The following is a 57,671-nucleotide window of genomic DNA, read 5'->3' on the forward strand; positions in this document are numbered from 1 at the left end:
CAACCTCGTGTCACTCACCCTCGCAGGTGGGAGTCGGTGTCCGTGTCGCTCTGACTTGGAATAAGTTACGCGAACCTTCAATCAATTCACAAATCGCCTGGTCACCACACCGAATTGGCCGGCTAAGGCCAGGTCAGACTGTTGCGCCTATCTGCCAATCGCGAATAGACCCGAGTGTGACGCCGAGCACCGAACCTATTCGGAGCCCACCCGCTCGATCACTCCCCCGAGTCCACGGAGATTCTCGACGAATCGCGGGTACCCACGGTCGATGTGGAAGATGTCGTGAACTTCGGTGGTTCCGTCCGCAACCAACCCCGCAAGCACGAGCCCGGCGCCGGCCCGAATGTCCGAAGACCACACCGGCGCACTCGACAACACTGGAACTCCGCGGATCACCGCATGGTGACCGTCAGTTCGGGCGTCGGCGCCGAGTCGAATCATTTCCTCGACAAATCGGAAGCGCGATTCGAACACGTTCTCGGTGATCATCGACGTGCCTTCGGCAACCGCAGCCAAACCGATTGCCATCGGCTGCAGGTCGGTCGGGAATCCGGGGTACGGCAATGTTGCGAAATTGACCGCTTTAGGCCGTTCACGCTGAATGACGCGGAAACCGTCAACCTCGGGAGTCACCTCCGCGCCGGCCGTCCGAAGCTTGTCGAGGACCAGTCCGAGATGCTTGTGGTTCACCCCGCGAACGCGGACGTCACCCCTGGTCATGGAGGCAGCGACACCCCATGTTGCGGCAACGATCCGGTCACCGATGACGCGGTGCGTAGTCGGTTCCAACTTGCGGACGCCTTGAATGGTGAGCGTCGAACTTCCGCCGCCAGATACCTTGGCGCCCATATCGTTGAGCATGTTGCACAGATCCACGATCTCGGGCTCACGTGCAGCGTTGTCGATCACTGTCTCACCACGGGCGAGGACCGCTGCCATCAAGATGTTCTCGGTTGCACCCACAGACGGGAAGACCAGGCGGATGTTCGCTCCATGCAGGTCGTCTGCCTCGGCAACTACACATCCGTGTTCGATCTCGCTGCGCGCACCCAACAGGCGGAGCCCGGATTGGTGCATGTCGAGGGGCCTCGAACCGATGGCGTCACCGCCAGGCAAGGCAACAACAGCGCGTCGACAACGCGCGACCAGCGGACCGAGAACACACACTGACGCTCGGAACTGTTTCACCGCATCGAAGTCAGCGTGATACTTCGGCTCGGCCGGCGTCGTGATCCGCACTTCGGAATCTTCGAGTTCGACTTCGCAGCCCAGACCTCGCAGAACGTCCGCCATCAGCGGTACGTCGAGAATGTCCGGGCAGTTGGTCACGACAGTGGTGCCTTCGGCCAACAGCGCCGCGGCCATCAGCTTCAGCACACTGTTCTTGGCCCCTCCCACCAGTACTTCACCTTCGAGGCGGTTACCCCCGGTCACAAGAAAGTGCTCACTCACGGTTCACAGCCTAGAGCCACAACCTCGTCGGCACCGCGCCGGTACCGTAGCCCTATGTCTGTTCACCTGACGAAGATCTACACCCGGACCGGCGACGACGGGACCACGGGCCTCAGCGATTTTTCCCGCGTGTCCAAGAACGATCCGCGTCTGATCGCCTACGCGGATTGCGACGAGACCAATGCAGCGATCGGTGTGGCCGTTGCCCTCGGCACTCCCCCGGAGAATCTCCTTGCAATGCTGCGCCAGATCCAGAACGACCTTTTCGACGCAGGGGCCGACTTGTCCACCCCCGTGGTCGAGAACCCGAAGTACCCGCCGCTACGAGTGACTCAGTCCTACATCGATCGACTCGAAGGATGGTGCGATGAACTCAATGAGCAACTGGCACCGTTGAATTCGTTCATTCTGCCGGGCGGAACCGCCTTGGGAGCCCTGCTTCACGTAGCAAGAACCGTCTCGCGGCGTGCTGAGCGTGCGGCTTGGTCCGCCATCAATGCGAACCCGGAGGACACGAGCGTGCTCCCCGCGAAATACCTCAACAGATTGTCGGATCTGCTCTTCATCATGGGAAGAGTGGCAAATCCTGAAGGCGATGTGCTCTGGAAGCCCGGCGCCGGGGCTTGAGCGGGACCGGTCAGGCGGTGCGTCGCCTACGGGCGCGCCCGTCCGGCCGAGATTCCACCCAGGACAGGAACGCTGTCAATGCTCCACTGTCCAAAGCGATTTCGTAGGCCGACGAGCCGTCATTGACCTTGACCACGACGATGTCGTCGCTCATGATGTCGAATTCGGTACCCGAGGGAGAACGACGGCTCTCGACCTCGATACCTTGACGATCGATCCTGGAGTCCGGGCCCGGCCGCAGACTCGACAGTTTGAAAAAGACAAAGGTGCTTTCGCCGTAGCGAATGATTCCGTGACGCCACCCGCTGTCCCCCGGAGATGGCAGAACACGAAGCAGTGCAGCGGTACCGCCGCGACGCAGAACCAGCAGACGATACAGAAAAGCCGCGACGAGAACCGCGAGCAGCACAACCAGAATGATCAACACAGTCATTCCGAATGTCACTGTTCGTCGGCTCCCGTCGCGGCTTTACTCGAGTAACTTACGCGCGCTCGACGGCCCGGAGCTGACCCTTGGCGACCGCAATCGCTTCGAGGTCGCCCGAGTTCTCGGCCAAGACAGCCTTGGCTGCCTCGACGTCGATGTCCTGTGCCATGTCCGCGGACTCGGCAAGGATCGTCACCGTCGTCGCAGTGACGGAGAGAAATCCTCCGTGTACCGCAGCAACGATACGCTCGCCGTCGACCGAGGTGATCGACACGGTTCCGCCCTCGATCAGCTGGCCGAGGACCGGCTCATGCCCAGGCATGATTCCGATTTCACCCTCGGTGGTCTGAGCGCTGACCAGCGTCGCCGAACCAGACCACAAGCGCTGCTCGACGGCAACGAGTTCTACGGTCATCTCAGCCATCGTGGACTACTTCCCGGCCATCTTCTTGGCTGCAGCCTCGACGTCGTCGAGTCCACCGCAGCTGTTGAATGCCTGCTCGGGCAGGTGATCGAACTCGCCCTTGCAGACGCGGTCGAAGGCTTCGATCGTGTCGCGGAGCGGCACGACGGAGCCGGGCTCACCGGTGAACTTCTCGGCAACGATGAAGTTCTGGCCGAGGAACTTCTGGATACGACGGGCGCGGCCGACGAGGACCTTGTCCTCTTCCTGAAGCTCGTCCATACCGAGGATGGCGATGATGTCCTGCAGTTCCTTGTACTTCTGCAGGATGCGCTTGACCTCGTTGGCAACGCGGAAGTGCTCGGCACCGACGATGCCGGGCTCCAGGATGCGGGAGGTCGAGCTCAGCGGATCCACAGCGGGGTAGATACCCATCTGCGAAATCGGGCGCGAAAGCTCGGTGGTGGCATCGAGGTGCGCGAACGTCGTAGCCGGCGCGGGGTCGGTGTAGTCGTCGGCGGGCACGTAAATAGCCTGCAGCGAGGTGATCGAGCGACCGCGAGTCGAGGTGATGCGCTCCTGGAGCTCACCCATCTCGTCCGCCAGCGTGGGCTGGTAGCCCACTGCCGAAGGCATACGGCCGAGGAGGGTGGAAACCTCGGAGCCTGCCTGCGTGAAGCGGAAGATGTTGTCGATGAACAGCAGAACGTCCTGGCCCTGGACGTCGCGGAAGTACTCCGCCATCGTCAGTGCGGACAGGGCGACGCGCATACGCGTTCCGGGCGGCTCGTCCATCTGGCCGAAGACAAGGGCGGTGTCCTGGAGGACGCCCATCTCTTCCATTTCCAGGTGGAGGTCGGTGCCCTCACGGGTACGCTCACCGACGCCTGCGAACACCGAGGTGCCCGAGAACTCGCGAGCGATACGCGTGATCATTTCCTGGATCAGAACGGTCTTGCCGACGCCGGCGCCACCGAACAGGCCGATCTTTCCACCCTTGACGTACGGGGTGAGAAGGTCGATGACCTTGATGCCGGTCTCGAGGATCTCGGTCTTACCTTCGAGCTGATCGAAGGCTGGTGGCTTGCGGTGGATGCCCCACTGCTCGCCGTCGCGGCCGAGGCCGGGGGTGTCGAGGCAATCGCCCAGGGCGTTGAACACGTGGCCCTTGACGACGTCACCGACGGGAACCGAGATCGGCTTGCCCGAGTCGGTCACTGCAGTGCCGCGGACGAGGCCGTCGGTGGGCTGCATGGAGACGGTGCGGACCAGGTTGTCACCGAGGTGCTGTGCAACCTCGAGCGTCAGCGTCTTGGCGACCGAGGGAAGCGTGATCTCGGCGTTCAGGGCGTTGAACAGTTCAGGAACAGCGCCACGCGGGAATTCAACGTCCACGACGGGACCGATGACCCGCACGACGCGGCCGGCTACGGCCGAAGCCGAACCTGCCCCGTTGTTTTCGGTTACTGCTGCGGTCATGTGCTAGTCACTTCCTGCGCTCGAGGCGAGCGCGTTGGCGCCGCCGACGATCTCGCTGATTTCCTGGGTGATCTGGGCCTGGCGAGCCTGGTTGGCCTGACGGCTCAACGTGTTCACCAGTTCGTTTGCGTTGTCCGTCGCGGCCTTCATGGCAGTACGACGGGCTGCCGACTCCGATGCCGCAGCATCGAGAAGCGACGAGAAGATACGAGTGCTGACGTACTTCGGGAGAAGAGCGCCGAGAAGCTTCTCGGGCTCGGGCTCGAAGCTGAAGTCCGCGACGGGGCCATTGTCATGGTCGTCGTCGTGGCCGTTGGTCAGCATGTCGTCACCGAGTTCGATGCGCTCTTCCGACACGAAGACCTCGAGAGGAGCCATACGGCGAACCTCGGGAGTCTGCGTCAGCATCGACACGAAGCGGGTGTAGACGATATGGAGTTCGTCGACGCCCTCGATCGTGCCTTCACCGTTCGGAGCGGCAACCTGGTTACCCGAACCAGCCATGAACAGCTCCACCAGGTGGCGGCTGGCCTTCGCGGCATCCGAGTAACCCGGATCCTGCGAGAAGCCCGTCCACGCAGCACCGATGTCGCGGCCGCGGAACGTGTAGTAGCCGAGCCCCTTGGAACCGAGCACGTACACGACCGGCTCCTTGCCCTCGCTGCGGAGGAGAGCCATGAGCTCTTCTGCCTGCTTGAGGACGTTGGAGTTGTAGCCACCACACATGCCGCGGTCACTGGTGACAACGAGGACCGCTGCCCGCTTGGGCTCCGGACGCTCGTTGAGCAACGGGTGATCGAGCGAAGCAGACGCACTCGCCAATTCGGTGAGTACCTTCGTGATCTCCTCGGCATACGGCTTGGACGCGGCGACGCGAATCTGAGCCTTGGTGATACGCGAAGTCGCGATCAGTTCCTGTGCCTTGGTGATCTTCTTGGTCGAGTTGACCGACTTGATACGAGACCGCAATTCGAGAATGCTCGCCATCGATCAATCACTCTCCCTTCGGAATTCGCAGTGTCATGGGCGCGTACGTCACTTGCTGACGGTCTTGCGCTTGACGTTGATCTGCTCGTTCGCGACCTCGTCGGCGCCCAAAGCGTCAGCCTCGGCTTCGTTCACGACCCGGCTTCCGTCGGATGCGATGAAGCCTTCCTTGAACTTGTTCGTCGCGGCGATCAGCTCAGCAGCGTTGTCGGCATCGAGTGCCTTACCGCCGTTGATGCTGGAGTAGACGCCAGCAGCCGAGTGCTTGAGGTCTTCGAGCAGTTCCTTCTCGAAGCGACGGACGTCGCCGATCGGAACGCTGTCGAAGATGCCTTCGCCGGCCAGGTAGATCGAGACGATCTGGTCCTCGACGGGGATCGGGCTGTACTGATCCTGCTTGAGCAGCTCGACCAGACGGGCGCCGCGCTCGAGCTGAGCCTTGGAGGCAGCGTCGAGGTCGGAAGCGAAGGCGGAGAACGCTTCGAGCTCACGGAACTGAGCCAGTTCCAGACGCAGCGAACCGGAAACCTTCTTCATGCCCTTGGTCTGTGCAGCGCCACCGACGCGGGAGACCGAGATACCGACGTTGATCGCGGGGCGAACGCCCTTGTTGAACAGGTCGGACTCGAGGAACACCTGACCGTCGGTGATGGAGATGACGTTGGTCGGGATGTAAGCCGAGACGTCGTTCGCCTTGGTCTCGATGATCGGCAGAGCCGTCAGCGAGCCACCGCCGAGTGCGTCGGACAGCTTCGCCGAACGCTCCAGCAGACGGGAGTGCAAGTAGAAGACGTCACCGGGGTAAGCCTCGCGTCCCGGCGGGCGACGCAGCAGCAGCGAGATGGCGCGGTACGCCTCTGCCTGCTTGGTCAGGTCGTCGAACACGACCAGAACGTGCTTGCCCTGGTACATCCAGTGCTGGCCGATGGCCGAGCCGGTGTACGGTGCGAGCCACTTGAAGCCTGCGGAATCAGATGCCGGAGCAGCAACGATGGTGGTGTATTCCATCGCGCCCTTCTCCTCGAGGGCAGCCTTGACGCCCGCGATGGTGGAACCCTTCTGACCGATGGCAACGTAGATGCAGCGCACCTGCTTGTTGACATCGCCGGAATCCCAGTTGGCCTTCTGGTTCAGGATGGCGTCGATGCAGACCGCGGTCTTGCCGGTCTTGCGGTCGCCGATGATGAGCTGGCGCTGGCCGCGGCCGATCGGGGTCATGGCGTCGATAGCCTTGATACCGGTCTGGAGCGGCTCTTCGACCGGCTGGCGCTCGAGCACCGAAGCGGCCTGGAGCTCGAGTGCACGGTTCTCGGTGCTCTCGATCTCGCCGAGGCCGTCGATGGGCGCACCCAGCGGGTCGATGACGCGGCCGAGGAAAGCATCGCCGACGGGAACCGACAGAACGTCGCCCGTGCGCTTTACTTCCTGGCCTTCTTGAATGTTCTGGTAATCGCCAAGGATGACGGCACCGATTTCGGTGGCATCCAGGTTGAGCGCGACGCCGACGATTCCACCGGGGAACTCCAACAGCTCGTTGGACATAGCCGAAGGCAGGCCAGAGACGTGCGCAATGCCGTCACTGGTGTCGGTCACTGTGCCGACCTCCTCACGGGAGGCCTCCGGGGAGTAGCTCGCGGTGTAGTTGTCGATCGCGCTACGGATCTCGTCGGAGGAGATCGTCAGCTCCGCCATGTTTTTCCTGCTCTCGGTGTCTGGTCTTCGAAAAGATCTGGAGTATGTGTTCGGCTGAAGGACTACTTGAGGTTCTTCCGCAGTGCTGCGAGTCGACCCGCTGCGCTGCCGTCGATAACCTCGTCGCCCACCCGGACGACCAAGCCGCTGAGGAGTTCTGGATCGACCTCGACGTGCACTGCTACCGGCTTCCCGTAGGTGCGGGTAAGAGTGCTCGCCAAGCGATCCGACTGCTCCGAGCTCAACGCCGAGGCGCTGCGAACGTGAGCAACGGTGGTATCGCGCTGCGCTGCGGCAAGATTCGACAGCTGATCGAAAGTGTCTGCGGGTGCAGACTTCAACCGGCCGACAGCCTGTCCGGCGAGTGCCTCGGTGACCGCGGTGACCTTGCCGTAGAGCAAGCGGGAGAGGAACTCACGCTTGCGGGCTGCGGGAACCGACAGATCCGAGAGCGTCTGCTCCAGGCTGGGATCCCCTGCCACGATGCGACCGAGACGGAAGAGCTCGTCCTCAACGGTGTCCAACTGGCTCTGATCGGCTGCGGCGCGGAGCAGAGCTTCGCGTCCGAGCAGTTCGAGCGAGTTGACCAAGTCGCGGGCCGCAGACCAGTCCTGGCCTGCAGCTGCCTTCACGGTGGCGAGCGCCTCGGCGCCGACCTTTCCGGAGAACAACTGCTCTGCCAAAGCCTGGCGACCAGCGGCCGGTGCCGAAGCGTCAGCCAGCGCGCTGCGAAGAGCGCGCTGGCCGTCGAGTACCTCGACCACCGAGAAGAGCTCGGACCCAGCCTGAGCAGAAGCAGCAGTTGCGGCTCCTGCAGAGACGGCGCCCAGGGCACTGCTCAGCGCAGAACGAGTCTGCGCCAAGGCTTCACGGCTCGCTGCGTACATGTTGCTCACTTCCTGGCTGAATCAGCGCTGACGGTGTCGAGCTCGTTGAGGAAACGATCAACCGTTCCGGCGCGCTTCACGTCGTCGGCGAGGGACTCCCCGATGACCTTCTCGGCCAGGTCTACAGCGGTCTTGCCGAGATCCGAGCGGAGCTCAGCGACAATCTGCTGACGCTGGGCGACGAGCTGGCTGTGGCCTGCGGCCACGATGCGGTCGCTCTCGTCCTGCGCCTGAACCTTCATGTCAGCGATGATCTGCTGACCCTGGGTACGCGCTTCCTCACGGATCTGCGCTGCCTCGGTACGAGCTTCGGCGAGCTGCGCGCGGTACTGCTCGAGCGCTGCTGCTGCCTCCGCCTGTGCGTCTTCGGCTTTCTTGATGCCGCCCTCGATCTGCTCGGTGCGTTCGGCCAAGACCTTCTGGAACTTCGGAAGAACGAGCTTCCAGAAGACGAAACCAACTACTACGAGCGCGACCGCGGACCACACGATGTCGTATGTCTCGGGGATGAGGGGATTGTGTTCAGTCGTCCCCTCCGCCGCGAGAATTGCGATGGTGGCTGCCATGTCGGTCTTAGAAGATGAAGCCGGCGACGAGGCCGATCAGCGCGAGGGCCTCGGTGAATGCAATACCGAGGAACATGGTGGTACGAACCTGGCCGGCCATCTCGGGCTGGCGGACCATGCCTTCGATTGCCTTGCCCACAACGATGCCCACGCCGATGCCGGGGCCGATTGCTGCGAGGCCGTAGCCGATGGCTCCGTAGCCGCGCGACTTGGTCTCGACAACTTCCTGAGCGAGGTAAGCGATGCTCATGGTGTTCCATTCCCTTTCTGTTGACCTCCGCCGGATTCGGCAAGAGGCTCAGTTCTTGGTGTAGCTGGTGAGGAGGTAAAAGGTCAGTGCTCGTCGGCGTGGAGCGCCAGATCGATGTACACCGCGGTCAGCAGCGCGAACACGTAAGCCTGCAGGAAGATGACCAGCAGCTCGAAGAACGTGAATGCGATACCGGCAATGATCGACGGAACACCGAAGATCGCCTGGAATCCGCCGGACACGAAGAAGAAGTAGTTCGTCGCGCTGAAGAACAGCACCAGCAGGATGTGGCCGGCCAACATGTTGGCCATGAGACGAACCATCAGCGTGAACGGGCGCAGGATGAAGGTCGAGATGAACTCGATGGGCACCAACAAGAAGTGCAGGGGCAGCGGGACGCCGGGAACGACGATGCTGCTCTTGACGTACTTGAAGAAGCCGTACTTCTTGATTCCGACGTAGTTGAACACGATGTAGGCGAGCGCCGCGAGTACCAGGGGCATACCGATTCGTGCGTTCGGCGAGATGTTCAGGAAAGGAATGATGCTGGCCAGGTTGCTGGCGACCACGATGAAGAAGATCGTCGTGATGACCGGCAGGAAGCGCTTGCCCTGTTCCTTGCCCAGGATCTCCTCGGCGATGTTGATCCGAACGAAGTCGAGCGCAAGCTCAGCGGCGTTCTGAAGTCCGCGGGGAACCAATCGAGGGCTGCGCATCGCGATCACGAAGAAGGCTGCGACCAGCACCGACATCAGCAGACGAATCAGCATCAGACGGTCGAGCTCGAAGGGGCCCGCGTGGATCAACACGGAGGGCGGGAAAAAATCGTCTAGTGACGGCGCATGGAATTCATCCGCGGCCAGGGTGGTGACGCTCAGCGTTCTCTCCCGTAGTCGGTCCGCAGCCATCATTGACTGCGGTTCGATCGGACATTGACGATCTACAAGTCGACAAGTTCGACTCGCGCATTCGTCAGCAGCTGGAGAACCCTAGAGGGGCCTGGCGTCTGTCGGTGTCGGCGACTCTCGTCGACTCAGTGGTCAGAATTTCGACCACCTGCGAGCACATGGCATCGTCGGCTGAGTGTTACTCGGCCCACCATTGCTCTCGCTTGAACCGAACCTTATCAAGTCATCTACGACATTGTGTAGATGGGGTACCTGGAAGTCCGATTAGTTACCTCTTGTAGTACTACTCGTCGTCGTCGACGTTGCTGCTGGGAGTGGGATCGACGTACGGAGTTTTGGTTCCCAGGACGCCGTAAGTCTCCGCACCGAGCACCACGACCAGCGACATGATGATGACCAGGACGAGGGCGGTCTTGTTGTAGAAATCCATGTCCGAGAGGACAAAGAGAACCACCATCGCGAGAATCATCTTCAGCAGCCAGGTACCGAGCAGAACGGCACCGGCCGTGAGCGCAGGCAGCTTCGCTGTGAGCAGCACGCCCAACGCCGTGAACAAGATGAACCCGCCGCCGACGGCTGCGCCGATCAAAGCGCCGTAGACGCCTTCCTTACCGGCGAAGAGCCCGCCCAGGAGCGCGCCGACCACGGCCAGCGCGATCAGCCCCATCACACCCCACTTCACGGCCGACTTCATGGCGGCGGTCGAATCAGGGATGGGTTGCGAGGCAGGTACAGGCTGCGGCGTGTTCGTCACGATGCCCAAGGGTAATGGATCGGAAAACTTGGCTAGCGACGCTGCTGCTTGCGATCGATCAGGGAAGGCACCGCAGTGAAGAACAACGCAAGAACCAAACCGGCCGCGACGAGTACAACAACCAGCTGACGATTGAGCAGCGAGGATCCGACGGCACCGAACGCCAGGACGCTGACCCACAGGTAGATGACCAGCACAACTCGTCGGTGCGTGTGTCCGATCTGCAAGAGGCGATGATGCAGGTGCATCTTGTCCGGACTGAACGGACTGACGCCCGCTTTCGTCCGGCGGATCACGGCCAGGAGCATGTCCAGCATCGGGATGAACATCACAGCCCCGACCAGCAACAACGGCGCGAGGAGGCCGACGAGGTCGCGGGTTCCGTAGGCAGTGAGCGGAATACGACCGGATGCACTGGTGGAGATCGCGGCCAGCATGAGACCGATCAACATCGACCCGGAATCGCCCATGAAAATGCGCGCCGGATTGAAGTTGTGTGGAAGAAAACCGAGACAAGCGCCTGCCAAAGCCGCCGCGATCATCGCCGGCGGGTAGACACTCGCGTCGCCGCCCTGATCGTGGAGAAGACCGATCGAGAAGATGAGGATGGCGAGCGCCGCGATCAGACCCAACCCGGCGGCCAATCCGTCGAGACCGTCGACAAAATTCATGGCGTTGATGGTCGCGACGGCAACAGCAACGGTGAACAGTCCGGATTGAATCTGATCGAGGATGATGGTGGACCCACCGTCACCGCCGAACGGGTTGTAGATGATGAACCAGCTGACGCCCATCACCACGAGAACGCCGGCAGCAGTCACCTGACCGACAAATTTGGTGAGGGCGTCGAGGCCCCACCTGTCGTCGATCACACCCACGAGGACGATGACGGCGCCAGCTACGAGCGCAGCGTGTACGTCAGGACTGCCGAAGCCGAAACCTCTTGTGAGCGCGGGTAATTGCTGCGCGAACAGCAGACCGACAGCCATGCCGACATACATTCCGACGCCACCGAGGCGCGGAATCGGCTCGACGTGAACGTCCCGATCACGAGGAATCGCGACAGCGCCGAACCTCAGCGCCAACAACCGGACTGCGCCAGTCGCCAGGTAGGTCACCACCGCCGCCGTACACAGCACGAGCAAAAGTTCACGGATGGGAACACCCGCTCCCCCGCCACCCTGTGCCAGATACGTGGTCGCCTCGTAGGAAGTGATCACTGCTCGAGATCACCCGTCTGGCGGGCATAGGCAGGCTTTGCCCGGACCAGTTCGCGAACGCCGTCGGCAACTGCTGCCAACTCGGCCTCTCCTGACGTGGTGGCGGGGTCCGCGACAACTGCGCGCGCGATCAACTCCCCCACCACGCTCATGTCGGAGCGGTTGAAACCCTGGGTCGTGACGGCCGCGGATCCGACGCGGATTCCGGACGTGACGGCGGGCGACTGCGGATCGAACGGAATCGCGTTCTTGTTGAGCGTGATCGAAGCCAGTCCGCACCTACGCTCGGCGTCGACTCCGGTGACACCGCTTGCGCGCAGGTCGAGAAGCGCCAGATGTGTGTCGGTTCCACCGGACACGGTGCGCAGGCCGCGAGCTTCCAACGACTGCGCGAGTGCCGATGCGTTGGCAACCACTTCCTGTGCATACCAACGATATTCCGGCGTCGACGCTTCCTTGAAGGCAACCGCCTTCGCAGCGATCGCATGCATCATCGGGCCGCCTTGAATGAAGGGGAACACCGCGCGATCTACAGCCGAGGCATGCTCGCTGCGGCACAGGATCATTCCGCCGCGCGGGCCTCTGAGGACTTTGTGCGTCGTCGCGGAGACGACGTCGGCGTACGGAACGCACGAAGGTATCGCCCGGCCTGCCACGAGTCCGATGAAGTGGGCGGCGTCGACCCACAGGATCGCACCGACCTCGTCTGCGATCGAGCGGAAGGCTGCGAAGTCGATGGTGCGGGAGTACGCGGTCGCGCCGGCGACGATGATTTTCGGCTTGTGCGCCAGAGCCAGGGTGCGAACCTCGTCGTAGTCGATCAATTCGGTGGCCGAATCGACGTGATAGGGAACGGTGGTGAACCACTGCCCAGAAAAGCTGACGCGAGACCCGTGAGTCAGATGCCCACCGTGCGGCAGACTCATCGCCAATACGGTGTCGCCGGGCCTGGCGAATGCGGCGTACACCGCGAGATTCGCAGTGGCCCCCGAATGTGGTTGGACGTTGACGTGCTCGGCGCCGAACAGCGCCTTTGCCCGATCGATCGCCAGATTCTCGGCTACGTCGACGTACTCGCACCCGCCGTAGTAACGCCGACCCGGATAGCCCTCGGCGTACTTGTTGCTCAGGGTCGAACCCAAGGCAGCCAGTACCGCAGGGCTGGTGAAGTTCTCGCTCGCGATGAGTTGAAGTCCGTCGCGCTGACGCTCGAGTTCGGCCAGCGTAACAGCCGCGATCTCGGGGTCTGCCGTGGCAAGCTCACCGAAATCCGGTCCCCAATACGTGGATTCCCCCGCGCGCTCGCCGCCGGCGCCGACCATCGTTACGAAACTCCCTCTACGAGACTTTCCGGACTGGTGCCCAATACCTCGGCGATGGATTCTGCCGAGACGGCACCCACTCGCAAGATACGCGGTGAATTGCCGGTCAGGTCGACGATCGTGGAAGCAACGGCGTGTTCGGCCTTGCCCCCGTCGAGATACACGCTGGCAGATCCGCCGAGCTGATCTCGGGCTTCCTCGACGGTAGTTGCCGGCGGACGCCCCGAAATGTTGGCGCTCGAGACGGCAAGCGGTCCGACATCGCGCAACAGTTCGAGAGCAACCGGGTGCAAGGGCATGCGGAGCATGACGGTTCCGCGGGTGTCACCGAGGTCCCAGGCAAGTGAAGGCGCCTGCTCGACGACCAAACTCAGTCCGCCGGGCCAGAATGCGCGGATCAGATCCCGTGCCTGCGGGCGCACGCTGTAGACGAGCCCGTCGATGGTGTTCCACGATCCGACCAGAACCGGGACGGGCATGTCTCGCCCGCGTCCCTTGGCGCGCAACAGACTCGTGACAGCTTCGCTGTCGAACGCGTCGGCGGCGAGTCCGTAAAGGGTGTCGGTAGGGAGAACTACGAGTCGGCCGGCCTTGAGCGCGTTCTTCGCGGCGGCCAAGCCTGCGGTTCGGGAATCTGTCTGACTGCAGTCGTACACGGTACTCACTCAGCCATCCTTTCACTCTGCGCTTCGGGCGTTCGATTCCGCTGTGCTTCGACGTCGGTGGCGACACGTCTGGCGACGACGAATCGCGGACGACCGGCAAGATCTGGATGCTGCGCGACCTCGCCGAATACCCGGCGCGCCGAGAACAGCGCAGCGACGCCGTCCCCGTTGGTGTCGTCGTGCTCGATGCCTGCCGCGCCGCCGATTCGAAGCCACCGCGCGATGTTGCTGATCATGGGTTTGATGACGGACAGACCGTCGACGCCACCGAACAACGCGGTGTGCGGGTCGTAATCCATGACCTCAGGCTGCAATTGCGCGCCTTCGGGGATGTACGGCGGATTGGAAACGACCAGATCGACGCCGCCCTCGAGCCCTGGCAACAGGTTCCGATCGGTGACATCGCCCTGATGCAGATGGATCGGTGTATCACCGGCGGCCTCGCGGTCGGCAGCATTACGACGCGCCCACGCCAACGCGGCGGGCTCCTTCTCCACGGCGTGAACGACGGCGTCCGGACGGGCCTCGGCGATGGACAGCGCGAGTACACCCGATCCCGTGCACAGGTCCAGAACTACCGGCGGCTTGCTTCCGCAACCTTCGAGGAACGAGAGTGCCCAACCCATGAGCAGTTCGGTTTCCGGCCGCGGAATGAAGACACCCGGCCCGACAGCGACGTCGATGTTGCCCATCGACGCGACTCCGATGATGTGCTGCAACGGAATCCGCTTCACCCGTTGGGCAACCAACTCGTCGAACGCCGCGATGACCTCGGGATCGACCAACGGAATCAGTCCGAGACGCGTGCGTTCGACCCCGAGCAGGTGGGATGCCAACAACTCGGCGTCGGTGCGTGGGCTGGGCACACCTGCGGCGTCGAGCTGTTTTGCAGCTTCGATCAGCGCCAAACGAAGTGGAAGTCGACTCACGGGTACAGCCTGCCACGCTCGACCGACACGCGGTTCACCGAGTTCCCGGCGGGATGGAGGTCAGTCATGGTCTGCATCTACTCGGCCGCGAGACGCGCCTCTCGGTCCGCCTTGCCCAATGCATCGAGAAGTGCGTCGAGCTCACCGTCGAGCACCGCGTCGAGGTTGTGCGACTTGAATCCGATGCGGTGATCGGTGATGCGGTTCTCGGGGAAGTTGTAGGTGCGGATGCGCTCCGAACGGTCCACCGTCCGAACCTGACTCTGGCGTCCTGCCGACGCTTCAGCGTCCGCGGCTTCCTCGGCGACTACCTGCAAACGGGCTGCAAGGACCTGCATGGCGCGCGCCTTGTTCTGGAGCTGCGAACGCTCGTTCTGGCAGGTGACGACGATGCCGGTCGGAAGGTGCGTGATTCGGACAGCAGAGTCGGTCGTGTTGACGCCCTGACCGCCCTTGCCGGACGAACGGTAGACGTCGATACGCAGGTCACTTTCGTCGATCTGGACCTGCTCGACCTCTTCGGGCTCCGGGTAGACCAGAACGCCGGCAGCCGAAGTGTGAACGCGCCCCTGGGATTCGGTGACGGGCACTCGTTGGACGCGGTGAACGCCGCCCTCGAACTTCAGCCGCGCCCACACTCCGTCCGGGGTGTCCGACTTGCTCTTGATCGACAGCGTGGCTTCCTTGTATCCGCCGAGATCGGAGACCGTCGCGTCGAGAATCTCGACGCGCCAGCCATGCCGTTCCGCGTAGCGGACGTACATGCGGGCCAGGTCCGAGGCGAAGAGCGCGGATTCTTCGCCGCCCTCACCGGACTTCACTTCGAGGACGATGTCGTCGCCGTCATGCGGATCACGCGGCGCCAACTGATCGGTAAGCGTCTGCTCGAGCTGCGCGACCTCGGCTTCGAGATCGGGGATCTCGGCGGCGAAGCTGGAATCGTCGGCGGCTAGTTCGCGCGCGGCTTCCAGATCGTCCTGCGCAGCGGTGAGCTTGTTGTACGTCGACATGATCGGCGAGAGCTCGGAGAACCGTTTACCGACGCGCCTGGCAGCGGCAGGGTCGTTGTGCAGCGCCGGATCGGACATCTGTGCTTCGAGACCGGCGTGCTCCGCCAAGATGTCGTCGATGGCCGAGGGCTGGGTTGCGCCTGCCATGGTTCGCTCCGCTCTGAGTTTCGATTCCTACGGTGCGCGCTTGAAGGTATTTCGACGCCGGGACCCGGGAAACGCGCAAACCGAGTGCAGGCACAAAAAAGCCGACGCCCGATCTGCGCATGGCAGATCGGGCGTCGGCGGAACAGCTAGGACTCGGTGGCCGGGACCTTGCTGTCTGCGCGCTTGCCGTAGCGAGCCTCGAAGCGAGCGACGCGTCCACCGGTGTCGAGAATCTTCTGCTTGCCCGTGTAGAACGGGTGGCACTGCGAGCAAACCTCGACGTTGATGCGTCCGGACTCCTTGGTGCTGTGGGTCTCGAACGTGTTACCGCAACCGCAGACGACGGTGGTCGCTACGTAGGTTGGGTGGATTCCTGCCTTCATGGTGTCCCTTTCAATGGTCGCCGGGTCGACGTCGCCAATCGACATCGTGAACCGGAACCGGACTCGGCCGTTCAGTATGCCAGATGCGGTACCTCACCGGATAATCCGCGTCTCGCACGCCTCGGGGTGGCTGTACGAAGTTGTCAACGCACTGCCCCTCGGTTTTGTTCCGCCCACGCAAAAGGCCCACAACCAGCTGGTTGTGGGCCTTTGACGTCGAGTCGATCAGTCGTCGATCGCACCCGGTGCGGTCTTGGAGACCTGCATCAGGAACTCGAGGTTGTTCTTGCTCTTCTTCAGTCGATCGATCAGCAGATCGATGGCCTGATGCGAGTCCAGACCGGACAGGACGCGGCGGAGCTTGTGCAGCACTGCAGCTTCGTCCGGGCTCAGGAGCAACTCGTCCTTACGCGTGCTGGACGGGTTGACGTCCACGGCCGGGAACACGCGGCGTTCGGCGATCTTGCGATCGAGCTTGAGCTCGGCGTTGCCGGTGCCCTTGAACTCTTCGAAGATCACGGTGTCGCCGGTGGATCCGGTCTCGACCATTGCGGTAGCGATGATGGTGAGCGATCCACCGTTCTCGATGTTGCGGGCAGCACCGAGGAAACGCTTCGGCGGGTAGAGCGCCGTCGAGTCGACACCACCGGAGAGGATGCGTCCCGACGCCGGCGAGGAGTTGTTGTACGCACGACCCAGACGCGTGATGGAGTCGAGCAGTACGACGACGTCCTTACCCATCTCGACCAGGCGCTTCGCACGCTCGATTGCCAGCTCGGCAACTGCGGTGTGATCTCCCGGCGGGCGGTCGAAGGTGGAGGAAATGACCTCACCCTTCACGCTGCGCTGCATGTCGGTCACTTCCTCGGGACGCTCGTCCACGAGGATGACCATCAGGTAGCACTCAGGATTGTTGGTGGCGACGGCATTCGCGATCGCCTGCAACACGCTGGTCTTACCTGCCTTGGGCGGGCTCACGATGAGGGCGCGCTGGCCCTTACCGATGGGCATCACCAGGTCGATGACACGCGTGGTGAGAATGTGCTGCTCGGTCTCGAGGCGCAGACGCTGGTTCGGGTACAGCGGCGTGAGCTTGTTGAACTCGGGGCGCTTCTTCGCGGCCTCGACGTCGCCGCCGTTGACCGTGTCGATGCGAACCAGCGGGTTGAACTTCTGGCGCTGGCTGCCCTGCTCACCGTCACGCGAGACGCGGACGGCACCGGTGATGGCGTCGCCACGGCGAAGGCCGTTCTTGCGGATCAGGTTCATGGAGACGTAGACGTCGTTGGGACCGGCGAGGTACCCGGACGTACGCACGAAGGCGTAATTGTCGAGGACGTCGAGGATGCCGGCGACCGGCTGAAGGACGTCGTCCTCACGAATCTCGGTCTCGCGTGAATCGTTGGGTGCGCCACCCTCACCGCGGTCACGACCACGGCCACGGCGCTCGCGGAAACGGCGTCCGCGGCGTCCGCGTCCACCCTCTTCGTCGTCGTCCGGCCCGTTGTTGCGGTTGTCCGTGCGAGGACCGGCGTTGTTCTGGCCGGCGTTGTTCTGATTGCCGCGGTCCTGGCGGTCCTGGCGATCCTGGCGATCCTGGTTGCCCCGGTTGCCCTGGTTCTCGCGCTGGCCCTGGTTGTCGCGCTGGCCCTGGTTGTCGCGGTTGCGCTCGCGGCGGGGACGCTCGTTGCCCTGCTCGGCGGGAGCCTGATCAGCGTCGGACTTGCCCTCGGTGCGCGCAGGACGCTCGGCCGGAGCCTCGGCCTTGGCGGTCTCGGCGACCTTCGAAGAATCGGCGGCCTTCGCGGTGTCCGCGTCGGACTTCGCCGAAGGCGCTTCCTGCTCGATGCTCAGTTCGCCCTGGTCGGGTGAACCTGCACGACGAGCGGCGCCACGACGCTGACGTCCGCGACGGGGTGCGCTCTGATCGGAATCCTCGGCGGATTCCGTACGCGCAGGCGCGGCCTCGGCAGGAGCCGACTCGGCTGCCGGAGCTGTTTCGGCTGCGGGGGTTTCGGTGCGTGCGGCGCGAGTGCTCTTGGCACGAGTGCGCGCAACGGGTGCGTCGTCGAGAGTGAGTTCACTCTGTGCGGGTGCAGCCTTCGCGCTGCCGCCCTGGCGCTCCTTGATGGCTGCGATCAGGTCACCCTTGCGCATGCCGGAAGTGCCTTTGATGCCCAGTTCACCCGCAAGAGTGCGGAGTTCGGTGAGCACCATGCCGGAGAGTCCGGCACCACGGCGCGTTTCGGCACGCTTCGTGGAGGTCGCCACCGCACCGTTCGATGCTGAAGATGACGCCTGAGAATTGTCGCCTGATTCCGACCCGGCGGGTGCAGAAGTGGCGATGAGGTCCGTATCGGTCACGGAGGTCCTTTCCTTCCCTCACTCGCACTGCGCAAAGTCGAGGGTTCGTCCCGCAGTTCGATTGAATACCGAACTCGGTGGTGCCGTACGTGGTTGCTGTCCAGAACTGCCGGCTTGTCCGCCGTCACATGATTGTCGGAAACTCTCGCCTCAAACTTTTCATGCGCTCGCGAACCTGCCCAACGCGCCTTCGTCGACGATTCACTCCCCCGTGTGTTGAACCCCAGAGTGATGGAACCTCTGAGTGTTCGATCCGCGGAGGATTCAAACCTTCGGAGAAGGTACAAGCGTGAGGATCATGCCTGCGAGAATCATGCCAAGGACTGTGGACCCCGATTGGGAAGGAGTTTTGCCCCCTGGTGATGCACCGGCGACTGACGCGCACGATGTACGGACATAGCCCAGGATAGCGCCCAAACCTGAGTCCGGCAAGAATTTGGACGACTGGGTGTGTCAGTTCACTACCGATCGGTAGTGGGCGATCACCTGGACCAAGGCAGGGATCAGACCGTCGTCGTGGATACTTCGACGCCGTCGGCGATGTCCAATTCGAGCACACGTAGTCCGTCTGCCCGCGCCGCTTCCGCGAGTTCGACGGGGAAAGGTTCTGTGCTGAGCGCCAACACGGTGGGGCCGGCTCCCGAAACGGTCGCAGCGATACCCGCCTCGCGCAGGATCCCGATCCATCGCGTCGTGAGCGGAAGCGCGGGCGCGCGCTGCGCCTGATGCAGGCGATCCTCGGTGGCCGCCATCAACAGATCGGGCCGAGCAGTGAGCGCAACGACGGCGAGCGCGCTGCGGCTCGCGTTGAACGAGGCATCCTGGTGCGGAACCAATTCGGGCAGGAGCCCGCGAGTGTGTGCGGTGGACGACCGCTCCTCGGGAACCAGTGCCACAGCACGGATGTCGGGATGGACGTCGAGTTTGGCCGCGGAGTAGATCGGCTCGTCGCCTTCGACTGCCGGTGGGCAACTCCACGAGACGACTGCGCCACCGAGAACACTGGCAGACGCGTTGTCCGGGTGACCTTCGAACTCGGACGAGAGTTGAACCAACTGCTCTTCCGTCAAGCCGATCTCGGCATCGAGAGCGCGCGCCAGACCGTTGGCTGCTGCCAATCCACCGACAGCCGCGGAAGCCGAGGATCCCAACCCGCGCGAATGTGGAATCGCGTTGCGGCACAACACGTCCAGGCCACTGGCCCACACTCCGGCCGCCTCGAGACCACGCTCGATGGCGCGGACCACGAGATGCGAAGGACCCCAGGGCACGTCGGCAGCGCCTTCACCTTCGACGCGAATCTGAAGGCCTGAATCCGTTGTGGTGACCACGATTTCGTCGTACAACCCCAACGCCAGACCGAGGGTGTCGAACCCCGGCCCCAAGTTCGCACTCGAGGCCGGGACGCGAGCAGTCACCGAAAGGCCGATAGGCAGGGTTATAGTCATGTCAGACACCGGATTCCGCGGAGTGGTCGATGAATCCACGGACACTATGCAAGCTCGAGGGCAGCCGCGACGGCAACGGGATCGACACCGATCGGCTCGACGTTCGGCATACCCTTCAAAGCCGAGTCAGGATCCTTGAGACCGTTACCGGTCACCGTGCACACGACGGTCAGGCCCGGCTCGAGCCAGCCCTCTGCACGTGCGGCGAGCAGGCCGGCGACGCTGGCTGCCGACGCCGGTTCGACGAAGACGCCCTCGGTGGCGGCGATCAGACGGTAAGCCTCGAGGATCTTCTCGTCGGTGGCGGCACGGAATGCACCGTTCGACTCTTCCTTCGCGGCGACAGCGCCGTTCCAGGACGCGGGAGAACCGATTCGGATTGCGGTGGCGATGGTTTCGGGATCCTTGACGGGTGCACCGTTGACCAGCGGAGCCGCTCCGGCTGCCTGGACGCCGAGCATGCGGGGCTTGACCGTGGTCAGACCGTCCGCGTAGTACTCGGAGTATCCGCGCCAGTACGCGGTGATGTTACCGGCGTTTCCGACCGGGAGTGCGTGCACGTCGGGAGCCTTGCCGAGGACGTCCATGATCTCGAATGCCGCGGTCTTCTGGCCTTCGATGCGCACCGGGTTGACCGAGTTGACGAGACCGATGGTGGGGAATTCGGCCGTGGTCTTGCGTGCCAGCTCGAGGCAGTCGTCGAAGTTGCCCTGGACCTGAATGATCTTGGCGCCGTGCATGACTGCCTGCGCAAGCTTGCCCATGGCGATCTTGCCCTGCGGGATGAGCACGGCGCAGGTCATGCCGGCCTTGGCTGCATACGCAGCGGCCGAGGCGGAGGTGTTGCCGGTGGACGCGCACAGAACTGCGCGCTGGCCACGGGCCAAGGCGTCGGTGACGGCCATCGTCATGCCGCGGTCCTTGAAGGAACCGGTGGGGTTGAGGCCCTCGACCTTGAGGTAGACGTCGCAGCCGGTGATCTCGGAGAGGTGGCCGGCCGGCAGGAGCGGGGTGCCGCCTTCGCGCAGGGTGACGGTCTTCCAGTTGTCACCGATCGCGAGACGGTCCCGGTATGCCTCGATGAGACCCGGCCATGCCTTGTGGACGGGGTTGACGATGCCGGTCATTGTTCAGTGCCTTCCAGTCGCAGCACGCTGGTCACAGCGGTGACGAATTCGAGTTCGTTGAGGGCCGCCACGGTCTCGGAGAGAGCCGCGTCGGTTGCTACATGAGTGACGACCACCAGACGCGCGCCGGCGCCGGCGCCCTCCTGGCGGACGACGGAGATGCTCACGCCGTGCTTGGCGAACTCGGCGGCGACTGCGGACAGCACACCTTCCTTGTCCGCGACCTCCATGTTCACGTAGTAGCGCGTGAGGATGTCGCCCATCGGGGCGACCTTGAGCTTGGCGTACTTGGACTCGCGGGGGCCGCGGCCGCCGTGAACCTTGTTGCGCGCAGCCATCACCAGGTCACCCATCACCGCGGAAGCGGTGGGGGCGCCGCCTGCGCCCTGGCCGTAGAACATGAGCCGGCCGGCGTTCTCTGCTTCCACGACAACGGCGTTGAACGCGCCGTTGACCGAGGCCAGCGGATGGCTGAGCGGAACCAGCGCCGGGTACACGCGAGCGGAAATCCGCTCCTTGCCCTTGGGCGTGACGATGCGCTCGCAGATCGAGAGCAACTTGATCGTGCAGTCGAGTGCCTTCGCCGACGCCAGGTCGGCGGAGGTGATCGTGGAGATTCCTTCGCGGTACACGTCCGCGGCAGTGACGCGGGTGTGGAACGCGATCGACGCGAGGATCGCTGCCTTCGCCGCGGCGTCGTAGCCTTCGACGTCCGCGGTCGGGTCGGCTTCCGCGTATCCGAGGCGTCCGGCTTCGGCGAGGGTCTCTTCGTAGTCGGCGCCGGTCTCGTCCATCGCGGAGAGGATGAAGTTGGTGGTGCCGTTCACGATTCCGGCGACCTTGTTGACACGGTCTCCGGCCAACGACTGTGTGAGCGGGCGGATCACGGGGATCGCACCGGCAACAGCGGCCTCGAAGTACAGGTCGACAGAGTTGGCCTCTGCAGCCTCCGCCAATTCACCGGTGTGGTCCGCGAGCAGCGCCTTGTTGGCGGTCACGACCGACTTACCGGAGTTGAGGGAAGAGAGAATCAGCTTGCGAGGGAGCTCGATTCCGCCGATCACCTCGACCACGATGTCGACGTCGTCACGACCGACCAGGGACTCGGCGTCCGTCGTCTGCAGTTCCTCGGGAATTCCGCGGTCCGAGCCGATACGGCGGACGGCAACCCCCCGCAGTTCCAACGGGGCGCCGACGCGAGCTTCGAGTTCCTCGGCCTGCTCACGAATGATCCGGACGACCTCGCTCCCGACGTTGCCGAGGCCGAGAACGGCCACACCGATAGCGCGATGCGCCGATTCGCTCGTCACTGCGATACCTCCAAGCTGAGCAGATCTTCCACTGTTTCCCTCCGCAGAATCACGCGTGAGACTCCGTCACGCACCGCCACCACGGCTGGGCGGGTGAGCAGGTTGTACCTGCTCGACATCGAATAGCAGTATGCACCGGTCGCTGCTACCGCTAGTAAATCACCGGGCCCGACGTCCTCGGGCATCCAGGTGTCCCGAATGACCACGTCACCGGACTCGCAGTGCTTACCGACGATACGTGCAACGACGGGATCAGCCTCGGAAGTTCGCGAAACCAACTTGGCTTCGTACTCCGCACCGTAGAGGGACGTGCGGATGTTGTCGCTCATCCCGCCGTCGACGCTGATGTAGCGGCGTGTCAGCGAGCTACCCACCGTGACGTCCTTGATGGTGCCGACCTCGTAGAGCGTCACCGTGCCAGGTCCGGCGATGGCGCGGCCGGGTTCGACGGCAAGCGTCGGCTCCGGCAATCCGGCCAGTGCTGACTCGTTGCGCACGATGTGGCCGAGCTTTGCTGCCAGTTCGTCGACGGGCGGCGGGTCGTCGGAGGGGATGTACGAGATCCCCATGCCGCCGCCGAGGTCGATGATCGAAATCTGCTTGGTCTTCTCGACTCCGAACTCGGTGACGACGTCGCGGAGCAAACCGATCACGCGGTGCGCTGCCACCTCGAAACCGTCGACGTCGAAGATCTGCGAACCGATGTGGCTGTGCAGGCCGACCAGGCGCAAGTTGTCGGCAGCGAAGACGCGACGGACCGCGTCGATTGCCGCTCCCCCGGCCAGCGAGAAACCGAACTTCTGGTCCTCGTGTGCGGTGGAGATGAATTCATGGGTATGCGCTTCGACGCCGACGGTCAGTCGGATCAACACGTCCTGAACGACACCGGCCTCACCGGCGACACGATCGAGTCGGTCGATCTCGATCGACGAGTCGAGCACGACGTGTCCGACGCCCGCGGCGACACCGGCGGCCAGTTCGGCGACTGACTTGTTGTTGCCGTGCATGGCAATTCGCTCGGCCGGGAAGTCCGCGTGCAACGCGATCGCCAGTTCGCCGCCGGAGCAGACGTCGAGCGAGAGGCCTTCGTCGGCGACCCAGCGTGCGATCTCGCCACAGAGGAATGCCTTGGATGCGTAGTGCACCTTGGCATCCGGGCCGAAGGCGCGGGCCATGTCACGGCAGCGCGAGCGGAAGTCGTCCTCGTCGATGACGAACAACGGAGTGCCGTACTTCTCGGCAAGTTCACCGACCTTGACACCCGCGAGGGTCACTTCACCGTCGTCGCCGCGAGAAGCGTTGCGCGGCCACACCTGCGGTGAGAGTTCGCCGAAGGCATCGGGGCTGGTCGGACGGTCGGGCAAGCCGGGGGCCTGCAACTGCTCGGCGTGCTTGGGGCCGGCGGGGTGCGCGTTCACATTTGCTCCGGTGCGGTGACGCCGAGCAGTTCGAGACCGTTGGCCAGGACCTGTCGGGTGGCGGCGCAGAGAGCCAGACGCGCGCGGTGCACGTCGGTGGCGTCTTCGTCGCCTTGCGGAAGGATGCGGCACGCGCCGTAGAAGCGGTGGTACGCACCCGCGAGTTCTTCGAGGTAGCGGGCAATACGGTGCGGCTCACGCAGATTCGCCGCGCTCGACACGACGCGTGGGTACTCGCCGATCGTGCGGATGAGGTCACCCTCCTGCTCGACGGTGAGCAGGGCGAGGTTGCTCGCGTCGGCGGACAGACCGAGGTCTGCGGCGTTGCGAGCGATCGCCGAGAGGCGTGCGTGCGCGTACTGCACGTAGTAGACGGGGTTCTCGCTGCTGGTCTTGGTCCACAGGTCGAGGTCGATGTCGATGCTCGAGTCGACCGACGAGCGGATCATGACGTAACGCGAGGCGTCGACGCCGATTGCCTCGACCAGGTCGTCGAGGGTGATGACGGTGCCGGCGCGCTTGCTCATCTTGACGGCAGTGCCGTCCTTGACGAGGTTGACCATCTGGCCGATCAGCACCTCGACGGTGTCCGGATCGTCGCCGAATGCGGCAGCGGCAGCCTTGAGACGGCCGATGTAACCGTGATGGTCGGCGCCGAGCATGTAGATACAGAGGTCGAACCCACGTGCGCGCTTGTTCTGGAAGTAGGCGATGTCACCGGCGATGTAGGCGGCGTTGCCATCGCTCTTGATGACGACGCGGTCCTTGTCGTCGCCGTAGTCGGTGCTCTTGAGCCACCACGCACCGTCTTCGTGGAAGAGGTTGCCCGAACCCTTGAGGGATTCGACGGCCTTCTCGACCGCACCGGATTCGAAGAGCGAGTTCTCGTGGAAGTAGACGTCGAAGTCGACGCCGAAGTCGTGCAGGGTCTGCTTGATGTGCGTGAACATCAATTCGACGCCGATGGCGCGGAAGGTTTCCTGCTGCTCGTCGGCAGGCAGATCCATGACGTCGGGACGCTGCTTCAGAACCGAGGCGGCGATGTCGGCGATGTATGCACCGGCGTAACCGTCTTCGGGAGCAGGTTCACCCTTCGCTGCAGCGATCAGCGAACGCGAGAAGCGGTCGATCTGGGCACCGTGATCGTTGAAGTAGTACTCACGTGTTACCAAACCACCCTGCGCGGACAGAATGCGTCCGAGCGCGTCTCCGACTGCGGCCCAACGGGTTCCACCGAGGTGAATCGGTCCGGTGGGGTTGGCGGAGACGAATTCGAGGTTGATCTTCTTGCCGGCGAGGGAGTCACCCGAGCCGTACGACGCACCGGCTTCGAGAACCGACACGACGATCGCGCCCTGGGCGTCCTTGTCCAACCGAATGTTGAGGAAGCCGGGCCCGGCGATCTCGGCGGATTCGATTCCGTCGGCAGCGGTGAGGGCTTCGGCGATCCAGCCCGCCAGCTCGCGGGGATTCGTGCCGACCTTCTTGGCTACCTGCATGGCAATGTTGGTGGCGTAATCGCCGTGCTCGGGGTTGCGTGGTCGCTCGACGGTGAGGGTTTCGGGTAGCACGGATACGTCGAGGCCACGATCGGCAAGGACGCTCGCTGCGGTTCCGCGGAGCAGTTCGGCAAGGTCAGCTGGAGTCACAGGTATTCATCCTATTGCCTGCACACCGGAAGTGGAGACTCGCCTCACGCCTCGCTCTCCGTGAACGTGCGCGGGGCCGCTGTGGCGTGTCGCACGCCACTCTCAAAGTTTGCCCTCAGACTCGGAAAGTACAGTGGTAATGCCCGAGCTACCACCGCGTACCTTCATGCGCGGGCGCGCCACACCTCAAGCCCACACACCGAAAGAGCCCAATCGATGCCAAGCGGTTCCGATAGTCGCGGTCCCAACAAGAACTCCGGGGCCAAATCAGCCAAGGCCATCAAGGCCGCCAACAAGAACAGTCGGCCGGCCAAGAAGGGCAAGGGCGGCGTCCCCGCTCCCCGCCAGATCCCCTGGCTGTCGATCGGCGCCGGTGTGGCTGTGCTCGCACTCATCGCCGTGCTCGGTATCAATCTGTGGCCCAAGGTCGAGGAGCGGCAGGCCCTCGAGCCGTACAAGTACAGCTCGGAGAACAAGGATCCGTCGGACAAGATCGACGGCGTCCTCAAGATCGAGTACCCGGCCGGCCAGCACGTCGATTCCACTCAGCGCGTGGCGTACGACCAGACCCCGCCGTTCGGTGGCCCACACGACGCCACCTGGGCTAACTGCACCGGAACCGTGTACGCCGACCCGATTCGCACCGAGAACGCCGTCCACTCGCTCGAGCACGGCGCCATCTGGATCACGTACAACCCCGATCTCGTCGACCAGGACCAGATCGACAGTCTCGCCGGACGCGTGAACGGCAAGTCCTACATGCTGATGTCGCCGTACCCCGGTCAGAGCAGCCCCATTTCTCTGCAGTCGTGGGGCCATCGCCTCGAGATCGACAAGGCCGACGACGATCGCATCGATCAGTTCATCACTGCGCTGAACCAGAACCCGAACGTCTACCCCGAGGTCGGCGCGAGCTGCACCAACCCGCTGTTCACTCCGTCGACGTCGCCGTTCGATCCGACACCTCCGGGCGCCGACGCCATCCAGATGGACGGCACGGGCGCTACCCCGGCCACCGACGAACAGATTCCCGCCGGTGGATAGTTCGACGAACACCGATCAGTCTTCGAAGCCGAGTCAGCGCACCGCACTGCTGATCATCGGTCTGATCGGCGCGATCGCCGTCGGTTTTGCGCTCGGCGCACTGACCAACCTCCTCGGACCCGATGCGAAGTCGTCACTGACCGTTCCGGCTTCGGATTCGGTGGACGTGGGCTTCGCGCAGGACATGAGCGTGCATCACAGCCAGGCCGTCGACATGGCGTCCATCGCCCTGACGAAGTCCACGGACAACGACGTACGCACGCTCGCGTTCGACATCTTGACCACGCAGCAGAACCAGCTCGGTCAGATGCAGGCGTGGCTGACCATGTGGGATCAGCCGCTGTCCAAGGTGGGCCCGTACATGGAGTGGATGTCGTCGGATTCGGGCTCCGGCCATGGATCGCACGGGACTTCGGCCACGATGGACATGAGTCATTCCGGGCCGGTCGACACGATGCCCGGCATGGCGTCCCCCGAGGACCTTGCGGCTCTCCGCGCAGCGGAAGGTCTGCAACTCGACACCTTGTTCCTGCAGCTGATGCTTCGTCACCACGAAGGTGGGCTTCCGATGATGGAGTACGCAGCAGCCGACGCCACCGAGGGGCCGGTGCGCAGCCTGGCGCAGACGATGGTCAACACGCAGCAGAGCGAGTCCAAGCTGATGACCGACATGTTGGCAGCTCGCGGCGCAGTGCCACTGCCCATGAACTGAGCAGAACTGAACTGAGCCGAAATTGTTCAGACCCAACTGGGCCTGGTCCTGAATTTCAGGACCAGGTCCAGTTTTCTACTTCCGGCATGTCTTCGAGGTGCTCGACGATGTAACGCGAGTGCTTTTCGAGCTGTGTGCGGCAGAACTCCGCCAACTCGGACGCCCCGGCCGGCCGACGCTTGGAGCGTCGTAGCGCCTCGATCACCAGGTGGTAGCGGCTCATCTTGTTGAGGACGACCATGTCGAACGGTGTTGTGGTTGTTCCCTGTTCACTGAATCCGCGAACGTGGAAGCGCTCGGGACTCGGACGCCCGTGAATCAGTTCGTGCACGGCACGCGAGTATCCGTGGAATGCGAACACGACGTCGGTCTGCGCGGAGAACAGATCGAGGAAGACCCGCTCCCCGAATCCGTGGGGATGCTCGGTTGGCGTCAGCAAGGCCATCAGATCGACGACGTTGACGACGCGGGTGATCAGTTCGGGTGTGTGATCGCGCAGCAACTGTGCAGCAGCCAGGATCTCCTGCGTCGGCACATCTCCCGCGGCGGCCAGGACCACGTCCGGTTCCTGTCCGCGAGCCTCGGTTCCGGCCCATTCCCAGACCGAAGCGCCCGCCGCGCAGTGCTCGTGCGCTTGCTCGAGCGTGAGGTATTGCAGGTGCGGTTGCTTGTCAACGACTATCAGGTTGACGTGGTCGGTACTACGCAGGCAGTGATCCGAGATCGAGAGCAACGTGTTGGAATCCGGCGGCAGCCACACGCGGATCACACTGGGCGCCAAGGGAATAACGGCGTCGATCATGCCGGGGCCCTGATGACTGAATCCGTTGTGATCGTTGCGCCAGCACGTACTGGTCAACAGCACGTTGAGCGAAGCAACAGACGCCCGCCACGGCAGGTCGACGGCATGTTGGAGCCACTTGGCGTGCTGGATGAGCATCGACACGCTCACCATCGCAAATGCTTCGTAGCTCGCGAACATCCCGTGTCGGCCCGACAGCAGATAGCCCTCGAGCCATCCCTCGCAGAGGTGCTCGCTGAGGACCTCCATGACACGACCGTCCGCGGACAGCCCGTCGTCGTAGTCGGTGATCGGCAGTTGCCAGCAGCGATCGGTTGTCTCGAATACGGCGCCGAGGCGATTGCTCGACGTCTCGTCCGGACAGAAGAGTCGGAAGATCCCGCCGCTGTCCTCGGTTTCCGTGGCGGCGTAGATGTCGCGCAGAAGCTCGCCGAGAACTCGCGTCGTCTCGTGGAAGGTCGAACCCGGGGATTGGATGGGAAGCGCATACTTTTCGAGCGGCGGCATCGGGAGATCGACGCGAAGTCGTCCACCGTTCGCGTAGGGAGTGCTCCCCATGCGCTTGTCCCCCGTCGGCGACAGCGCCGCCAGTTCCGCGACGAGTGATCCGTTGGCGTCGAACAACTCGTCCGGACGGTACGACCGCATCCACTCTTCGAGTTGCCGCAGATGTGATTCGTTGCTTCGCACGCCGGACAACGGCACCTGGTGCGCACGATGTGTGCCCTCGACCAAGATTCCGTCGACGGTGTGTGGACCGGTCCATCCTTTCGGCGTCCGCAACACGATTGCCGGCCACGAACCCGCCCACTCCTCTCCGCAGCGTGCGGCACCCTGCATCTCGCGGATCTTCTCGTGCGCCTGCGAGATCGCTTGATACAGCTGAGGAAACACCGCGTCGGGGTCGTCACCGGAGACGACGATCGGCGCCCACCCCTGTCCACCAAGATAGGCCTGGATGTCTTCGTCGCTGCTGCGTCCGTAGACCGTCGGCCCGGCGATCTTGGCACCGTTCACGTGCAGGATCGGCAGCACCGCGCCGTCGCGTCGTGGATTCAGGAACACCGGGAGCTTCCACGAACCGGACAACGGCCCGGTCTCCGCTTCGCCGTCGCCGATCACACAGGCCACCACGAGGTTCGGATGATCGAAGGCAGCGCCGGCCGCATGGGCAAGGGCGTAGCCGAGCTCGCCGCCTTCGTGGATGCTTCCGGGTGTCTGCACACTCACATGGCTGGGCACTCCGCCGGGAGCGGAGAATCGCCGACACATCCGGTGGATGCCCTCGGCGTCGTCCGAGACTTCAGGATAGATCTCCGAGTACGTTCCCTCGAGATACGTCGACGCGACCAGCGCCGGACCGCCGTGCCCGGGACCGGTCACGTACAGCCAGTCTGCGCCGGTGGCGACGATGTGCCGATTGAGGAGCGTGTAGATCATCGACAAGCCGGGGCTGGTCCCCCAGTGCCCGAGCAGTCGGGGCTTGATGTGCTCGGCACGCAACGGTTCCCGCAGAAGCGTGTTGTCCTTCAGATAGATCTGCGCGGCGGTCAGATAGTTGGCCGCTGCCCACCACTTCAGGTCGAGCGCGAGCTGGTCTTCGGAATAGTGGTGATCGGTCATCAACGACTCCCGTACCTCACGAGGGTGCCCGAGCAGTCCGCCCGAGCCTGTGCTCAGAGCCGAGCCTAGGCGTAAAAAGCATCCGAGTCAGTCGGTACAGATGATTCGACGACCATGGTCCCCGGCCGCATCCTCGACTACCTCCCGCGACGACGCCATGCCGAGGCGGGTGCCGGTTTGGTCTTGTCCCCCCGTGATGCGCTACGCTAACGCAGCCCAATCGGCACACCGAGTATTCGGTGCGCCCCCGTAGCTCAGGGGATAGAGCGTTCGCCTCCGGAGCGAAAGGTCGCAGGTTCGAATCCTGCCGGGGGCACCACGAAGACGCAGGTCAGCGATTGATCGTCGACCTCTTCACGGTGCCACACCAAAATATTCAGGGCAATCTACCCGACTACTGTCGATCTCATGCCTCGCATCGATCCTGCTCCCACGTACACGATGCGTCAGCTTGCCGCGTTTGTCGCGGTAGCCGAGACCGGAACGATCAGTGCCGCGGCCGAGCGCCTGCACCTCTCTCCTTCCGCCCTGTCCGCGGCGCTCACCGAACTCGAACGCGCGCTCAAAGTTCAACTGTGCGTTCGCCGTCGCTCATTCGGCATTCAACTCACCCGCACCGGTGAAGCGGTTCTGGTGCGCGCCCGGGCGCTACTTCAGCAAGCCGGGGAACTCGAATCCGATGCGCTCGGAACCGGCGGAAGCGTGTCGGGGCCCATAGCGATCGGCTGTTATCCCGCTCTGGGGCCGACGGTGTTGCCGTCGATGATCGCCGGGTTCACCCGTGAGAATCCTGACGCGCAGGTGGAGTTCCGCGAGGACACTCAGAATCGGCTCCAGACACATCTCGAGAACGGCGAGTTGGACCTCGCGATCGCTTACGACCTGGACCTGTCTCCACAATTGCGCACAGTTCCGTTGGCCATCCGCGAACCCTTGATCGTCCTGGGTGCAGAACACCCACTCGCGCGGTCCGAGCGACCGATCCATCTTCCGGACCTCGCGGAACACCCGATGGTTCTCCTCGACGCGCCGCCGAGCACCAAACACGCGCTCGACGTCTGTCGCGCAGGCGGATTCGCCCCGAAGGTTGCCTACAGAACTGCGAACTTCGAGACGGCGAGGGCATTTGTCGGCCGTGGCCTCGGCTGGACGCTGCTACTCCAGCGGCCCAAGATCGACGTCACGTACGAGGGGCTCGAGGTGGTCGTCAAGACCATCGCTTCCCCCGCCGTGCCGTCGGTGCACGTAGTTCTCGCTTGGCACCAGAACACTCGCCTCAGCCGCGTCGCACGCGCTTTCATAGAATTCGTTTCACCCTCAGAACCTGCCCAATAGTCCCGCTACCAGGCAGCGGAGCTGGTTCCACGTATTTTCCGTGCAAGAACCTCCAATTCTTTCGCTTTTCAATTGTTGTGGCGCACGTCATTGTTTCTTCAAGCCACATTCATCTCGAAAGGCACTTCATGACCTCCATCGCCTCACCGACCGCAACGCGCGCCGCCGCGACGGTCAAGGCGCGTAAGGCCGCCCTCGGCAGCCTTGTCGGCACCGCCATCGAGTGGTACGACTTCTTCATCTACGGCACCGCCGCCGCACTCGTGCTCGGCAAGCAGTTCTTCCCCGGCACGTCCGATCTGGCCGGCACCCTCGCCGCCTTCGCCACCCTCGCCGTCGGATTCGTCGCGCGTCCCATCGGCGGAATCGTGATGGGCCACTTCGGCGACCGCATCGGACGCAAATCCATGTTGGTCACCTCGCTGATGCTGATGGGCTGCGCCACCGTTGCCATCGGGCTGCTACCCAACTACGCCGCTATCGGCGTCTTTGCCCCCATACTCCTGGTGACCTTGCGATTCGTTCAGGGACTCGGTGTCGGCGGCGAGTGGGGCGGCGCAGTTCTGGTCGCCACCGAAAACGCACCCGAGGGCAGGAAGGGGCTGTACGGCAGCGCACCACAAATCGGTGTTCCCGCAGGCGTACTGGTGGCCAATCTCGTCTATCTCCCCCTCGCCGCCTTCATGGACGACGATGCATTCAACTCCTGGGGATGGCGAATCCCGTTCCTGCTCAGCGCAGTTCTGGTGGGCGTTGCGATGTGGATCCGTCTCGGCCTCGAGGAAAGTGACGAGTTCACCGCGTCGAAGTCCGAGGCACCGGCGGAGTCCATGCCGATTCTCGAGGTTCTCACCAGACACTGGAAGACTGTGCTCCTCGCCGGTGGAACCTTCATCGCCACCAACGGAATCGCGTACGCGTACATGGTTTACGTCCTCAAGTACGGCGAGACCGAACTCGGCTTCAGCAAGACCACGATGCTCTTTCTTCTCATCGCATCCTGCCCGTTCTGGATGGCGGGAATGGCTTTCAGCGCTCACAAGTCGGACACTCTCGGACGCCGGACCGTCTACATCCGCAGTTCGATCACCCTGGTAGTGGCGGCAGCGGTGTTCTTTCCGCTGATCGACACAGCGATCGTTCCGGTGATGCTCGTATCGATGATCGCCCTCGGCTTCACGCTCGGCTGCTGCGCCGGCCCACAAGCGGCACTGTTCGCCGAATTGTTTCCCGCACACATCCGCTACAGCGGAGCGTCACTCGGCTACCAGATCGGCGCAATCCTCGGCGGCGGTCTGGCCCCGATGATCGCCACCGCGCTCTACGCCGCCTTCGACACCTCGTTCGCCATCACCGCCTACTTCGTGATCATTGCCGTGATCAGCCTGGTTTCCATCCTGCTGCTCCCGGAACCTCAATTGATCCCGAAAAACACTGCCGCACAGAAAGCCTCGTGACCATGTCGACCTACTTTCATCCGAAGAAGTACGCACCCGAGGACTTCGCCTCCCTGGCGCCTTCGGCCGACGCACTTCCCGTCGTGATCGTCGGAGCCGGCCCCGTCGGCATGGGCGTAGCCATGGGCTTGGCGCAGCGCGGCATTGCCGTCACGATTCTCGAAGCGGCCGATCAGGTCTCGTTCGGCAGTCGCGCGATCTGCGTGTCACGCCACAGCCTCGAAGTTGCCGAACGCCTCGGCTTCGGTGCCGAGCTCGAAGACCTCGTTCTGCCGTGGGTGGGTGGTCGGAGTTACTACCGCGATCAGGAAGTACTGCAGTTCCGCATGGCATCCGCCGAGCACGACGCGCGTGGACCCATGGTCAACGTCTCGCAATCCGAGTTCGAGCAGATCATGACCGACAAGCTGCTCGCTCACCCACTGGTGAACTTCCACTGGTCGTCGTCGATCGCCGGCATCTCCGTCGGTGACAACGAGGTGACTCTGACCGTCGACACCGCGTTCGGAACCCGCGAACTGCGCGCGGCGTGGGTCGTTGCCGCCGATGGTGGACGCAGCAAGATGCGCGAACTCAGCGGAATCCGCTTGCAGGGCAACAGCTACGAGGGCAACTACGTCATTGCCGACATTCATTGGGAATCGGAACTCCCGGCCGAGCGTCTGGTGTGGTTCGACGCACCCAGCAACCCGGGGTCCACGATCATCATGCATCGCCAACCACGGGACATCTGGCGCATCGACTACCAGCTCGACGCCTCGGACGATCCGGAAGCGGAGACGCAAGAAGATCGCATCCGTGACCGCATCACGCGTCACCTCGAATGGCTCCAGAGCGACATCCCCTGGACCCTGGAATGGTTCGGCTTCTACCGCGCCCACGCACTCGCTCTGGAAGATTTCACTCACGGCCGTGTGCTTTTTGCCGGCGACGCCGCGCATCTCGTTCCGATCTTCGGTGTGCGCGGCCTGAACTCGGGCATGGAAGACGCCGAGACCCTGGTGTGGCAACTAGCCGCCGTCATCAACGGAGATGCCGATTCCACCATCCTCGACGCGTATTCGAAGGAACGTCGCAGCGCGTGGCAGCAGAACGTCGACAACGCAGGCAAGTCGACGCTCATCATGTCGCCGGGAAGTCACGGCTACCGGACCACCCGCGATGCCGTACTCGAACTCGCCACCAAGCGAGGCGAATTCGCGCACCTCATCAACCCGCGCCAGTCGAGTGCGACGCACGCCCGGCTCTCCCCGCTGACGTGGCCCACAGCTGCGGGCGCCGAGGGCGTACTACCCGGCGATCCGTTGGAAGACAGGGTCGTCCAGGTCTCGGCGGACGGTTCATCTACCTCCTTGAACAGTCTGCGCGGTACTGGATTCGGCCTGCTGGCTTTCGGACTGTCAGCTGAGCTGGTATCCGAACTCGACACGCAAGCCGAAATCCTTGCTCAGGCCCTTGCACCGGAAACCGTACGCGTGATCACCGTGGGAACTACCGACTCCACGGTTCCCGATGCCGAAGGCAATCTCGCATCTGCCCTCGGCGCACGTGTCGGCGAGATCTTCGTGATTCGGCCCGACGGATTGGTGCTGTGCCGCATCAGCGATCCCACGCAATTGAACGACGTGGCCAAACACCTCACCGCCGGCACTGCGCCGGCGCACTTCGATACGGCACAGTCGGCGACAACTGCGGTGGTCGACGACGAGTGCCACCGCGAACACGTCTGGTTGGCACTGTCGAATGCACTGGATCAGGCTGATCCGTCCGACCGCGAAGCCATGTTGGTGCGCCTTGCCTTTATTCTCGGTTCGCAAGCTACGTCGACGACCTTCGACGTAGCACTGAAAGACGCTGCCCTGAAATCTGCCACGCGATAGTTCAGACACAGCAACTCGGCCGCGCAGGATTGTCTCCTACGCGGCCGAGCGCATTCGCGGATGAAGCGAGTATTCAGTTGACCTCGGCCAATTCCTTTTCTTCCTCAGCGCGCCTTTCACGCACGGATCTTCCCCGCAGCGACCTTCCACGTACCAGCGGCGAGACGGTGATCGCCAAGCCCACCAGCGCGACTCCGGTAACCAGGATCAGTCCGGGATGGAACTGCTCGAATCCGGCGGTACCGGCGCCGGACGCGGTGTGCGATCCAGCGGTTACGAGGGCAGTGGTCAGAGCGAGCACGAGCGCCGCACCGACCTGAGCGGAGGTGTTCACCAGCCCGGACGCCAAACCCTGCTCCGAGTCGTCGACACCCGAGGTGGCCTGGGCCATGATCGAGGTGTACCCCAGCGCGAATCCGAGTCCGAGCAGGATGACGCTCGGCAGAATCGCCACGACGTACGACGGTGAATCGCTGCCCGCGAAGAGGAACCAGAGGTACCCGACGCTGAGCGACGTCAGTGCCGCGATGATGAGCTTGGCACTGCCGTACAGGTCGACCAGCCGTCCGACGAACGGTGATCCGAAGGCGACGATGATGCCCGCGGGGAGCAGTGCCATCGCCATCTTCAGGGGCGACCAGCCGAGGGCCGACTGCAGGAAGATCGTCATCATGAACTGGAAGCTCAGGTAGGAACCGAAGAGCGCGATGATGGCCAGATTCGCACGAACGATAGTGCCGACGCGCAGAAGCCCAAGTCGCACAAGCGGATGCGCCACCTTCTTCTCCACGAAGAAGAACGTCGCCAGAAGCACGGCTGCGACGGCGAACGAACCCAGCGTCATCGGGTGTGCCCATCCACGGGTCGGAGCCGAAACCATCGTGTACACCGTGAGAAGCATTCCCGTCACCAGGGTGACGGCGCCGACGAGATCGTGTCCCCCGGTATCTGCGGGACGGTCCCGCGGAATGAGGAAGTACCCACCGATCAGCGCGATGACGGCAAACGGAACCGGCATCAGGAACGTGAATCGCCAACCGGCACTGGTCAACAGCCCACCGAGGATCAGACCGGACGAGTAACCACTGGCGCCGAACACGGAGAACACCGACAGCGCACGGTTACGGGCCGGACCTTCCTTGAACGTCGTGGTGAGAATGGACATTGCGGTCGGAGCGGTGAAGGCCGCGGCCAATCCCTTCACGAATCGTGATGCGATCAGCAGTGTTCCGTTGTCGACAAGGCCACCGACCAGCGAGGCGATTGCGAACACGGTCAGTGCGATCAGGAAGACCTTCCTGCGCCCGAGAAGATCGGCGGTACGCCCACCGAGTAGCAACAGGCCGCCGAATCCGAGGACGTAGCCGTTGATGATCCACTGCAGCGAGGTAGTGGACAGGCCCAGTTCATTGCCGATGGACGGAAGCGCGACGCCCACCATCGACACATCGAGACCGTCGAGGAACAACACGAGGCAGAGCACCGCGAGGATGCCCCACAGCTTGAGGGACCAGCCCTCCCCTGTGGCCGGATCCGAGGATTCCGTAGAAACCGGGGCTTCCGGCGAATCGAATGGTTTGAGTGTCGAGTCTGTGCAAGTCACGTCAGCGAGAATAGATGCACATGCACATAATGCACAAGCATTTAATGCAATTGCACGTAATCGAGTCTTCAACTAGAATGCGGTCGTGACGTCGGAATCCGAATTGCGCAACACCTGGCGCTCGCTGTCGACCAGCTACAACGACATCGCGTGCGAACTCGATCGCCAGATGCAGTCGGCGCATGGGCTGAGCATGAGCGACTTCGAGGCTCTCGACCGACTCATGGACGCCACGTGCGTACGTCCACGCATGCAGGAGCTTGCCTCGGAGATGTACCTGAGTCCCAGCGCGCTCTCCCGTAGCGTGGCCCGTCTCGAGAAGGCCGGACTGGTTCAGCGAGCACTGTGCGAGGCCGACCGGCGCGGAGTCTTCGTCGACGTCACCGACAAAGGACGTCAGGTACACGCGGACGCCAGCAAAATCCAACTGGCCGTACTGGACTCACGCCTGCGCGAGCAGTAGCCACACGTCAGCGGAGCACGACACAGCGCCCGGCCACCGGGCGAGGGCCGTTCCGGACTAGACTGAGCACATACCGACGCGCCTTTCTGTTGCCGTCGGCGATCGACAGCAGCGCAGCCAGCACGCTTTCACGCGGTCCTGGCCGAGGCAATCTGCCAGCGTTCCTGCGGCTTCTGCTAGTCCCTCAGGCTCCTGCCTGACATCTCTACCTGCTCCTATCGAGAGATACACAATTGAACAACGCACGCACCCTTGGAGTCATCGGACAGTCGAGCAAACCGGCAGAACGCCGGTTGCCGATCCATCCTGCGCATTTCGATCGCATCGATGCCGAACTACGTTCTCGGATCTACCTCGAAGAAGGCTACGGCCACCCCTTCGGCTACTCCGACGACTACCTCTCGCGCCTCGTTGCCGGAATCCGCACGCGCAAGCAGATTTTGGCGGAAACCGATGTGGTTCTGCTACCGAAGCCGTTGGTGCGTGACCTCGCCGAACTACGGTCAGGTCAGGTTCTCTGGGGCTGGCCGCACTGTGTCCAGGACACCGAACTGACACAGATCGCGATCGACAAGAAACTGACTCTCATCGCCTTCGAGGCCATGAACTTCTGGCACAGCGACGGATCGTTCAATCTGCATGTGTTCCACAAGAACAACGAGCTCGCCGGTTATTGCTCGGTACTGCACGCCCTGCAGTTGATCGGTTCCACCGGTGATTACGGCCGGCGTCTCACCGCTGCCGTGATCGGTTTCGGAGCCACTGCACGCGGCGCGGTCACAGCACTCAAGGCGCACGGTATCCACGAAGTGGACGTCCTCACCCAGCGTGGAGTCACCGCGGTCAGCTCCCCCATCCACTCGGCGCGCATGGTCTCGTTCGACAACAACAACGGTGACGTCCGTGGCAGCCACGTCATGCTCGACAACCACAGCGTGCCGGTGCCCGGTTTCTTGGCCGAGCACGACATCGTCGTCAACTGCGTACTGCAGAACACGGACGCCCCACTGACGTTCCTGACCGAGGAAGACCTCATGGACTTCCAACCGGGAAGCCTCATCGTCGACGTCTCGTGCGACGAAGGCATGGGGTTCAGCTGGGCTCGTCCCACCTCGTTCGCGGATCCGACCTTCATCGTCGGCGACAACATCACTTACTACGGCGTCGATCACAGCCCGTCGTACCTGTGGAACTCCGCGTCGTGGGAGATCAGCGAATCACTTCTTCCCTACCTGCCCACTGTGATGGCAGGAGAGACGGCCTGGAAGGCAGACGAGACCGTCGACCGCGCCATCGAAATCCGTGACGGCGTCATCGTGAATCCCGCCATTACGCGTTTCCAGCACCGCTCGTCGGACTACCCGCACGCTGTCGTCGCGGAGTAGGCGCCCCGATCAGGCCTGGCCGGCTGCCGCGTTGATCGGTGCCATGTCGAAATAGTCGCGCCAGGCTTTGATCTTTCCGTCCTCGACTTCGAACACCCCCATGACCGGGAGCGCTACCTCGGCGCCGTTGATGGTGAAGACGTCGACGCGCTCGTTCATGACGGTGTTGCCGTCCGCGACCTGACGCTTGATCTGAAAGTCGATGTTGCCGAAGGCACCGACAAACTGCTCGATGAACGCCCGGACGGCCTCGCGACCGACCACGGGCTCCATCGGGATGTTGTGATAAACGACGTCATCGGTGAAGTAGTCGACGATCTTTGCAACATCGGCGTCTGCCCACAGCGCGCAGAAATCGGTGATCAGCTTGTCCGATGTCATTGTGTGCCAGCCTCTTTCGAATCGTCTTCGTGGGGTTCGATGATTGCCAGGATGCTTTCGATCTCGCCTGCCGGTATCCCGAAGTACTCGGTGACGAAAACTGTGACGGCCGGTGCCTGGCCAGGTGTTCCGAGGTCGAGCAGATACCGGGCTACGACGCTCTCGCCCCACTCACGCAGCGCGAGTTCACGTATCGCCACGATTCCGCGATATTGCTGGCCTTGTTCGAGCTCGTTGCTGATGAAGGCGCCGCTGTCACCGGTTCGCTGACCGTTCTCGACCCGCCAGGCGTCGGCGGCGAAGCGGACCTTCGTTGCGTCATGAGTGAGCAATGCGTTCACGTATTCACGCGCCATGGCGACGCGTCCGCTGACCGCAGACTCCGTGGAGTGCTTGGCAATTGCGCCCAGGATCGACTCCGACAACTCCGGTCGGCAGATCACGAGATCCGGCAGGTACGGATGAGATTCGTTGTAGAGCAGCGGCGAACCGTCGATGCGGCTGCAATGCAGTCCCGCCGCCTGTGCGACGCCGACGGGTGCAGCCGAATCCCATTCCCACTGCCCACCGGCGTGCAGGTACGCGTCGACCTCGCCGCGCACCACCGCCATCGCCTTGGCGCCGGCCGATCCCATGTGCACCACGTCGGCGCCGAGTTCGGCTGCCACCGCTTCGGTGAATGCGGGTGGTCGCGATCCGCTGACTACTACGCGGAGCGGCGAGTTGGCGGCAACCGAAGCTGCCTCGTCGCCACTGGAGTACACCGCTCCGAGCGCCGGCTGAGCAACCGCGGCTGCGGTAATTCCGCGACCGCGCTCCCAAAGCGCCACGTGCACTGCCCAATCCGCATGATTCGGCAAGCCGTATTCCTTGGAGCCGTCCAGCGGATCGATGATCCAGACCCGAGCTGCATCCAGACGACTGCGATCGTCGGCAGATTCCTCAGAGAGCACGGCATCACCCGGCCGCTCGGCAGCCAACCGGTCGAGGATGTAGGAATCGGCGGCCTTGTCGCCCCGGCGGCCCAGTTCACGACCGTCGTCGACACCCAGACCCTCGGCTCGGATCCCCAGGAGGATCGCACCGGCGGCCTGCGCCAATTCCGCCGCGAGTGCCTCGTCGGCGATTCTGCTGTGTGTGGATTCGCTCACCGGTCCAACACTTCCATAATTCGCAGCGCAAGTTCGGTAGGCGTTCCGTCTTCGGGTCTGATCACCAGCTCGGGACTTGTCGGAGCTTCGTAGGGATCGTCGACTCCGGTGAATCCCGTGATTTCCCCGGCCCTGGCCTTGGCGTACATGCCCTTGGGGTCTCGGGCTTCACATTGCTCGATCGGGGTGTCGACGTAGACCTCGACGAACTTCAGCCCGGCGGCCTCGTGCGCCGCCCGCACTCGATCACGATCTTCGCGGTACGGGCTTATCAGGCAGGCCACTGCCACTGCACCTGAATCAGCGAACAACTGCGCCACCGAGCCGACTCGGCGGACGTTCTCGGCGCGGTCATCGGCACTGAATCCCAGATCCGCGTTCAATCCGTGCCGGAGGTTGTCGCCGTCGAGGCGGTACGCTGGGATACCCGCGGCCACCAACCGCCGCTCGAGTTCCACCGCGATCGTCGACTTACCCGAGGCCGAGAGACCGGTGAGCCACACGGTGGCGCCGGCAGTCGCACGTTCCTCGCGAGAAACCTCCGAACTGTGCCAGACGACGCGCGATTCCTTGAGCGTCGGACCGTTGATCATTCCGGCGGCGACGGTATTGCCCGTGGTCTCGTCCACGAGAATGAAGCTGCCCGTCACGCGGTTGCGGCGGTAGGGATCGAACATCAACGGCTGCTGCGTCTTGATCGAGATGCGGCCGATCTCGTTGAGGGACAGAGATTCTGCCTTCTCGTCGCGGTGCAGAGAATTGACGTCCAGCCGGTAGTCGAGCTTGACGATCTGCGCTTTCGTGGAGCGCGTGGTGTGCAGCAACGAGTAGCGATTGTTCTCCGACAGAGTTGTCTGTTCGGTCAACCAACAGACCATCGCATCGATTTCCTGCCCGACCTGCGGCCGGTTGTTGAGCCGACACAATTGGTCCCCGCGGCTGACGTCGAGGTCGTCGGTCAGCTCGATGCAGACGGCCGAGGGCGCAAACGCTTCGTCGATCACGTCACCGCCCGGCCCGTGGACTGCCTTCACCGTCGAGGTGAATCCTGAAGGCAAAGCCACGATTTCGTCGCCGGGCTTGAAGACGCCACTGGCCACCGTTCCGGCGTATCCACGGAAATCGTGGAGGTCGGCGTCGGTCTGCTTCTGCGGACGGATCACGTACTGCACCGGGAAACGCGCGTCGATCAAATTGCGATCCGACGCGATGTGCACCTGCTCGAGATGGTGCAGCAGAGAAGGCCCGTCGTACCAGGACATGTTCTCGGTCCGGGCAACGATGTTGTCCCCCAACAGCGCCGAGACCGGAATGAACGTCAGGTCGTGGACGTCCAACTTGATCGCGAACTGTCGGAATTCTTCCTTGATCTCCTCGAACCGTTCCTGAGACCAGCCCACGAGGTCCATTTTGTTCACACACAGCACGAGGTGCGGTATCCCCAGGAGAGTGGACAAGAAGGCGTGCCGCCGCGTCTGTTCGAGCACCCCTTTGCGAGCATCCACCAGGATCAGGGCAAGATCGGCCGTCGACGCGCCGGTCACCATGTTGCGGGTGTACTGCTCGTGCCCGGGAGTGTCCGCAATGATGAACTTCCGATGAGGGGTCGCGAAATACCGGTGGGCCACGTCGATCGTGATGCCCTGTTCACGCTCGGCGCGCAATCCGTCGGTCAGTAGCGCGAGGTTGGCGTACTCGTCGCCGCGTTCTCGACTGCTCCGTTCCACGGCCTCGAGTTGGTCCTCGAAGATCGACTTGGAGTCGTAGAGCAACCGGCCGATGAGTGTCGATTTTCCGTCGTCGACACTGCCCGCTGTAGCGACTCTCAGCAGTTGCGGCATCAGAAGTACCCCTCTTTCTTACGATCTTCCATGCCAGCTTCGGAAATCCGGTCATCAGCCCTGGTTGCGCCACGCTCCGTGATACGGCTCGCCGCAACTTCTTCCACGACAGCGCCCGGTGTTTCGGCCGACGATTCGACACATCCGGTACACGTTGCGTCGCCGACCGTACGGAAGCGCACCAACGCCTCGTAGGACTCTTCGCCGGCGCGAAGCTCGAGGAAACGGGTGCGTGCCAACAACATTCCGTCGCGTGGAACCACCTCGCGACGATGGGCGTAGTAGATGCCGGGGAGGTCGATCTGCTCGCTCTCGATGTACTGCCAGATGTCGAGCTCTGTCCAGTTCGAGAGCGGGAAGATCCGAATATGTTCGCCCTTACGGTGTTTGCCGTTGTACAGGTTCCACAGTTCAGGTCGCTGCACCTTCGGATCCCATTGCCCGAACTCGTCCCGGAAGCTGAACACCCTCTCTTTGGCGCGCGCCTTCTCCTCGTCTCGGCGAGCACCACCGAACACGGCGTCGAACTTGTTGTCGCGAATTCCGCGCAGCAACGCGTGCGTCTGGAGGCGATTGCGACTGGAACCGACTCCGGTGTCCTCGATGACGCGACCGGCGTCGATGTCGTCCTGCACGCTGGAGACGACAAGACGCAGGTTGAAGCGATCGACCGTCTGATCGCGGAATTCGATCACCTCGTCGAAATTGTGACCGGTGTCGACGTGCATCACAGCGAACGGCAGTGGGGCAGGCCAGAATGCCTTGGCCGCTACGTGCAGCATCACGACGGAATCCTTACCTCCGGAGAACAGGAGGACCGGCTTTTCGAAAGTCGCTGCGACTTCGCGGAAAATATGGACCGCCTCCGCTTCGAGTGCTCGCAGATGCGACAACTCGTAGGCGGGCGGGGTCTGGAGTGTTGCCATGTCTTTCGCTCCTGAGCATCACGTACTCCGTGCGGAACACCATTTCCGCATCGGTACATTTATGTACCGGACTGGTTCTAAATTGAACGCAATCACAGAATAGAACTCGTTCTACCCAAAGGTCAATGACCGGCAATAAGACGTCACAGACCGCGAACCGGACTCCTGCCACCAACTTCCGCCGTCACCGCATCCGCCGCCGCAACCAGCACCGCGGCGCGGCGCTCGATCTCGGCGCCCGTGATCGCCCCACCCACATAAAGTGTCAGCACAAGGGCCTGATGCCCCTCGGCGTCGTAGGTCGGGGCCGCGATGAGACTGACGGGATGCTCGTCGTCAGAGCTGATGTCGCGTCCGAGATACACCCTCTCGCCCAGGCTCGACACCATCTCACCGAGCAGTTCACGCACCTCCGGCGGAAGATCGTGCGTCGCAACGCCCGCCATCAGCGTGTGCAGTCGCTGCCCGACGGGATCCAGACTCTCGACCAGATATCCCGCAGCCCGACACTCGCGGACCACGTTCCACAGACGCTCGCGATCCAAGCGCACCGGCAGGCTCGGCTCTTTGCTCAGCCAACTGTCCATGTCGTGATCCGAACCCCAGAGGACGTACATCAGCCCGACCGGCGGAGCGAACGGGTACACCTGACCGACCTTGGCAGCGCGACGCGCGCCGATCGGTCCGGTCACTTCGAGAACGCTGATCTGATCACCGATCACACCGGACGCCGTGCACGTCGTCCCGAACTCCGTGCTCACTTTCTCCAGATGGGTACGGGCAATGGGTCCGACGGCAAATCCTCGCTGAGCTGCACGTCCGGCCGCGATCAAGGCCGGACCGAGCCCATAGGTCTTCGACACCTCGTCCCGAGTCAGGTATCCACGATCAGCCAGCGCCGTGAGGATTCCCAAGCAGGTGGGCTTGCTGATCTCGAGCGCGCGGGCCAGTTCCGACAGCCCGAACCGCTGATCAGGGCGGCCGACGAGGTAGTCGAGCACCTGAACCACCCGTTCGGTGGGAGGCGATTGCCTCCCCCTCGGGCGTCCCTCTTCAGGCGTCTTCTCCGGTCCACCCATTGACCACTCCCTAGAACGCGTTCTATTGTCGAAATACCCAACATCTACCAAATAGGTACATATTTGTACCACGACGCTCTGGACCGGCGACATAGTCGGAACTGTGAGGAGCCAGCGTGCTGACGGACCCGTTTGCCGAGGCGATCGCCGAAGCCGAGAAATTGATCGAGACTGCGCCGCACATCAGATCCGAACAGGATCTACTGGAGGGATACCAATATCTGGCCGGCGGAATCATCGCGACGACGCATGCCGCCTGGGCCGGCGAAAAGACCCATCCGAGTTTCATCCAGGGCACCGGACCATTCACCAAGATGGGCCTCGACAACCCCGACACTCTGTACTTCGGCGCCCGAATCAACGACGACAAGGAATACAAGGTCACCGGAAAGCGCGGCACCACAGCCGATCTCAGCTTCCAAGTGTTGAGTGGGAACTACACCAACTCGAACGTTCCCGGAAGCGAAATCGCCTTCGACGACCGCGAGCTGGAGATAGACGACGACGGCAACTTCGTCGCTTGGTTCGGCCCCGGCCCCGCCGACGGACGAGCCAACTATTACACCCTGGCGCCCGGATCCTCGCAGCTGGTTGTTCGCGAGGTCTACAGCGACTGGAGTCAGCAGCGCGGCGTGATCCGCATCGAGCGCACCGATTCGATCGGGATCGCGCCGCCACCTCTCACCGCCGAAGAGACCGAGAAGCGTTACGCCCGGGCTGGGAAGGCACTGGTCACGCGGGTCAAGACGTGGCTCCAGTTCCCGGAGTGGTTCTACCTCAAGCTCGCGGTCAACACCATGACCGAACCACGCCTGACACCGGGCGGGCTGGCAACGCAGTACTCGTCGGTGGGACATTACGAACTCACCGACGAGCAGGCGATGATCATCACCGTTCCCGCCTCCGACGCACCGTATCTCGGCTTCCAACTGGGGAGCCTCTGGTACATCTCACTGGACTACGTCAATCATCAGACCTCCCTCAACAACGGCCAGGCACAGGTCGATCCGGACGGGATGGTTCGAATGGTGGTCAGCGAGAAGAACCCCGGTGTCACCAACTGGATCGAAACCGTCGGACATCCGCGCGGCATTCTGCAGTTCCGTTGGCAGCGCGTGTCCCGCGAGCTGACGCCGCAGGACGGTCCCACCGTCGAAATCGTCGCCGTCGCAGATATTGCGAAGCACCTGCCGCATTTCGACACCAACGCCATCACCGCCGAGGACTGGGCAGCACGCATTGCCCAGCGCCAGGCCGCCATCGACAACCGAATGCTGGGGTAATCATGACCGCCTTGCTCGAAGACCGTGTAGTAGTCATCTCCGGAGTCGGCCCGGCACTCGGCCGCGCTCTGGCCCTTCGATGTGCGTCGGCCGGCGCGAGTCTTGTTCTCGCAGCACGTACGCAATCGCGACTCGACGACGTTGCGAAAGAAATAGTCGATGCCGGTGGGCGCGCCGTCACCGTTGCCACCGACATCACCGACCAGGCTTCCGCCGAGAATCTGGTGGCCGAGTCCATTGCCGCCTACGGCAAAGTGGACACTCTGATCAACAATGCATTCTCGATTCCGTCGATGAAACCGTTGGCTCGCACCGATTACCAGCACATCCGCGACAGCATCGAACTGACCGTTCTCGGGGCGTTGCGCCTGACTCAGCTGTTCACGCCGGCACTTGCCGAGTCGGACGGCTCCGTGGTGAACATCAATTCGATGGTGTTGCGGCATTCGCAAGAGCGTTACGGCAGCTACAAGATGGCGAAGTCGGCCCTGCTCGCCATGTCGCAGTCCCTGGCCACCGAACTCGGCCCGCAGGGAATTCGTGTCAATTCGATTGCACCCGGCTATATCTGGGGTGACACCCTCAAGGGATACTTCGCGCACCAGGCGGAGAAGTTCGGCATGACTGTCGAGCAGATCTACGAGCACACTGCGTCGAACACCGACCTCAAGCGCCTGCCGACGACGGATGAAGTATCCGATGCGGCGATCTTCCTGGCGTCCCCGATGGCCAGCGCGATCACCGGCCAATGCATCGACGTCAACTGCGGCGAATTCCATCACTAGGAGCACCATGACTGAACGCACTCACGTCGGCACCGTCGAGGATCTCCATGCCTCGGCGACGCGGATGACCGGCCTGACGGACTTCGGCGTCGACGATTACACCGAGGCTCTGTCGGTCCTCCTCGAGTCTTACGACCGCGACGAGGATCTGACGCCCTTCGGCAGCAAGATCTCTCGGGTATTCCTTCGCGGCGCCCTGGTGGCCCGTCTCCTCAGCGAATCGGCGTGGAAGGAGCATCCGGAACACGCCGACGTCAAGATCGAGCGGCCGATCTTCGTCACCGGATTGCCACGCACGGGCACCACTGCCTTGCACCGCCTCCTCACGGTCGACCCGGCTCACCAGGGCCTCGAGATGTGGCTGACCGAGTTCCCTCAGCCTCGCCCGCCTCGCGATACGTGGGAATCGAACCCGGTCTTCGCCAAGATCGAGGAGACATTCGGTCAACACCACGTCGAGCATCCCGAATTCATGGGCGTGCACTACATGTCGGCCAGCGAAGTCGAAGAATGTTGGCAACTCTTGCGTCAGACGTTCAAGTCCGTGTCGTACGAGTGTCTGGCCAATCTACCCACGTACTCCGCATGGCTGAAGGACCAGGAGTGGTCGAACGCCTATGCACGACACAAGAAGAACCTGCAGCTGATCGGTCTGCCCGATCAGGATCGACGGTGGGTCCTCAAGAACCCGAGCCACCTGTTCGCGCTCGACGAATTGATGGAGGCGTACCCCGACGCGCTCGTCATTCAGACTCACCGCTCCCCTACGACGATCATTCCGTCGGTGTGCAGCCTGGCCGCCCAGGCTACAGAGGGTTGGTCGAACACGTTCACCGACAAGGTGATCGGCGAAAGTCAGCTCGAATTGTGGGCCAGGGGGCTCGAGCAGTTCGACAGTGCACGCGCACACCACAATCCCGCACAGTTCATCGACGTCGACTATCAGGACTTCGTCACCGATCCGCTGGGAACCGTCGAGAACATCTACACGCACTTCGACATCCCGTTGACAGCTGCCGCGCAGCAGTCGATGGAGGCCATGCACGAGGAAAGCCGCTCGGGTGCTCGCAAACCGTCGCACAAGTACACGCTCGAGGAGTTCGGTCTGACGAAGGAGCAGGTGGAAGAGCGATTCGGAGCTCGCTGACCACGGTTGGTCGACGACCTTGCTGACGACCTTGCTGACGACTGAAGCCCCCGCCGAACGGCGGGGGCTTCAGTGATCAAAACGCGGTCAGCTGCTGAGATGCTCACCCAGCAGTCGGTCCAACTCGACCGGCGCCTCGTCCGGAATCCAGTGGCTCACGCCGCTGAGAACCTCGAACCGGTACGGGCCGTCGACAAACGCGGGGGTGAGCGCAGACCCTTTGGGGCCGATGGCGGCGTCGCCGTCACTCCAGACGTGCAGGGTCGGCACGGTGACCCTGGCAGTTGCGGGGTTCGGCTTGGTCATCCACATCGCGCGGTACCAGTTCAGACCGCCGCGTAGCCGACCGGGAGCCAGCATGGCATTCAGATCGCGCCGTGCGTTCTCCGGCGTCTGCCCGCTCGAGATCAGGAACTTCTCACCCGCCGAGGTGGAGGACAGAACCTTCTCGGGAACGAACGGCAATTGGAACGCCCCCATGTACCACGATTTCAGTCCCTGCGTGCTGGTCACCATCGCCTTGACGAACGCCAGTGGATGCGGAACCGACACCGCGGTAACGGTGTTGAGCAAATCGGGCCGCTCGGCAGCGACCTGCCATGCGACTGCGGCACCCCAGTCGTGGCCGACCAGGTGCACTTTGCCCACCGCGAGCGCGTCGATCAGTGCGACAGTGTCAGCGGCGAGTTCGGACCCGCGGTATGCCCAGCGCGCTTTCGGCCTGGCGCCGGGTGAGTACCCTCGCTGATCCGGCGCCACCGTGCGGAAGCCGCGGGTGTGCAGCAGCGGTGCGAGCTGATCCCACGAGCTCGAATCCTGCGGAAAACCGTGCAGGAGGACCACCACCGGACCGTCTGCCGGACCTTCGTCGCGTACGTCGAAGGTCAGCCCGGACCGGGAGTACGAGGTGAGGCGATCCGCCGGTGTAGTCATAGCGCCACGCTAGTCTTCGCGGCCCTGGTAACCGGAGCCTTTTCACCGGCACGCAGGAACTGACCTGTCTTTTCGATTCCGAATCCGGGGGCGAATTCACCTTCGCGGTAGACGAGTCGGCCGTTGATCACCGTAGCGACGGCTGCGTCGTCGCTGCGGTTGACCATCCGGCTGATCCCGCCGTACTCGGGAACCTTTGCCTCGAACAACCCGTCCACCGACTCGTCGAGCCCGGCCGGGTCGATGACAACGAAGTCCGCGCGGTCACCCTGGCGTAGATGCCCGGCGTCGATGCCGTACCAGTCCGCCAGTTCGCCCGTCAGGCGGTGGATTGCGCGCTCGATGGTGAGGAACGGCTTGCGGTCACTCTGAGCGTCCTTGACGCGCTTGAGGAGTCGCACCGGGTAGTTGTAGAACGCCATGTTGCGCAGATGCGCGCCGGCATCGCCGAAGCCCATCTGCACACCGGAACTCGCGGCGAGTTTCTTCGCGAACTTGGGCCGGTGATTGGCAATGGTGGTGCGCCAGCGAAGATCTCGCCCGTACTTCACCACCAGGTCGAGGTACGCGTCCACCGGGTGCACTCCGCGGATGTCACCGACCTGACCGAAGTTCTTGCCGATCAACGTCTCGTCCGGGCATCCCACGATGACCGCATCGTAGAAATTGCGATGCCAGATGCGGGGTGAGAACTTGTTGTCGTAGTCCTTACGGAATGCGCGACGGTACGACTCGTCCTGGAGCAGTTCGTTGCGCTCCACCTGGTCCTTGAGGTGCAAAGCGGCGGCGCCGGCACCGAACTCCTCGAACACGACCAGGTCGATTCCATCCGCGTAGACGGTGAAGGGAACCGGAAGGTGCTGCCACTTGAAATCGGTCTTGGCGAAGCGATTGAGCAGTGGGGCCGCAGCGAGCATGAAGTACACGATCACCGGGTAGGCCTTCGAATCCGCGCCGGAGAGCAGCGACGTCTTGAGCGGCTTCTTGCGCCCGATCGCCGAGCTTTCGGCGAAGAACGCCGCGACGTTCGGATGCAGGTTGATGGTCGGAGCGCTCTGCAAGATCTTTCCGCGATCACGAAGGATGCGATTGAGGAATCGGAACTCTTTCCACCGTGCATACGTCGACGGCAAAGAGCGAGAACGATATTCGTCGCCGTCGATCTTGTCGAGGGCATTGGTCATCGACGACAGGCCCAGCATCCCAGCGTCGATGGCGTCCTCGAGCATCGAGCCCATCCGGCCGAGTTCCGAGCGAGTCGGCTTGACCTTCTTGTCGGTACCGCGCCCCAGTCCGAGTACGTGCGTGCGGATATCGGAATGACCGATGAAGGCCGCGACATTGGGTCCGAGGGGAAGGGCTTCGAGGGCGGCGGTGTACGCCGCGGGACCGGTCCAGGTCTTGTTCGCTTCGAGGATGCGCAGCACTGCGTCGTGGGGAACTGCTTCGACCCGGCTGAACAGATCCGCGATCTCGCGCGGCGTCGAATACACCGTCGACAGCGAGCAATTGCCGAGCACGACCGTCGTGACGCCGTGGCGAACCGATTCCGGAAGCCCTGGACTGACCAAGGCTTCGGCGTCGTAGTGCGTGTGGACGTCGACAAAGCCGGGGAGAACCCATTTGCCGGCCGCGTCGATCACTTCTGTGTCCGGCCCGATCTCGAGGCGCGTCGTGGACACCTCCGCGACCACGCCGTCTCGAATTCCGAGATTTCGACGCAGACCTGGAGCCCCCGTCCCGTCGAACCACAACCCGTCGTTGACCACGATGTCGAAAGCAGACACTGTCGGACTCCTCGCCTCACGTATGTGTTACCTCACGTTATAGACAGCGTTGAGTAAAAGTCAATGAACCTTTCGAACCAATACATAAGATGACGGAATGGCTGCAGTCCCCCGCTCCCCCGAAGACCGTCAGAGGCAAATCCTCGAGGTGGCAGTACACATGTTGCGGACCGAGCCTTTCGACCAACTGTCGATGGATCGCGTCGCAGCCGAGGCCGGTGTCTCACCGCCACTGCTGTTCCACTACTTCAAGAACAAGAAGGGTTTCCAGAACGCCATCCTCGAGGCCGCCTCGGCCGATCTCGAAGATCGAATGCGACCGGATCCCGAGCTACCCATCACATCCCAGCTGCGCTCAGGTATCGAGACATTCGTCGACGCCGTTATCGAGCACCCCACCATTTACCTCGCCGTGATGCGTATGGCCGGCAGTGGCGACGTCCGAATGCGCACGATCTACCGAGGCATGCGCCGCACTTTTACCACGTGGATTGTCGCTGCGCTGACGAATCTAGGCATCGAATCGAACGCGACCGTGGAGGCGACAATCGCCGGGTGGCAGGCATTCATGGAGGAAATCGTCGTCAACTGGATCGACGAGCCGACGCTCGAGCGAGGCGAAATGGTCGACCTCTGCGAACGAATCTTCTACCACTGCCTACCGGCAGCGGGCATCAGCGTGGAGCAAATAGTGGCAGCCACCGTTGTCGCGACGGCCAGTGAGTCCGGCGCAACACAACTGTGATCTTCGCGCCGGGGTTTCACAGGTGGTCACGATTGGGTATCTTGCTTGCAGTGGCGCTGGACCACGACCCCAACATATGAAGGATCCAACATGGAGTCTGTCGAAAACGTATTGCCCGCTGGCGTCAAGCTCGAAGACGTCTTGAGTGTCCTCAAGGTCGCAGTTGCGGGCATCGGCCTCATCAGCGCACTGTCGGCATTCAGCTGATCGCAAAGCGTCATCGACAGGCCGGACTTCGGGGAGTCCGGCCTGTTTTTTGTTTGCGTTCCTGAACAATCCGTGAACTTTTCAGCAACTTCAGCGCAAAGCGGTCATTTCGACCCAAACAAGCGTCCAGTTTGCTAATTTGTGTCTGCGACACAAGGTCGTACAGAAACACCACGCAGACACAACCTTGTACATACAAACCTGTACATACGACACGGAGGACCGAAACATGGGTTCCATCAACACCCTCAGCGCCGTCATCGACATCATCAAGGTCGTCCAGCCGTTGATCGCCAAGCTCAACCTCAGCTGATTCGCTTGCACCACACCCCTGCCAGGGCGTAACTCGAAATGGGGCCGGCATCGTCGGCCCCATTTTCCGTCGGTGCTCTATCTCAGCCGAGTGCCTTCTTGATCTCTCCTGCCAGTACCGACGCCAGCTGCGGCGGCACCGCATTGCCGATCATCGTGCGCACCGCTCCCCACTTACCCTCGAAGACGTAGTCGTCGGGAAAGGTCTGGAGGCGAGCAGCTTCTCGAACGGTCAACGATCGCGTGTGTTTCGGATGCACGTTGCGTGAAGCCGAGATCATCCCGAAAGTGGTTCCGACCGTGGACGCCGGCGCGTCCCACCGGAGGCGCTTGTACGTCGTGTTGTACCCGGACGACGGTCGCATGGCCGGATCTTCGTTGTCGTGCGCCGACATTCCTTCCGGCACATCACGCAGCCACCGCAAGACGTGCTCGGGATGTTCGACGGCCCAGTGCAGCGGGTCCGTCTCGCAGGCCTGCCCGGATTCCAGCGGGGCCAGGTCGACGGTGGCGTCGCGGAAAGTCCTCAGCGGTGCAACATCATTCACGCCGTGAGTCTTCGGCGGGAAACGCAGCGGCCCGATACCACTGTCGCGGCGGGTCGCCACGATGAACACTCGTTCCCGGAACTGCGGCACTCCGTAATCCTGCGCATTCACCGTGTTGACCGAGGCGTCATAACCGCATGCAGCCATCTCGCCGAGAATCCGGTCGACGACCATCCCACCGTCCGGGTCCTTCATGCTGAGCAGCAGTCGCACGTTTTCCATCACCAAGACCTTCGGCTTCACCAATTCGGCGAGCTGCAGCAGGTTCCGGAAGAGATGGTTGCGCGGATCGTCGCGGTCTCGCCGGCCGGCGAGGCTGAACCCCTGACACGGCGGTCCCCCAGCCAACACATCGATGTCCACTTGTGCCAGAAGATCTTTCACCCGGGCTTCGTCGATCGCCCGAATGTCCTCGCCGAGGCACCTCGCGCCGGGGAAGTTCCGATCGAAGGTCGCGCGCGCCTCCGGCACGACTTCGATGTATCCCTCCACCGAAAACCCCGCCATCCGAAAGCCTTCGGCCATACCGCCACAACCGGAGAACGCCGTCAATACGGTGGGGCCACCGTTTCCTGCCCCCGCGACCGCACGCCTGGCCACCGAGGCGGGGTCGTTGACCGGTGTCGCTCGACGCGCACGGGTACTACCGCTCGATCGCTTCCGGGGGGCTGCGTACGTGCCCTCACGCTTGGCCGCTTCCAACGCGGAGAGGGCCGTGAGGACTGCTCGCTCAACCGGTGGCTTCGGATATGCCTTGTCGAGTTCCCACGCGGAGACGACTGCTGACGAGACTCCCGCCTGGCGGGCGAACTGGAACTGACTGATCCCCACGTGCAAGCGCCGCGATCGCAGGTCCTGTCCCGAAATCAATTCAGTGCCTCACTCATGTGGTCCGCTCGCTCCGGCAGCCCAGACTATCGCAGCCGACCCCGTGAACCGGGACCTCACAAGGAAGACCGGCAGGCGATATGCCTGCCGGTCTCCGACACGAGCGGATGACGGGACTCGAACCCGTGTGAACGGCTTTGCAGGCCGGTGCCTAGCCACTCAGCCACACCCGCGACATGAAGGGTGGCGCAGGTAGGCGCTATTTCTGACCGGAATATGCGAGGACGGCGCTGAGTGCGTACCTCCCGGGTACCTCAAGTTCGGCAAGCCGATCCGGGCCGGTACCGAATTGTCGGTTGGATCTGTGATAATTCAGACGCTGTCCACAACGGGAGAGCGCTTGTCCATTCCAGGAGTTCAGTTTGGCTACATTCTCCCCGCAAGGGCAGGCAGAGTTCGACAAAAAGCTTGCGGCGTACAAGGTCGATCTCCTCAAGGAGGCCGATCGACGTGAAGCAGACACGCGCTTCGGTGGCGGACCGCAAGAAATCACCGCCCAGCACGTCGGCAACGCCGACTTGCTGATTCGGCAAGGAATGCTAAAGCGAAAGCGCCATTGGGGCGAGAGTTTTCTCGTTTTGGGTTCACCGGGAGGCGCATTCGCTGCCGGGTGGGCCACCAACAATTTGAATACTGGACTGGGCGTTCTAGTACTCGTCATTGCAGTCGTGGTTGCACTCGGCTGCGAAGCCGTGCGCTATGTAAGAGGAGCAGCGTAATGACGGATGGAGACATGAACAGGGTTACCGACAGTGCGCGCCAGGCGCTTGCGATGCATCTGCAGGACGAGTCTGAGCGACTAATCCGCTTAGCAAAAGTCAAAAAGGCCGAAGCCGGAGAAATCGGACCTGTCAATGTTGCCGACCTGATCGCAGTTCTGCCCACTGACCGATACTCTTCTGACGACAAAGTCATGTTTGACAATTTGCTCGTCAGGCAGCAGGAGCGACGTTCACGGCTCGCACGAGTACTGCATATCTACAGCATTTTTGGCGTACTGATCGCGATATTCGGCCTCGGCTACGCCTTGTTCGTGCAATTTGGTCCAAACCTCGACCCACGAACCACAGTGGGATTTGCCGCCGCTGCGACAGGTTTGAGCATTGCAGCAATCAGCTACTACGCAGCATCTGAATTCTTGCTTCGGAAGAACACCTCCACACCGCGAATGACGCGTCCCCCTCTCGACCCGGCAGACGACATCTCAGCAAAGAGCATATTTATTGACGAATGGTCGATGCTAGAAAAGGGACTGCGGCGGCGTGCGCGAGAATTCATGCAGGTAGATCAGTTTGGAATCATTGATATGATCGCAACTCTGATCAGTCATGGTGTCATCGATTCGGACGATGCCGAGATAATCCAGACCAGCCTCTCGATTCGAAATAGGTTGGTACACGACTATGACGCCGAATTCAGCCAATCTACATTGTTCCGTGTCGCGAACGACTTGCGCTATCTGAGAGCAAAGCTAGGTGCATCAGGTTCCAGTTCCACAGACCGTTCGCCCTACTGAACCCACCGATTCGGCCATCCGCTGTGCATGACCTGTTGAAGTAAAAATCTTCCCGACCGGCTGCTTTTCCTCGACATGAGGGGCAGACCCAGCCTGATTGCTTACCAAGGTAGGTGCGTCCGTCCAAGAATGTCCCTGGCGTGACCTGGAAACCAGTCGCCACTCAAGCACGCCTCCCAAACACACTCCAGCCACGCACTTCACTTGAAATGTAGGTTCTAAATCTTCCCGCAGTGCGGAAAGCTCAATCCGATCTCGTTGGCCCTGAATGCGAGGATAGTCAGTATGCCCGTAGACAACTCGAATCCCTCACTTATTTCGCAGATTCCGGGGTGGCTAACAAGTTCTATCATCGCCGCGGTAATTACCGTCGTGGTAGGGACCATTCTAACGGTCAAGTTCTGGCAGCCGATATGGCGGACAATCTCCAGGCAACATCCGGTTTACGTTCACGTCGAGACGGATCCCGCAGTGCTTTTCGCAAACGCTGAGTACGATTGGATCACTTTCTCACAGTTCGTTCCCTTGCAACTTCCTGAGATCCCGCCGCCGCCTGGAGGTTTCGCCACAGAGATGGGTGCATGGGCAGCCAACCTCGGCGGATTCCCTGCTCGGCACTGCAATTACGGAGTCACCCTCACTGCAAGGGAAGGCAGGCATGTGGTGGTGAGTGCGTTCCGTGTGCAGGCCAAAGCTGTAGACCTACCCTCTGGCAGTGTCGTGACTAAGGGTGTTGGAGGTGCATCGATGGAGTTTCGTCGTATACAAATTGACCTCCACACACAGCACGCGAGAGCGTCATATGTGGAAATGGGCGGCACCCCTGGTAGCCCGTTCGAATTTCAGTTAGCTCCGGGTGAGTCTGCGAAATTCAATCTGCTAGTAGATGCCAGCACCGACGAGCACGTTGATATGTACGAGTGGTGGGGAAATCTTGATCTTCTCGTTGATGGGAAACGCCGTACACTTCGGATTGGCCGAGGATGGTGGGCGCGGAAGTTCAATCGAGGGCGCGACTTCAAGCTTGTGAACGCCGGTCGCAGACCCACATACATGCATATGCCCGGTTCCGCTGCAGACTGGGAGCCGTCTCCGTTTTAGTGCCTTCAACTGGCCCGGATCGGAACCACATTGTCGGTCGGCGATGGCTGTCCGAGCGCACCCAGTGCTGTCATCGCGTCGGCATGGTCGTCTTGGAACAGGTGCGCGTACACGCCCAACGTGACGTTGGTATTTGCGTGGCCCATGAACTTGGACAACACGAACGGTTGAATCCCAGCCGCGATGCACAGACTGGCGTCGCGGAACCGGATGCTAGGTAATGACTCTCGGTCGAGAGAAATGTCTTTCCCATGTGTGGGGGTCGAGTGAGGCCATCAGAGCCGTTCCACAGCCCGAACACCCGATGCTTCTCGGGACTGAGCAGTTCCGTTGGATTGAACAGTCGATTGAGAATTGCGGTATTCACATTCTTGTTGTCTGCCTCAAGAATTCGAGTTACCACCGACCGCACCTGTTCCTCGCTCGCGTCGCGCAAGAATTTCCAACTGAAGCGGGTCGCCTTGTCGTAGTCCTTCAATGTGTACCCGAGTAGCAACGCCTCGGCACCTTCGCGGACGCCCTGCGGCACACCAAATTCCGACGCCTCTTCGATTGATTCGCTCCCGATGGACTGCGGCACTGCATCCGCGATAGCGGTTGTGCCGTAGGACAGCAGCGATGCGATGCGTGTGCGTCCGTTGTTGTAGAGAATCAGCGCCTGACTGACTTCGGCGTAGATCACGTTCAGGTCGACACCGTCAGCGGTCTGGTTAACGCGGACGTCGCCCTCGGTGGCGTATCCGCTATCACCGCCGAAGATGGGATTGAGGTACGGGTCGCGTGCGAGCTGAGTATTCATCTGATTCTCCGTATTCGGTGCGAGGCTGATTTATGAATCACCCGCGCGCAGCGCGGATGGGTGGCCTATTGCCGAGTCGGGGTAATTGCTGAGGGACGCCCTCCAAGCAACTAGCAGTACGGCCGTAACTGTACCGCCCAGTTTGTGCACATGCGGCCTTCGTCCGGTACCTCCGTGGTACCTCCGGGTGCGCAAAATGAACGGTATTCATTAGGTGGCAGCCGCTCAGCAAAAGGTCCGCATTCTCAGCGCTTCTAAGTCTCTCACCTGCGAATACAAATCGGGGCCGACCATATTGGCCAGCCCCGACGTCCGAGCGGATGACGGGATTCGAACCCGTGTGAACGGCTTTGCAGGCCGGTGCCTAGCCACTCAGCCACACCCGCGTCAGTGAGTAACTCTGCCCCGAGTCGCGGCGCCGAACCACAGTTCCGCTCAGCATGATTCGAGTGCAATCCCACCAACTGTTCCAGTCTCTGGGAAAACCGTGAGCCCTTCGGGAACAAATCGGTCAGTCTCGATGCTGACTCCCTCGGTGGGCGCAGGTCATTCGATTGCGGCCCGACTTTCGACCGAACGACCGAGCAGTTCGCCAGACCAAGACAACCCAGAAGGTTTCATGAGTGCCGAGAACACCGCCATCGCCCCGCCTGTGAAGGCAGCTCCGCTCTTGGAGACGGCCCCGCTGGATACGAGCAGTGTCGACCGCAAGCCGAGCGTCGGGAAGATTCTTGCCCTCGGTTCCATGACCGCGCTCGGGCCCTTCACCATCGACATGTACCTGCCCGCGCTGCCGGATATCGGCGCCGATCTCGGAGTCTCGTCGTCAACGGTTCAGCTGACGATCACCGGAACTCTCATCGGCCTCGCACTCGGACAGCTGTTGGTCGGGCCGCTCTCGGACACTCTCGGCCGCAAAAAGCCGCTGCTTGCCGGAATCGGCGTCCATATCCTGGCTTCGCTGCTGGCGGTCTTCGCACCGAGCATCGCGGTCCTCGGCATCCTGCGGGTTTTCCAGGGCATGGGCGCGGCGGCCGCGGCAGTGGTCACCATGGCGATCGTGCGCGACCTCTACAGCGGTAACACCGTTGCCGTCGTGATGAGCCGGCTGATGCTCGTGCTCGGCGTTGCGCCGATCCTGGCGCCCAGCATCGGTGGCGCCCTCCTCGTCGCCCTCGACTGGCGCGGGATCTTCGTCGTCCTGGCACTGATCGGCGTCGGCACAGCGATGATCGGTGCGTTCGGACTCTCCGAAACACTGCCGAAGGAAAAGCGTCGCCCGAGCGGATTGACGTCGGTTCTCCGAACCTACGGTTCGCTGCTCGGCGACCGCACGTTCATGGTCCTCACGCTCGTCTCCAGCGTCGGCATGGCGTCGTTGTTCGCGTATGTCTCGGGCGCGTCGTTTGTCTATCAGGATCAGTACGGCCTCAATCAGCAAGAGTTCGCACTGCTCTTCAGTGCGGGCGCTATCGCGTTGATCGGCGCTTCCCAGGTCAACGTCCGACTGCTCGACCGGTGGACTCCTCAGCAGATCACCAAGTGGGCCCTCGTGGCTGCCGTTGTCTCCGGGGCCGTCGTCATTGCTGTCGCGGTCCTGGAACTGGGCGGGCTCGCCGGATTCGTGATCGCACTGTGGGTCATGGCCGGTGCCATCGGGTTCGTTCTGCCCAACGCCCCGGCACTGGCGCTCGCTCGTCACGGCGAAGCGGCCGGTACTGCCGCCGCAATGCTCGGGGCATTCCAGTTCGGCGTCGGTGCGGCCATCGCGCCGGCAGTCGGCCTACTGGGAAACACGAGCACAGCCCTGGCCGTCACGATGACGGCGTGTGTGTCGCTCGGCCTGATCGCTCTTCTGGCTACGACCCGAAAGAGTGAATCGGTCTAACCGGCAGCGGAGAACCACTCGCTGTAGAAGGTGGCAAGTCCCAGGACGCACGAGATCGCGACGAAGATCCAGAATCTTGCGATCACGACGGTTTCCGGCCAACCGAGTAACTCGAAGTGATGATGGATCGGGGCCATCTTGAATACGCGTCGACCGGACGATCGGAAGACCAGAACCTGGATGATCACCGACAGGATCTCAGCGACGAACAGGGCGCCGATGATGACCATCAGCAGCTCGGTGTGCGTCGTGACGGACAGGCCGACAACCAGGCCGCCGAGTGCCAAGGAGCCGGTGTCGCCCATGAAGATCTGAGCCGGGGCGGCATTCCACCAGAGGAAGCCGAGGCACGCCCCGCCTGCGGCGGCAGCGACGATCGCTAGATCCAGGGGGTCACGAACGTCGTAGCAACCGGCGGCAGGCTCGAGGACACACGAGTTCCGGTACTGCCAACCGGCGATGACGACGTAGGTACCGAGGATCATGCCCATCGACCCGGCCGCGAGACCGTCGAGGCCGTCGGTGAAATTGACGGCGTTGGACCAGGCGAACACCAGAATGCAGAAGAAGACCACGAATCCGATGGCACCCATGGAGAACACCGAGATGTCACGAACATGGGA

The 57,671-nt window shown here is 62.5% G+C and carries 52 protein-coding genes and 3 tRNA genes (1 of these 55 running past the window's edge); 18 read left to right on the forward strand and 37 right to left on the reverse strand.

Going from position 1 to position 57,671, the window contains the following annotated elements; genetic code table 11:
- Positions 1-195: 195 nt before the first annotated feature.
- Entirely contained in the window at positions 196-1,455 is a 1,260-nt protein-coding gene (gene murA, locus QRN54_RS32140) for a UDP-N-acetylglucosamine 1-carboxyvinyltransferase (RefSeq protein ID WP_083059461.1), read from the reverse strand.
- 54 nt (positions 1,456-1,509) lie between these two features.
- Between murA and QRN54_RS32145 the strand changes: the two genes are divergently transcribed.
- Positions 1,510-2,082, forward strand: a complete 573-nt coding sequence (locus QRN54_RS32145) for a cob(I)yrinic acid a,c-diamide adenosyltransferase (RefSeq protein WP_030537338.1) — start codon at positions 1,510-1,512, stop codon at positions 2,080-2,082.
- 10 nt (positions 2,083-2,092) lie between these two features.
- Here QRN54_RS32145 and QRN54_RS32150 read toward each other — a convergent pair whose 3' ends face one another.
- The 22 genes from QRN54_RS32150 to argS form a co-directional block, all read right to left on the reverse strand.
- On the reverse strand, positions 2,093-2,515 hold the full coding sequence (locus QRN54_RS32150; RefSeq protein WP_029255703.1) for a DUF2550 domain-containing protein: 423 nt from the start codon (positions 2,513-2,515) through the stop codon (positions 2,093-2,095).
- 49 nt (positions 2,516-2,564) lie between these two features.
- A complete protein-coding gene (locus tag QRN54_RS32155) occupies positions 2,565-2,933 on the reverse strand; it encodes a F0F1 ATP synthase subunit epsilon (RefSeq protein ID WP_003941287.1) in 369 nt (122 codons plus the stop codon).
- Between the two features lie 6 nt (positions 2,934-2,939).
- Positions 2,940-4,391, reverse strand: coding sequence for a F0F1 ATP synthase subunit beta (gene atpD, locus QRN54_RS32160; RefSeq protein ID WP_003941349.1), 1,452 nt, complete (start codon positions 4,389-4,391; stop codon positions 2,940-2,942).
- 3 nt (positions 4,392-4,394) lie between these two features.
- Positions 4,395-5,378 carry a F0F1 ATP synthase subunit gamma gene (locus QRN54_RS32165; RefSeq protein WP_003941320.1) on the reverse strand — a complete coding sequence of 328 codons (984 nt, stop codon included), beginning with the start codon at positions 5,376-5,378 and terminating at the stop codon, positions 4,395-4,397.
- 48 nt (positions 5,379-5,426) lie between these two features.
- Entirely contained in the window at positions 5,427-7,070 is a 1,644-nt protein-coding gene (gene atpA, locus QRN54_RS32170) for a F0F1 ATP synthase subunit alpha (protein ID WP_007726218.1), read from the reverse strand.
- A 62-nt stretch (positions 7,071-7,132) separates the two neighbouring features.
- Positions 7,133-7,957, reverse strand: coding sequence for a F0F1 ATP synthase subunit delta (locus QRN54_RS32175; RefSeq protein ID WP_003941304.1), 825 nt, complete (start codon positions 7,955-7,957; stop codon positions 7,133-7,135).
- 5 nt (positions 7,958-7,962) lie between these two features.
- A complete protein-coding gene (locus QRN54_RS32180) occupies positions 7,963-8,523 on the reverse strand; it encodes a F0F1 ATP synthase subunit B (protein ID WP_003941337.1) in 561 nt (186 codons plus the stop codon).
- Positions 8,524-8,530: 7 nt separating this feature from the next.
- Positions 8,531-8,773 (reverse strand): ATP synthase F0 subunit C, encoded by a 243-nt coding sequence (locus QRN54_RS32185; protein ID WP_003941327.1) that lies wholly within the window; start codon positions 8,771-8,773, stop codon positions 8,531-8,533.
- 83 nt (positions 8,774-8,856) lie between these two features.
- Positions 8,857-9,684: a F0F1 ATP synthase subunit A gene (gene atpB, locus QRN54_RS32190; protein WP_042445557.1), complete on the reverse strand. Its 828-nt coding sequence runs from the start codon at positions 9,682-9,684 to the stop codon at positions 8,857-8,859.
- A gap of 280 nt (positions 9,685-9,964) precedes the next feature.
- Complete coding sequence (locus tag QRN54_RS32195; protein ID WP_019749175.1) at positions 9,965-10,435, reverse strand: Cg1360 family ATP-synthase-associated protein; 471 nt, start codon at positions 10,433-10,435, stop codon at positions 9,965-9,967.
- A 32-nt stretch (positions 10,436-10,467) separates the two neighbouring features.
- Positions 10,468-11,655 (reverse strand): glycosyltransferase family 4 protein, encoded by a 1,188-nt coding sequence (locus QRN54_RS32200; RefSeq protein ID WP_003941359.1) that lies wholly within the window; start codon positions 11,653-11,655, stop codon positions 10,468-10,470.
- The gene (gene glyA / locus QRN54_RS32205) at positions 11,652-12,977 is read right to left on the reverse strand and encodes a serine hydroxymethyltransferase (RefSeq protein ID WP_285183976.1); all 1,326 of its coding nucleotides are present in this window, start codon (positions 12,975-12,977) and stop codon (positions 11,652-11,654) included. Before glyA ends, QRN54_RS32200 begins: the two co-directional genes overlap by 4 nt.
- A gap of 2 nt (positions 12,978-12,979) precedes the next feature.
- The gene (locus QRN54_RS32210) at positions 12,980-13,642 is read right to left on the reverse strand and encodes an L-threonylcarbamoyladenylate synthase (RefSeq protein ID WP_003941345.1); all 663 of its coding nucleotides are present in this window, start codon (positions 13,640-13,642) and stop codon (positions 12,980-12,982) included.
- Positions 13,639-14,571, reverse strand: a complete 933-nt coding sequence (prmC, locus tag QRN54_RS32215; RefSeq protein WP_054186744.1) for a peptide chain release factor N(5)-glutamine methyltransferase — start codon at positions 14,569-14,571, stop codon at positions 13,639-13,641. The genes QRN54_RS32210 and prmC overlap by 4 nt, the downstream gene beginning before the upstream one ends.
- A gap of 77 nt (positions 14,572-14,648) precedes the next feature.
- Positions 14,649-15,728 carry a peptide chain release factor 1 gene (gene prfA / locus QRN54_RS32220; protein ID WP_003941341.1) on the reverse strand — a complete coding sequence of 360 codons (1,080 nt, stop codon included), beginning with the start codon at positions 15,726-15,728 and terminating at the stop codon, positions 14,649-14,651.
- 146 nt (positions 15,729-15,874) lie between these two features.
- The gene (gene rpmE / locus QRN54_RS32225) at positions 15,875-16,111 is read right to left on the reverse strand and encodes a 50S ribosomal protein L31 (RefSeq protein ID WP_003941310.1); all 237 of its coding nucleotides are present in this window, start codon (positions 16,109-16,111) and stop codon (positions 15,875-15,877) included.
- 225 nt (positions 16,112-16,336) lie between these two features.
- The gene (rho, locus tag QRN54_RS32230) at positions 16,337-18,475 is read right to left on the reverse strand and encodes a transcription termination factor Rho (RefSeq protein WP_042923185.1); all 2,139 of its coding nucleotides are present in this window, start codon (positions 18,473-18,475) and stop codon (positions 16,337-16,339) included.
- 503 nt (positions 18,476-18,978) lie between these two features.
- Positions 18,979-19,923, reverse strand: coding sequence for a homoserine kinase (thrB, locus tag QRN54_RS32235; protein WP_007726194.1), 945 nt, complete (start codon positions 19,921-19,923; stop codon positions 18,979-18,981).
- A gap of 44 nt (positions 19,924-19,967) precedes the next feature.
- Entirely contained in the window at positions 19,968-21,050 is a 1,083-nt protein-coding gene (thrC, locus tag QRN54_RS32240; RefSeq protein ID WP_285183978.1) for a threonine synthase, read from the reverse strand.
- On the reverse strand, positions 21,047-22,360 hold the full coding sequence (locus tag QRN54_RS32245; RefSeq protein ID WP_007726192.1) for a homoserine dehydrogenase: 1,314 nt from the start codon (positions 22,358-22,360) through the stop codon (positions 21,047-21,049). Before QRN54_RS32245 ends, thrC begins: the two co-directional genes overlap by 4 nt.
- On the reverse strand, positions 22,357-23,778 hold the full coding sequence (gene lysA, locus QRN54_RS32250; RefSeq protein ID WP_285183979.1) for a diaminopimelate decarboxylase: 1,422 nt from the start codon (positions 23,776-23,778) through the stop codon (positions 22,357-22,359). The genes QRN54_RS32245 and lysA overlap by 4 nt, the downstream gene beginning before the upstream one ends.
- On the reverse strand, positions 23,775-25,427 hold the full coding sequence (gene argS, locus QRN54_RS32255) for an arginine--tRNA ligase (RefSeq protein ID WP_003941360.1): 1,653 nt from the start codon (positions 25,425-25,427) through the stop codon (positions 23,775-23,777). The genes lysA and argS overlap by 4 nt, the downstream gene beginning before the upstream one ends.
- Positions 25,428-25,643: 216 nt before the next feature.
- Between argS and QRN54_RS32260 the strand changes: the two genes are divergently transcribed.
- On the forward strand, positions 25,644-26,471 hold the full coding sequence (locus tag QRN54_RS32260; protein WP_003941378.1) for a thioredoxin-like domain-containing protein: 828 nt from the start codon (positions 25,644-25,646) through the stop codon (positions 26,469-26,471).
- On the forward strand, positions 26,464-27,183 hold the full coding sequence (locus QRN54_RS32265; RefSeq protein WP_030537330.1) for a DUF305 domain-containing protein: 720 nt from the start codon (positions 26,464-26,466) through the stop codon (positions 27,181-27,183). The genes QRN54_RS32260 and QRN54_RS32265 overlap by 8 nt, the downstream gene beginning before the upstream one ends.
- Positions 27,184-27,238: 55 nt before the next feature.
- Here QRN54_RS32265 and QRN54_RS32270 read toward each other — a convergent pair whose 3' ends face one another.
- A complete protein-coding gene (locus tag QRN54_RS32270; RefSeq protein WP_285183980.1) occupies positions 27,239-29,608 on the reverse strand; it encodes a phosphoketolase family protein in 2,370 nt (789 codons plus the stop codon).
- A gap of 243 nt (positions 29,609-29,851) precedes the next feature.
- On the opposite strand from QRN54_RS32270, the gene QRN54_RS32275 reads away from it, so the two are divergent.
- The 4 genes from QRN54_RS32275 to QRN54_RS32290 all read left to right on the forward strand — a co-directional run bounded on the left by QRN54_RS32275 (position 29,852) and on the right by QRN54_RS32290 (position 34,280).
- Positions 29,852-29,927 (forward strand) — tRNA-Arg (locus QRN54_RS32275).
- A gap of 89 nt (positions 29,928-30,016) precedes the next feature.
- Positions 30,017-30,943, forward strand: a complete 927-nt coding sequence (locus QRN54_RS32280; RefSeq protein WP_042445544.1) for a LysR substrate-binding domain-containing protein — start codon at positions 30,017-30,019, stop codon at positions 30,941-30,943.
- A 128-nt stretch (positions 30,944-31,071) separates the two neighbouring features.
- Positions 31,072-32,400 carry an MFS transporter gene (locus tag QRN54_RS32285; RefSeq protein WP_285183981.1) on the forward strand — a complete coding sequence of 443 codons (1,329 nt, stop codon included), beginning with the start codon at positions 31,072-31,074 and terminating at the stop codon, positions 32,398-32,400.
- A 2-nt stretch (positions 32,401-32,402) separates the two neighbouring features.
- Entirely contained in the window at positions 32,403-34,280 is a 1,878-nt protein-coding gene (locus tag QRN54_RS32290) for an FAD-dependent monooxygenase (protein ID WP_285184014.1), read from the forward strand.
- A 73-nt stretch (positions 34,281-34,353) separates the two neighbouring features.
- Here QRN54_RS32290 and QRN54_RS32295 read toward each other — a convergent pair whose 3' ends face one another.
- A complete protein-coding gene (locus tag QRN54_RS32295; protein ID WP_285183982.1) occupies positions 34,354-35,883 on the reverse strand; it encodes an MFS transporter in 1,530 nt (509 codons plus the stop codon).
- Positions 35,884-35,968: 85 nt separating this feature from the next.
- Between QRN54_RS32295 and QRN54_RS32300 the strand changes: the two genes are divergently transcribed.
- Both QRN54_RS32300 and QRN54_RS32305 read left to right on the forward strand, forming a co-directional pair.
- Positions 35,969-36,346 carry a MarR family winged helix-turn-helix transcriptional regulator gene (locus tag QRN54_RS32300; protein ID WP_285183983.1) on the forward strand — a complete coding sequence of 126 codons (378 nt, stop codon included), beginning with the start codon at positions 35,969-35,971 and terminating at the stop codon, positions 36,344-36,346.
- A 233-nt stretch (positions 36,347-36,579) separates the two neighbouring features.
- Entirely contained in the window at positions 36,580-37,731 is a 1,152-nt protein-coding gene (locus QRN54_RS32305; RefSeq protein ID WP_285183984.1) for a N(5)-(carboxyethyl)ornithine synthase, read from the forward strand.
- 9 nt (positions 37,732-37,740) lie between these two features.
- On the opposite strand, the gene QRN54_RS32310 is transcribed toward QRN54_RS32305, so the two are convergent.
- The 5 genes from QRN54_RS32310 to QRN54_RS32330 all read right to left on the reverse strand — a co-directional run bounded on the left by QRN54_RS32310 (position 37,741) and on the right by QRN54_RS32330 (position 43,109).
- A complete protein-coding gene (locus tag QRN54_RS32310; RefSeq protein WP_007726173.1) occupies positions 37,741-38,112 on the reverse strand; it encodes a nuclear transport factor 2 family protein in 372 nt (123 codons plus the stop codon).
- A complete protein-coding gene (locus QRN54_RS32315; protein WP_003941396.1) occupies positions 38,109-39,263 on the reverse strand; it encodes a 3'(2'),5'-bisphosphate nucleotidase CysQ in 1,155 nt (384 codons plus the stop codon). Before QRN54_RS32315 ends, QRN54_RS32310 begins: the two co-directional genes overlap by 4 nt.
- The gene (gene cysC / locus QRN54_RS32320) at positions 39,260-41,104 is read right to left on the reverse strand and encodes an adenylyl-sulfate kinase (RefSeq protein WP_003941334.1); all 1,845 of its coding nucleotides are present in this window, start codon (positions 41,102-41,104) and stop codon (positions 39,260-39,262) included. Before cysC ends, QRN54_RS32315 begins: the two co-directional genes overlap by 4 nt.
- Complete coding sequence (gene cysD, locus QRN54_RS32325) at positions 41,104-42,030, reverse strand: sulfate adenylyltransferase subunit CysD (protein WP_003941285.1); 927 nt, start codon at positions 42,028-42,030, stop codon at positions 41,104-41,106. Before cysD ends, cysC begins: the two co-directional genes overlap by 1 nt.
- A gap of 143 nt (positions 42,031-42,173) precedes the next feature.
- On the reverse strand, positions 42,174-43,109 hold the full coding sequence (locus QRN54_RS32330; RefSeq protein WP_047270168.1) for a helix-turn-helix domain-containing protein: 936 nt from the start codon (positions 43,107-43,109) through the stop codon (positions 42,174-42,176).
- Between the two features lie 116 nt (positions 43,110-43,225).
- Between QRN54_RS32330 and QRN54_RS32335 the strand changes: the two genes are divergently transcribed.
- The 3 genes from QRN54_RS32335 to QRN54_RS32345 are packed head-to-tail and all read left to right on the forward strand — an operon-like array spanning position 43,226 to position 46,324.
- Positions 43,226-44,392, forward strand: coding sequence for a hypothetical protein (locus QRN54_RS32335; protein ID WP_030537322.1), 1,167 nt, complete (start codon positions 43,226-43,228; stop codon positions 44,390-44,392).
- 2 nt (positions 44,393-44,394) lie between these two features.
- A complete protein-coding gene (locus tag QRN54_RS32340; RefSeq protein ID WP_007726165.1) occupies positions 44,395-45,177 on the forward strand; it encodes an SDR family oxidoreductase in 783 nt (260 codons plus the stop codon).
- A gap of 7 nt (positions 45,178-45,184) precedes the next feature.
- Positions 45,185-46,324: a sulfotransferase family protein gene (locus QRN54_RS32345; RefSeq protein ID WP_075833736.1), complete on the forward strand. Its 1,140-nt coding sequence runs from the start codon at positions 45,185-45,187 to the stop codon at positions 46,322-46,324.
- An 87-nt stretch (positions 46,325-46,411) separates the two neighbouring features.
- Here QRN54_RS32345 and QRN54_RS32350 read toward each other — a convergent pair whose 3' ends face one another.
- On the reverse strand, positions 46,412-47,257 hold the full coding sequence (locus tag QRN54_RS32350) for an alpha/beta fold hydrolase (RefSeq protein ID WP_064113028.1): 846 nt from the start codon (positions 47,255-47,257) through the stop codon (positions 46,412-46,414).
- Positions 47,254-49,044: an N-acyl-D-amino-acid deacylase family protein gene (locus QRN54_RS32355; protein WP_003941306.1), complete on the reverse strand. Its 1,791-nt coding sequence runs from the start codon at positions 49,042-49,044 to the stop codon at positions 47,254-47,256. Before QRN54_RS32355 ends, QRN54_RS32350 begins: the two co-directional genes overlap by 4 nt.
- Before the next feature lie 97 nt (positions 49,045-49,141).
- Here QRN54_RS32355 and QRN54_RS32360 point away from each other — a divergent pair, with 97 nt between their 5' ends.
- Together QRN54_RS32360 and QRN54_RS32365 are read left to right on the forward strand one after the other, a co-directional pair.
- Positions 49,142-49,789 carry a TetR/AcrR family transcriptional regulator gene (locus tag QRN54_RS32360; protein WP_042923173.1) on the forward strand — a complete coding sequence of 216 codons (648 nt, stop codon included), beginning with the start codon at positions 49,142-49,144 and terminating at the stop codon, positions 49,787-49,789.
- Between the two features lie 394 nt (positions 49,790-50,183).
- Positions 50,184-50,309, forward strand: coding sequence for a hypothetical protein (locus tag QRN54_RS32365; protein ID WP_255246884.1), 126 nt, complete (start codon positions 50,184-50,186; stop codon positions 50,307-50,309).
- An 82-nt stretch (positions 50,310-50,391) separates the two neighbouring features.
- On the opposite strand, the gene dcm is transcribed toward QRN54_RS32365, so the two are convergent.
- Complete coding sequence (dcm, locus tag QRN54_RS32370; RefSeq protein WP_285183985.1) at positions 50,392-51,687, reverse strand: DNA (cytosine-5-)-methyltransferase; 1,296 nt, start codon at positions 51,685-51,687, stop codon at positions 50,392-50,394.
- A gap of 159 nt (positions 51,688-51,846) precedes the next feature.
- Positions 51,847-51,917: transfer RNA gene (locus QRN54_RS32375), tRNA-Cys, on the reverse strand.
- Positions 51,918-52,106: 189 nt separating this feature from the next.
- Here QRN54_RS32375 and QRN54_RS32380 point away from each other — a divergent pair.
- The 3 genes from QRN54_RS32380 (at position 52,107) to QRN54_RS32390 (ending at position 54,361) form a co-directional block, all read left to right on the forward strand.
- The gene (locus QRN54_RS32380) at positions 52,107-52,463 is read left to right on the forward strand and encodes a hypothetical protein (RefSeq protein ID WP_285183986.1); all 357 of its coding nucleotides are present in this window, start codon (positions 52,107-52,109) and stop codon (positions 52,461-52,463) included.
- A complete protein-coding gene (locus QRN54_RS32385; RefSeq protein WP_285183987.1) occupies positions 52,463-53,260 on the forward strand; it encodes a hypothetical protein in 798 nt (265 codons plus the stop codon). Before QRN54_RS32380 ends, QRN54_RS32385 begins: the two co-directional genes overlap by 1 nt.
- Before the next feature lie 285 nt (positions 53,261-53,545).
- Entirely contained in the window at positions 53,546-54,361 is an 816-nt protein-coding gene (locus QRN54_RS32390; RefSeq protein WP_285183988.1) for a hypothetical protein, read from the forward strand.
- Between the two features lie 70 nt (positions 54,362-54,431).
- Here QRN54_RS32390 and QRN54_RS32395 read toward each other — a convergent pair whose 3' ends face one another.
- Entirely contained in the window at positions 54,432-55,160 is a 729-nt protein-coding gene (locus tag QRN54_RS32395; RefSeq protein WP_285183989.1) for a hypothetical protein, read from the reverse strand.
- A gap of 315 nt (positions 55,161-55,475) precedes the next feature.
- Positions 55,476-55,546, reverse strand: a tRNA-Cys gene (locus QRN54_RS32400).
- A gap of 233 nt (positions 55,547-55,779) precedes the next feature.
- Between QRN54_RS32400 and QRN54_RS32405 the strand changes: the two genes are divergently transcribed.
- A complete protein-coding gene (locus QRN54_RS32405) occupies positions 55,780-57,048 on the forward strand; it encodes a multidrug effflux MFS transporter (RefSeq protein ID WP_100084653.1) in 1,269 nt (422 codons plus the stop codon).
- On the opposite strand, the gene mraY is transcribed toward QRN54_RS32405, so the two are convergent.
- Positions 57,045-57,671, reverse strand: the 3' portion of a protein-coding gene (gene mraY / locus QRN54_RS32410) for a phospho-N-acetylmuramoyl-pentapeptide-transferase (protein ID WP_003941316.1). Its footprint extends 450 nt past the window's final position; 627 of the gene's 1,077 nt are visible here — the last part of the coding sequence; its start codon lies off the right edge, out of view — the gene reads right to left on this strand; it ends in the stop codon at positions 57,045-57,047. The genes QRN54_RS32405 and mraY overlap by 4 nt on opposite strands.

The organism is Rhodococcus sp. MEB032, from assembly GCF_030208925.1.
GTDB lineage: Bacteria > Actinomycetota > Actinomycetes > Mycobacteriales > Mycobacteriaceae > Rhodococcus_F > Rhodococcus_F qingshengii.

What these genes read in the sequence shown, in the direction of transcription:
- QRN54_RS32145 (WP_030537338.1), top strand. Translation starts at nt 1,510, where the DNA reads ATGTCTGTTCACCTGACGAAGATCTACACCCGGACCGGCGACGACGGG.
- QRN54_RS32150 (WP_029255703.1), bottom strand. Translation starts at nt 2,515, where the DNA reads ATGACTGTGTTGATCATTCTGGTTGTGCTGCTCGCGGTTCTCGTCGCG.
- QRN54_RS32155 (WP_003941287.1), bottom strand. Translation starts at nt 2,933, where the DNA reads ATGGCTGAGATGACCGTAGAACTCGTTGCCGTCGAGCAGCGCTTGTGG.
- atpD (WP_003941349.1), bottom strand. Translation starts at nt 4,391, where the DNA reads ATGACCGCAGCAGTAACCGAAAACAACGGGGCAGGTTCGGCTTCGGCC.
- QRN54_RS32165 (WP_003941320.1), bottom strand. Translation starts at nt 5,378, where the DNA reads ATGGCGAGCATTCTCGAATTGCGGTCTCGTATCAAGTCGGTCAACTCG.
- atpA (WP_007726218.1), bottom strand. Translation starts at nt 7,070, where the DNA reads ATGGCGGAGCTGACGATCTCCTCCGACGAGATCCGTAGCGCGATCGAC.
- QRN54_RS32175 (WP_003941304.1), bottom strand. Translation starts at nt 7,957, where the DNA reads ATGTACGCAGCGAGCCGTGAAGCCTTGGCGCAGACTCGTTCTGCGCTG.
- QRN54_RS32180 (WP_003941337.1), bottom strand. Translation starts at nt 8,523, where the DNA reads ATGGCAGCCACCATCGCAATTCTCGCGGCGGAGGGGACGACTGAACAC.
- QRN54_RS32185 (WP_003941327.1), bottom strand. Translation starts at nt 8,773, where the DNA reads ATGAGCATCGCTTACCTCGCTCAGGAAGTTGTCGAGACCAAGTCGCGC.
- atpB (WP_042445557.1), bottom strand. Translation starts at nt 9,684, where the DNA reads ATGATGGCTGCGGACCGACTACGGGAGAGAACGCTGAGCGTCACCACC.
- glyA (WP_285183976.1), bottom strand. Translation starts at nt 12,977, where the DNA reads ATGGTCGGCGCCGGCGGCGAGCGCGCGGGGGAATCCACGTATTGGGGA.
- prfA (WP_003941341.1), bottom strand. Translation starts at nt 15,728, where the DNA reads ATGGCAGGCGCAACCCAGCCCTCGGCCATCGACGACATCTTGGCGGAG.
- rpmE (WP_003941310.1), bottom strand. Translation starts at nt 16,111, where the DNA reads ATGAAGGCAGGAATCCACCCAACCTACGTAGCGACCACCGTCGTCTGC.
- thrB (WP_007726194.1), bottom strand. Translation starts at nt 19,923, where the DNA reads ATGACTATAACCCTGCCTATCGGCCTTTCGGTGACTGCTCGCGTCCCG.
- thrC (WP_285183978.1), bottom strand. Translation starts at nt 21,050, where the DNA reads ATGACCGGCATCGTCAACCCCGTCCACAAGGCATGGCCGGGTCTCATC.
- QRN54_RS32260 (WP_003941378.1), top strand. Translation starts at nt 25,644, where the DNA reads ATGCCAAGCGGTTCCGATAGTCGCGGTCCCAACAAGAACTCCGGGGCC.
- QRN54_RS32270 (WP_285183980.1), bottom strand. Translation starts at nt 29,608, where the DNA reads ATGACCGATCACCACTATTCCGAAGACCAGCTCGCGCTCGACCTGAAG.
- QRN54_RS32280 (WP_042445544.1), top strand. Translation starts at nt 30,017, where the DNA reads ATGCCTCGCATCGATCCTGCTCCCACGTACACGATGCGTCAGCTTGCC.
- QRN54_RS32285 (WP_285183981.1), top strand. Translation starts at nt 31,072, where the DNA reads ATGACCTCCATCGCCTCACCGACCGCAACGCGCGCCGCCGCGACGGTC.
- QRN54_RS32290 (WP_285184014.1), top strand. Translation starts at nt 32,403, where the DNA reads ATGTCGACCTACTTTCATCCGAAGAAGTACGCACCCGAGGACTTCGCC.
- QRN54_RS32310 (WP_007726173.1), bottom strand. Translation starts at nt 38,112, where the DNA reads ATGACATCGGACAAGCTGATCACCGATTTCTGCGCGCTGTGGGCAGAC.
- cysC (WP_003941334.1), bottom strand. Translation starts at nt 41,104, where the DNA reads ATGCCGCAACTGCTGAGAGTCGCTACAGCGGGCAGTGTCGACGACGGA.
- cysD (WP_003941285.1), bottom strand. Translation starts at nt 42,030, where the DNA reads ATGGCAACACTCCAGACCCCGCCCGCCTACGAGTTGTCGCATCTGCGA.
- QRN54_RS32330 (WP_047270168.1), bottom strand. Translation starts at nt 43,109, where the DNA reads ATGGGTGGACCGGAGAAGACGCCTGAAGAGGGACGCCCGAGGGGGAGG.
- QRN54_RS32340 (WP_007726165.1), top strand. Translation starts at nt 44,395, where the DNA reads ATGACCGCCTTGCTCGAAGACCGTGTAGTAGTCATCTCCGGAGTCGGC.
- QRN54_RS32345 (WP_075833736.1), top strand. Translation starts at nt 45,185, where the DNA reads ATGACTGAACGCACTCACGTCGGCACCGTCGAGGATCTCCATGCCTCG.
- QRN54_RS32350 (WP_064113028.1), bottom strand. Translation starts at nt 47,257, where the DNA reads ATGACTACACCGGCGGATCGCCTCACCTCGTACTCCCGGTCCGGGCTG.
- QRN54_RS32360 (WP_042923173.1), top strand. Translation starts at nt 49,142, where the DNA reads ATGGCTGCAGTCCCCCGCTCCCCCGAAGACCGTCAGAGGCAAATCCTC.
- QRN54_RS32385 (WP_285183987.1), top strand. Translation starts at nt 52,463, where the DNA reads ATGACGGATGGAGACATGAACAGGGTTACCGACAGTGCGCGCCAGGCG.
- QRN54_RS32390 (WP_285183988.1), top strand. Translation starts at nt 53,546, where the DNA reads ATGCCCGTAGACAACTCGAATCCCTCACTTATTTCGCAGATTCCGGGG.
- QRN54_RS32395 (WP_285183989.1), bottom strand. Translation starts at nt 55,160, where the DNA reads ATGAATACTCAGCTCGCACGCGACCCGTACCTCAATCCCATCTTCGGC.
- QRN54_RS32405 (WP_100084653.1), top strand. Translation starts at nt 55,780, where the DNA reads ATGAGTGCCGAGAACACCGCCATCGCCCCGCCTGTGAAGGCAGCTCCG.